At 52.3% G+C, this 57671-nt stretch carries 51 protein-coding genes (2 of these 51 running past the window's edge); 35 read left to right on the forward strand and 16 right to left on the reverse strand.

What is annotated here, in order from left to right:
- Nucleotides 1-1410, reverse strand: partial view of a DEAD/DEAH box helicase family protein gene (locus G3M78_05275; protein QPJ64828.1) — the 5' portion only. 942 nt of this gene lie to the left of the window's left edge; 1410 of the gene's 2352 nt are visible here — the first part of the coding sequence; the start codon lies at nt 1408-1410; its stop codon lies beyond the left edge, outside the window.
- Nucleotides 1411-1813: 403 nt separating this feature from the next.
- On the opposite strand from G3M78_05275, the gene G3M78_05280 reads away from it, so the two are divergent.
- Nucleotides 1814-2014, forward strand: coding sequence for a cold-shock protein (locus tag G3M78_05280; GenBank protein ID QPJ64829.1), 201 nt, complete (start codon nt 1814-1816; stop codon nt 2012-2014).
- Nucleotides 2015-2230: 216 nt separating this feature from the next.
- A complete protein-coding gene (locus G3M78_05285; GenBank protein QPJ64830.1) occupies nt 2231-3721 on the forward strand; it encodes a SulP family inorganic anion transporter in 1491 nt (496 codons plus the stop codon).
- Nucleotides 3722-3911: 190 nt separating this feature from the next.
- Here the strand turns inward: G3M78_05285 and G3M78_05290 are convergent, their stop codons facing one another.
- The gene (locus G3M78_05290; GenBank protein QPJ64831.1) at nt 3912-4823 is read right to left on the reverse strand and encodes a GIY-YIG nuclease family protein; all 912 of its coding nucleotides are present in this window, start codon (nt 4821-4823) and stop codon (nt 3912-3914) included.
- Nucleotides 4824-5105: 282 nt separating this feature from the next.
- Here G3M78_05290 and G3M78_05295 point away from each other — a divergent pair, with 282 nt between their 5' ends.
- The 3 genes from G3M78_05295 to G3M78_05305 all read left to right on the forward strand — a co-directional run bounded on the left by G3M78_05295 (nt 5106) and on the right by G3M78_05305 (nt 8252).
- Nucleotides 5106-5891 (forward strand): hypothetical protein, encoded by a 786-nt coding sequence (locus G3M78_05295; protein QPJ64832.1) that lies wholly within the window; start codon nt 5106-5108, stop codon nt 5889-5891.
- A 162-nt stretch (nt 5892-6053) separates the two neighbouring features.
- Nucleotides 6054-7658, forward strand: coding sequence for a SagB/ThcOx family dehydrogenase (locus G3M78_05300; protein QPJ66772.1), 1605 nt, complete (start codon nt 6054-6056; stop codon nt 7656-7658).
- 198 nt (nt 7659-7856) lie between these two features.
- Nucleotides 7857-8252, forward strand: a complete 396-nt coding sequence (locus G3M78_05305) for a CBS domain-containing protein (protein ID QPJ64833.1) — start codon at nt 7857-7859, stop codon at nt 8250-8252.
- 35 nt (nt 8253-8287) lie between these two features.
- On the opposite strand, the gene G3M78_05310 is transcribed toward G3M78_05305, so the two are convergent.
- From G3M78_05310 to G3M78_05340, 7 genes are all read right to left on the reverse strand, one after another.
- Entirely contained in the window at nt 8288-10777 is a 2490-nt protein-coding gene (locus tag G3M78_05310) for a PAS domain S-box protein (GenBank protein QPJ64834.1), read from the reverse strand.
- A gap of 187 nt (nt 10778-10964) precedes the next feature.
- Complete coding sequence (locus G3M78_05315) at nt 10965-11270, reverse strand: hypothetical protein (protein ID QPJ64835.1); 306 nt, start codon at nt 11268-11270, stop codon at nt 10965-10967.
- 39 nt (nt 11271-11309) lie between these two features.
- Nucleotides 11310-12593 (reverse strand): tetratricopeptide repeat protein, encoded by a 1284-nt coding sequence (locus tag G3M78_05320; protein ID QPJ64836.1) that lies wholly within the window; start codon nt 12591-12593, stop codon nt 11310-11312.
- A 114-nt stretch (nt 12594-12707) separates the two neighbouring features.
- A complete protein-coding gene (locus G3M78_05325) occupies nt 12708-13511 on the reverse strand; it encodes a class I SAM-dependent methyltransferase (GenBank protein ID QPJ64837.1) in 804 nt (267 codons plus the stop codon).
- Nucleotides 13512-13515: 4 nt separating this feature from the next.
- Nucleotides 13516-14100, reverse strand: a complete 585-nt coding sequence (locus G3M78_05330; protein QPJ66773.1) for a hypothetical protein — start codon at nt 14098-14100, stop codon at nt 13516-13518.
- Nucleotides 14101-14229: 129 nt separating this feature from the next.
- Nucleotides 14230-15183, reverse strand: coding sequence for a hypothetical protein (locus tag G3M78_05335; protein QPJ64838.1), 954 nt, complete (start codon nt 15181-15183; stop codon nt 14230-14232).
- Nucleotides 15184-15464: 281 nt separating this feature from the next.
- Entirely contained in the window at nt 15465-16217 is a 753-nt protein-coding gene (locus tag G3M78_05340; protein ID QPJ64839.1) for a FecR domain-containing protein, read from the reverse strand.
- A 677-nt stretch (nt 16218-16894) separates the two neighbouring features.
- On the opposite strand from G3M78_05340, the gene rho reads away from it, so the two are divergent.
- The 6 genes from rho to waaF all read left to right on the forward strand — a co-directional run bounded on the left by rho (nt 16895) and on the right by waaF (nt 22852).
- A complete protein-coding gene (gene rho, locus G3M78_05345) occupies nt 16895-18145 on the forward strand; it encodes a transcription termination factor Rho (GenBank protein QPJ66774.1) in 1251 nt (416 codons plus the stop codon).
- Between the two features lie 20 nt (nt 18146-18165).
- On the forward strand, nt 18166-18399 hold the full coding sequence (gene rpmE / locus G3M78_05350; GenBank protein ID QPJ64840.1) for a 50S ribosomal protein L31: 234 nt from the start codon (nt 18166-18168) through the stop codon (nt 18397-18399).
- A 66-nt stretch (nt 18400-18465) separates the two neighbouring features.
- On the forward strand, nt 18466-19536 hold the full coding sequence (prfA, locus tag G3M78_05355; GenBank protein ID QPJ64841.1) for a peptide chain release factor 1: 1071 nt from the start codon (nt 18466-18468) through the stop codon (nt 19534-19536).
- A gap of 51 nt (nt 19537-19587) precedes the next feature.
- On the forward strand, nt 19588-20463 hold the full coding sequence (prmC, locus tag G3M78_05360; protein QPJ64842.1) for a peptide chain release factor N(5)-glutamine methyltransferase: 876 nt from the start codon (nt 19588-19590) through the stop codon (nt 20461-20463).
- Nucleotides 20456-21709: a UDP-N-acetylglucosamine 1-carboxyvinyltransferase gene (gene murA, locus G3M78_05365; protein ID QPJ64843.1), complete on the forward strand. Its 1254-nt coding sequence runs from the start codon at nt 20456-20458 to the stop codon at nt 21707-21709. The genes prmC and murA overlap by 8 nt, the downstream gene beginning before the upstream one ends.
- A 54-nt stretch (nt 21710-21763) precedes the next feature.
- Nucleotides 21764-22852, forward strand: coding sequence for a lipopolysaccharide heptosyltransferase II (gene waaF / locus G3M78_05370; GenBank protein ID QPJ64844.1), 1089 nt, complete (start codon nt 21764-21766; stop codon nt 22850-22852).
- A gap of 18 nt (nt 22853-22870) precedes the next feature.
- On the opposite strand, the gene G3M78_05375 is transcribed toward waaF, so the two are convergent.
- Nucleotides 22871-23983 (reverse strand): DNA polymerase III subunit beta, encoded by a 1113-nt coding sequence (locus tag G3M78_05375; protein ID QPJ64845.1) that lies wholly within the window; start codon nt 23981-23983, stop codon nt 22871-22873.
- A 255-nt stretch (nt 23984-24238) separates the two neighbouring features.
- Between G3M78_05375 and aroF the strand changes: the two genes are divergently transcribed.
- The 7 genes from aroF (at nt 24239) to G3M78_05410 (ending at nt 31527) form a co-directional block, all read left to right on the forward strand.
- Entirely contained in the window at nt 24239-25258 is a 1020-nt protein-coding gene (gene aroF / locus G3M78_05380; GenBank protein QPJ64846.1) for a 3-deoxy-7-phosphoheptulonate synthase, read from the forward strand.
- Nucleotides 25259-25381: 123 nt separating this feature from the next.
- Nucleotides 25382-28093 carry a hypothetical protein gene (locus G3M78_05385; GenBank protein QPJ64847.1) on the forward strand — a complete coding sequence of 904 codons (2712 nt, stop codon included), beginning with the start codon at nt 25382-25384 and terminating at the stop codon, nt 28091-28093.
- A 76-nt stretch (nt 28094-28169) separates the two neighbouring features.
- On the forward strand, nt 28170-28808 hold the full coding sequence (locus G3M78_05390; GenBank protein QPJ64848.1) for a tetratricopeptide repeat protein: 639 nt from the start codon (nt 28170-28172) through the stop codon (nt 28806-28808).
- 347 nt (nt 28809-29155) lie between these two features.
- Complete coding sequence (locus G3M78_05395) at nt 29156-30001, forward strand: hypothetical protein (protein ID QPJ64849.1); 846 nt, start codon at nt 29156-29158, stop codon at nt 29999-30001.
- Nucleotides 30002-30056: 55 nt separating this feature from the next.
- Nucleotides 30057-30617 carry a hypothetical protein gene (locus G3M78_05400; GenBank protein ID QPJ64850.1) on the forward strand — a complete coding sequence of 187 codons (561 nt, stop codon included), beginning with the start codon at nt 30057-30059 and terminating at the stop codon, nt 30615-30617.
- A 50-nt stretch (nt 30618-30667) separates the two neighbouring features.
- Nucleotides 30668-31261, forward strand: a complete 594-nt coding sequence (gene orn / locus G3M78_05405; GenBank protein QPJ64851.1) for an oligoribonuclease — start codon at nt 30668-30670, stop codon at nt 31259-31261.
- Entirely contained in the window at nt 31258-31527 is a 270-nt protein-coding gene (locus G3M78_05410; protein ID QPJ64852.1) for a hypothetical protein, read from the forward strand. The genes orn and G3M78_05410 overlap by 4 nt, the downstream gene beginning before the upstream one ends.
- Before the next feature lie 315 nt (nt 31528-31842).
- On the opposite strand, the gene msrP is transcribed toward G3M78_05410, so the two are convergent.
- Nucleotides 31843-32823, reverse strand: a complete 981-nt coding sequence (msrP, locus tag G3M78_05415) for a protein-methionine-sulfoxide reductase catalytic subunit MsrP (GenBank protein QPJ64853.1) — start codon at nt 32821-32823, stop codon at nt 31843-31845.
- A gap of 241 nt (nt 32824-33064) precedes the next feature.
- On the opposite strand from msrP, the gene G3M78_05420 reads away from it, so the two are divergent.
- Together G3M78_05420 and G3M78_05425 are read left to right on the forward strand one after the other, a co-directional pair.
- Nucleotides 33065-33736, forward strand: a complete 672-nt coding sequence (locus G3M78_05420) for a hypothetical protein (GenBank protein ID QPJ64854.1) — start codon at nt 33065-33067, stop codon at nt 33734-33736.
- A gap of 367 nt (nt 33737-34103) precedes the next feature.
- Nucleotides 34104-36296, forward strand: a complete 2193-nt coding sequence (locus G3M78_05425; GenBank protein QPJ64855.1) for a bacteriohemerythrin — start codon at nt 34104-34106, stop codon at nt 36294-36296.
- Between the two features lie 39 nt (nt 36297-36335).
- Here G3M78_05425 and G3M78_05430 read toward each other — a convergent pair whose 3' ends face one another.
- Together G3M78_05430 and G3M78_05435 are read right to left on the reverse strand one after the other, a co-directional pair.
- Nucleotides 36336-38912 carry an ABC transporter permease gene (locus G3M78_05430; GenBank protein QPJ64856.1) on the reverse strand — a complete coding sequence of 859 codons (2577 nt, stop codon included), beginning with the start codon at nt 38910-38912 and terminating at the stop codon, nt 36336-36338.
- Between the two features lie 80 nt (nt 38913-38992).
- Nucleotides 38993-39676, reverse strand: coding sequence for an ABC transporter ATP-binding protein (locus G3M78_05435; GenBank protein ID QPJ64857.1), 684 nt, complete (start codon nt 39674-39676; stop codon nt 38993-38995).
- A 129-nt stretch (nt 39677-39805) separates the two neighbouring features.
- Between G3M78_05435 and G3M78_05440 the strand changes: the two genes are divergently transcribed.
- Nucleotides 39806-40999, forward strand: a complete 1194-nt coding sequence (locus tag G3M78_05440) for a pyridoxal phosphate-dependent aminotransferase (GenBank protein ID QPJ64858.1) — start codon at nt 39806-39808, stop codon at nt 40997-40999.
- On the opposite strand, the gene G3M78_05445 is transcribed toward G3M78_05440, so the two are convergent.
- A complete protein-coding gene (locus G3M78_05445) occupies nt 40984-41307 on the reverse strand; it encodes a 2Fe-2S iron-sulfur cluster binding domain-containing protein (protein QPJ64859.1) in 324 nt (107 codons plus the stop codon). The two genes, G3M78_05440 and G3M78_05445, sit on opposite strands and share 16 nt — an antisense overlap.
- 168 nt (nt 41308-41475) lie before the next feature.
- On the opposite strand from G3M78_05445, the gene moeB reads away from it, so the two are divergent.
- Nucleotides 41476-42633 (forward strand): molybdopterin-synthase adenylyltransferase MoeB, encoded by a 1158-nt coding sequence (gene moeB, locus G3M78_05450; GenBank protein ID QPJ64860.1) that lies wholly within the window; start codon nt 41476-41478, stop codon nt 42631-42633.
- Nucleotides 42634-42750: 117 nt separating this feature from the next.
- The gene (locus tag G3M78_05455; GenBank protein ID QPJ64861.1) at nt 42751-43116 is read left to right on the forward strand and encodes a hypothetical protein; all 366 of its coding nucleotides are present in this window, start codon (nt 42751-42753) and stop codon (nt 43114-43116) included.
- On the opposite strand, the gene G3M78_05460 is transcribed toward G3M78_05455, so the two are convergent.
- Nucleotides 43106-43327 carry a hypothetical protein gene (locus tag G3M78_05460; protein QPJ64862.1) on the reverse strand — a complete coding sequence of 74 codons (222 nt, stop codon included), beginning with the start codon at nt 43325-43327 and terminating at the stop codon, nt 43106-43108. The two genes, G3M78_05455 and G3M78_05460, sit on opposite strands and share 11 nt — an antisense overlap.
- Before the next feature lie 74 nt (nt 43328-43401).
- Between G3M78_05460 and amrB the strand changes: the two genes are divergently transcribed.
- The 7 genes from amrB (at nt 43402) to G3M78_05495 (ending at nt 51562) form a co-directional block, all read left to right on the forward strand.
- The gene (amrB, locus tag G3M78_05465) at nt 43402-44199 is read left to right on the forward strand and encodes an AmmeMemoRadiSam system protein B (protein ID QPJ64863.1); all 798 of its coding nucleotides are present in this window, start codon (nt 43402-43404) and stop codon (nt 44197-44199) included.
- Nucleotides 44200-44336: 137 nt separating this feature from the next.
- Nucleotides 44337-46043 carry a Flp pilus assembly complex ATPase component gene (gene cpaF, locus G3M78_05470; protein ID QPJ64864.1) on the forward strand — a complete coding sequence of 569 codons (1707 nt, stop codon included), beginning with the start codon at nt 44337-44339 and terminating at the stop codon, nt 46041-46043.
- Between the two features lie 56 nt (nt 46044-46099).
- Nucleotides 46100-47629: a HAMP domain-containing protein gene (locus G3M78_05475; GenBank protein ID QPJ64865.1), complete on the forward strand. Its 1530-nt coding sequence runs from the start codon at nt 46100-46102 to the stop codon at nt 47627-47629.
- 6 nt (nt 47630-47635) lie between these two features.
- On the forward strand, nt 47636-49009 hold the full coding sequence (locus G3M78_05480; GenBank protein ID QPJ64866.1) for a sigma-54-dependent Fis family transcriptional regulator: 1374 nt from the start codon (nt 47636-47638) through the stop codon (nt 49007-49009).
- A gap of 43 nt (nt 49010-49052) precedes the next feature.
- On the forward strand, nt 49053-50276 hold the full coding sequence (locus tag G3M78_05485; GenBank protein ID QPJ64867.1) for a type II secretion system F family protein: 1224 nt from the start codon (nt 49053-49055) through the stop codon (nt 50274-50276).
- 23 nt (nt 50277-50299) lie between these two features.
- Nucleotides 50300-50899: a type II secretion system protein gene (locus G3M78_05490; protein ID QPJ64868.1), complete on the forward strand. Its 600-nt coding sequence runs from the start codon at nt 50300-50302 to the stop codon at nt 50897-50899.
- 48 nt (nt 50900-50947) lie between these two features.
- Nucleotides 50948-51562 carry a hypothetical protein gene (locus G3M78_05495; GenBank protein ID QPJ64869.1) on the forward strand — a complete coding sequence of 205 codons (615 nt, stop codon included), beginning with the start codon at nt 50948-50950 and terminating at the stop codon, nt 51560-51562.
- Between the two features lie 33 nt (nt 51563-51595).
- Here G3M78_05495 and G3M78_05500 read toward each other — a convergent pair whose 3' ends face one another.
- Nucleotides 51596-52057, reverse strand: a complete 462-nt coding sequence (locus tag G3M78_05500; protein QPJ64870.1) for a hypothetical protein — start codon at nt 52055-52057, stop codon at nt 51596-51598.
- A 107-nt stretch (nt 52058-52164) separates the two neighbouring features.
- On the opposite strand from G3M78_05500, the gene G3M78_05505 reads away from it, so the two are divergent.
- The 5 genes from G3M78_05505 to G3M78_05525 form a co-directional block, all read left to right on the forward strand.
- On the forward strand, nt 52165-53874 hold the full coding sequence (locus G3M78_05505) for an NAD+ synthase (GenBank protein ID QPJ66775.1): 1710 nt from the start codon (nt 52165-52167) through the stop codon (nt 53872-53874).
- A gap of 72 nt (nt 53875-53946) precedes the next feature.
- Entirely contained in the window at nt 53947-54612 is a 666-nt protein-coding gene (gene elbB, locus G3M78_05510) for an isoprenoid biosynthesis glyoxalase ElbB (protein QPJ64871.1), read from the forward strand.
- 204 nt (nt 54613-54816) lie between these two features.
- Nucleotides 54817-55845: an NAD(P)-dependent oxidoreductase gene (locus G3M78_05515; GenBank protein QPJ64872.1), complete on the forward strand. Its 1029-nt coding sequence runs from the start codon at nt 54817-54819 to the stop codon at nt 55843-55845.
- 13 nt (nt 55846-55858) lie between these two features.
- Nucleotides 55859-56557, forward strand: coding sequence for a WbqC family protein (locus G3M78_05520; GenBank protein ID QPJ64873.1), 699 nt, complete (start codon nt 55859-55861; stop codon nt 56555-56557).
- 102 nt (nt 56558-56659) lie between these two features.
- Nucleotides 56660-57671 carry the 5' portion of a radical SAM protein gene (locus G3M78_05525; protein ID QPJ66776.1) on the forward strand. Its footprint extends 41 nt past the window's final position, so only the first 1012 of its 1053 coding nucleotides appear in the window; its start codon is at nt 56660-56662; its stop codon lies off the right edge, out of view.

Here is a 57671-nt window from a genome sequence, read left to right on the forward strand (position 1 = left end):
GCCTTCTGCGCTGTCGCCGGTGATACGCATAACATATGTGGGATTGTCTATGGCTATTTGTCCCGCCGCATTGACAATGGCCTGACGCATGCGCTCTGCGTGATCGATGTCTTCACAAAAAATGATCGTTTTGGCAAAGGGGTCCGTAGCGTTCAATAGTTGCATGACGCGTTTCGCGACCAGCTTGGTGCGCTGATTGAGCACGAGGATACGATCCATATCCGCCTGATTGAATGTGCGCCACTCAATTTCATTCCCCAGATCGTCGACCATGCCTTCGGGAGGGGTCCAGCCGTGAATGTCCTTGTCTATATTGATGCGGACGACTTTATAGGGGGCGAGAAAGCCGTCTTCGATGCCCTGCTTGAGGCTGTAAGTATAGACCGCTTCGCCAAAATAACTGGTGCTGGAAACGTATTTTGTTTCTTTGGGAGTGGCGGTCAGTCCCACATGCACCGCGCCTGAAAAATAATCCAGAATTTCGCGCCACGCGGAATCATCTGCGGCGCTTCCACGATGACATTCGTCGATGACGATAAGGTCAAAAAAATCGGGCGAGACATTTTTGAATATTTTATCCGCCTCATCCGGGCCGGTGAGGGCTTGGTAGAGACCCAGTTGGATTTCATAGGCCGGGTCGATTTTTCTATTTTTAATTTTTGCCATCACCGAGCCAAAGGGTTTGAAGTCGTTCACTAGAGTCTGGTCCGCGAGGATGTTGCGATCGACCAGAAACAAGATGCGTTTGACCGCTTTAGCTTTCCATAGTCGCCAGATAATTTGAAAGGTTGTGTAGGTTTTTCCAGTGCCAGTCGCCATGACCAGTAAGACGCGCTTATGACCTTTTGCAACCGCTTCGATGGTGCGGTTGATCGCTTCGACTTGATAATAGCGGGCTTCCTTGCCCGAAACGTCTACATAATAGGGTTGGACAACAAGCGCTTCTTCACTTTCAGTGATGTTGCGGAATGATTTGTAGCGTTTCCACAAGATTTCCGGGCTTGGGAAAGCGTCAAGGGGGAACTGCGTTTCAATGTCTTCTCCAGCCTCGGGTTTTTTATTGTGCGAAGCGAAAGCATCTCCATTGGAACTGAAAGCGCTGGGAACCTTCAGGATATCCGCGTATCCAAGAGCCTGTTGCATGCCATGGCTCACCGTGTGATTGTTGTCTTTTGCTTCGACAACCGCTATGGGGACATTGGGTTCCCACGAAAGCACGTAATCGGCAAATTTCTTCTTTTTCTTATTGCGGGACGACATATTGCCCCGAACTACAATGGGTCCTGGAGTTAAAGTCACTTCGCGCCTGATCTGCTTCATTTGGTCCCAGCCCGCATTTTTGATTGCCGGAGTGATGAAAAGATCGCAAATATCACTTTCGCTAAGTTTTTTTTTGTCTTTGCTTTCCATTTCCAACCCGATGTAGATCAACCGCTTTGCAGTTTATACTCTTAGATAATCCGCGACTATAATACAGGAAAATATCCAAATAAGGAATTTCCCGGCGCTCGGTCTGCATTCGGCGCGTTGTTCATTTATTTGCGGGGGTGGAATTATTAATTAGGCGCGGGTGGGGTTTTGTGTTATATTATATTTTCTTATGACAGGTTGTTCAGTTGAAGCATAATTCTTTCTAGTATCTCGCCTTGAGTAGATCTATTTAAACGCTCGGGCCCATCCGGCCCAGAATCGTTTTGTTCTTCCTCCAAGTGGTACACTAAAAGTTCTAGCATCCACCCAACCAATTAAAATCAGGGAAAACTGTGCCAGATTGGCTGGCGGGTGTTCCCATATATTTGCAGGAGTATTTATTATGTCTAATGGAACAGTAAAATGGTTTAACGAGAGTAAAGGTTATGGCTTCATCGAATCTGAAAATGGCACGGACCTCTTTGTGCATTTTTCCGAAATTCAAAGCGACGGCTTCAAGACCCTCATCGAAGGTCAAGCGGTCGAGTTCGAAGAGGGTATGGGCCAGAAAGGTCCTCAAGCCACTCGAGTATCAGCCAAATAAGGACGGCATCATCAGGAAGAGTTTCTATCCTGGTCCATTCGTTTTAATTTGATGCGCAAGGGCTCGGCCATCTGGACGAGCCCTTTTCTTTTGCCCTGCAAAATCCGCTCTCATCTCATTCAATAACAAGGCCTCGGTTAACGTTTCTCAAGCCAGGGCGGGGGAATCCTTCGCTCGTTTGAGGCGCCCTGTCAGGCCGTATTCAAATATATATTCATGCTTTCTTCGTCGCTCTCTCATATCAAACTCAACTGGCTTGGCAATATCCGTAGCGACTTGCTCGCGGGCATGGTGGTCGCGCTGGCCCTCATCCCTGAAGCGATTGCTTTCTCCATCATCGCGGGCGTGGACCCGAAGGTGGGCTTGTACGCTTCTTTTTGTATTGCGATCGTCATCTCTTTTATCGGCGCGCGGTCTGGCATGATCTCTGCCGCAACGGGGGCCATGGCGCTTGTCATGGTTCTGCTGGTGAAGGCGCATGGCCTGGAATATCTGCTGGCCGCTACGATTCTGACGGGGATTTTGCAAATCGTCGCCGGGTTTTTCCAGTTGGGAACTCTCATTCGTTTTGTGTCGCGTTCGGTCGTGACGGGCTTTGTGAACGCTCTGGCGATTCTGATCTTCATGGCGCAACTTCCCGAGTTCAAAGGCGCGGGCATTCAAATGTATGGCATGGTCGGGCTGGGTCTGGCGATCATCTACATTCTGCCGCGATTTACCCGGGCGGTACCTTCGGCCTTGGTCAGCATCATCGCGGTGACGCTGATCAGTATTTATTTCGGGATGGATCTAAGAACGGTCGGGGATATGGGTGAACTTCCATCGACCTTGCCGATTTTTCTCTTGCCCGACATTCCGCTCAATCTGGAAACTTTGAAAATTATTTTTCCCTATTCGCTGACGCTCATGGCGGTCGGCCTGCTGGAATCCCTGATGACGGCGACGATTGTCGATGACATGACCGATTCTTCGAGCAACAAGAACCGCGAATGCATGGGGCAGGGCGTCGCGAATATCGTGTCGGGATTTTTTGGCGGCATGGCGGGTTGCGCGATGATCGGGCAATCGGTCATCAATATCAAGTCCGGCGGACGCGGTCGTTTGTCGACTCTTTTTGCGGGGCTGTTCCTCTTGTTCCTGCTTCTGGCGGTTGGGGACTGGGTGCGCCAGATTCCCATGGCCGCGCTGGTCGCCGTCATGATCATGGTTTCGATCGGCACCTTCAACTGGGCGTCTTTCAGGAACCTGAGAACCCATCCCAAAACATCCAGTCTGGTCATGCTGACCACGGTCGCCGTGGTCGTCACCACGCACGATCTGGCGATGGGCGTATTCGTCGGCGTATTGACCAGCGCGCTGTTCTTCGCCCGCAGAGTATCGCTTCTGTTGAAGATCGACTCTGAGCTGTCCGAGGATGCGCAAGAACGTTGCTACAAGGTTTACGGTCAGGTCTTTTTTGCTTCAGCCGGAATGTTTGCGGAATCTTTCGATTTCAAAGACGCCGCTCCGCAAGTCATCATTGATGTCAGCGCGGCGCATTTCTGGGACCTCTCCGCCGTCGGCGCTTTGGACAATGTTGTCCTGAAGTTCCGACGCAATGGAACAGACGTTCGACTGCTGGGCTTGAACCAGGCCAGCGCGACGATTGTGGATCGGCTGGGCGTGTACGACAAACCCAACGCGCTGGAGTTGTTGCCAAAACATTAAGCGCGCCCGCCCGAGCGCCAATGGCGCCGATGATTTAAAAATTAGAAAAATTGTTCAGACGCGCATAGCCGCTGAACCCGGCGCTCCATCTCCGGGTTCGGCGGCTTTTTTTGTGGCGCCACACGCCCCGTCATCGCCAAGCGTCGTGCAAAAGCTCTAGATCTTTGATGCGATGGGTTCAACGTTCGTATTAATTATTCTCTTCTTTCATTAGTTCTTCAGCTTCCCAGTCCTTATAGCTCTTGTTTGTACCCTCAACTTTCCATTTAGAGGGTCCATTGGTATTCCTTCCGTTGACAATCGCTGCCGCGGCGCTGGGACTGTTAAAAGCATAGCTTTGAGTAAAGACTCTGTTTTCACCATTAATCGCTAAAATTCCCCTCTTAATCAGTTCCTCATGCAGATTATGGTAACTAGAACCCTTGTTGTTCAAATTGCTCCATTCCATTTTTGCTTTTGAACCCTCTTCGACGATAAAGCGACTGTCTTGAATGGTTGCCCTTGCCGTCAATCCATGTTTTGGCGTACTCATTGTGAAAATAATAGGTTTATCACTGTTATTGGGCGCCTCTTCAAAGCGCTCGGTGGATTTGGTATTTAGAATAAAAAAATCAAATTTTAATGCGGGAAGAACGAGAAAAATATTTTCTAAAAAATCTTTCATATGCGCTTCTGAGGATTCACTAAGTGGAGAAGTCGTGGGATTGGTGGAATTTTCCAGTGCAATTTTATTGGATAGTTTTGCTCTCTCTACAAGAAGACTTTCTAAATAGCGTATATGGGCTTTGTTTAATTGTTCGCCGCTAGAGGTAATCAGGATAGCCGTAGACCACCAGTCTTTTTTAGAATCATGAGTTTTGATGCGCTTGCCAATATCATCACTTTCACCAATGTATAATAATGGCTCACCCTCCTGTTCGCCCAAAAGCAGATAAACGCCCGGCCTGCTAGCCTCTTTGCGCATGAGAGCGTCTTTTAGTTGTGTCCTGTTTGTTACAAGAACATGACCCGTCCATTGAAAAGGGATCGTTGCGGTCAGCATTCCATTGGGATCTCCATCAACTAAAAACAGTTCAATCGAGCGTCCTTTCTGCTTGGCCATATTGATTTCCTCTATTTCATTTTATGATTAACTATTTAGCGTTGATTTGTTCTAAAAAACTATGGAGGTTTCTCCCTTCTTAGGCTGGCTCCCATGACCTTTATTGCAAAAGGTGAAAATATTATAAAATATCCTTATAGGAAAAGCCGAATGAATTGCTTGTTTTAGCGAATGTGTCTCGATGATCCAGTTCATTTTCTATCGTGATGGGGATATGGTATAAATAGGGTATATCATTAATACATTTCAAACGGATCGTAGGGGTTTTGCCAGGTGAGAGCTATGGAAAATTCTTGCAGGTTGCTGGGGACGCTGGATTCAAAAATCGTCGGCGTGCGTTATTATCGCGGCGGGCTGGACGAGGGCGAGCGGGTTCAGTTCAAGCGCGATCCGCTGAACGTGCATGACGCGAACGCGATCGAGGTTCTGAATTTCTGCGATGAGATGGTCGGGCATGTTCCCAGGGAGCATGCGGCCTTTCTCGCGCCTTTGCTGGATCGGGTCCGCATCGTCTTGAGCGGTCTGGTGGAGGCGGCGGATTCGGACTGGTTCATTCCTCTGCAAATCACAGTGTCTTTGACGCACAAGGGCGAAGCGATTCTGCTTCCTCCTAATGCAAACGATTCGGCGTGCGCGGCGCATCGTCGCGCGCTGGAACTGTTTCGGGAATGGGGCGGCGTGAGCGAACGTCGTCGTTTTGAAATCCTTGCCGAGTGCGAGGCTTTGTCGGGCAAGGGGCCGGAGACGGATCTGCTGATTTGCCTGATGGGCGGCGAGCCGGGGAACGATGCGGCGGCGCTGTCTGAGGAGTTTGGCGAATTCAGCGGCGCGGACGCGGAGCTACTGGCGGAACTGACGCGGGCTGAGCCGGGGCCGGACGAGGAAACGCCGGATGAACGCGAGGAACAGATCGGCGCCTTCGCCTTGAAGATCGACCGGGCGGAGCGGGAAGTGCGGCTGGCGGAGAAGCTGGAGTTCATCATGAAGTACGGCGATTTCGAGCATCGCCTGATCTTGCGCGGCACCATCGACGAACTGGTCGATGAGATCCTCAGCAAAAATATCTGAGAGCGGCGGTTTTTTTACAACGTTCATAAGTCCGGCGTTCCTCTTCATTTCGTGCTAACGTATCCATAGCTAATGGAGTCGCGTCGCGCGACTTTCCTCATATCCTTTCCGTTTTTCAAGGTCATTCAATTGAGTCAAGACAATCCGGACGCCGCCTGGGAGTTGGCGCGGCGTTATCATCAATATTCCAAACACGATTATTATCGCTCGGCGCCGTCGCCGGGTTTCATGGACTGGTCGAACCAGCCGGACCCCTTTCGTCGATACGAAGGCGCGGCGCTTGTTGCTCTCAAAAAAATCGAGTTGCGCGAGCGACCGTATTACCATGAGGTTTTGCGTCCAGGGCATCTTCCCGCCTCGCCGATGAATCACGAAACAATTTCGCAGTTGTTCTTCGACAGCCTGGCGATTTCGGCCTGGAAGAGTTTTCAAGGCTCGCGCTGGGCGTTGCGGGTGAACCCGTCGAGCGGCAACCTGCACCCGACCGAAGGGCATTTGATCTGCGGGCCGATGCCGGGCATCGACGAGGTTCCGACAGTGTCGCATTATACGCCGCAAGTTCACGGGCTGGAGCTACGCGCGACGCTTTCTGAATCGGCCTGGAATCGTTTGTCCGAGGGCTATCCCGAGGGCGTTGTGTTCGTCGGCCTGAGTACCATTCACTGGCGGGAGGCCTGGAAGTACGGTCTACGCGCCTTCCGTTATTGCAATCACGACATGGGCCATGCCTTGGCGGCGATCAGTCTGGCGGCGGCGACGCTGGGCTGGAAGACGCGTTTGCTGGATCACCTCGATGCGGAGACTCTGCAAACGATTCTGGCGCTGGATACGGAGCGCAAAGGCGAGGCGGAGATCGCCGAATGTCTGATCGCCGTATCGCCGCAGGATGCGACGGCGCTTCCGACGCGCGCTGATTTTGTCGAGGGCTTCGCCGGGCTGGAGTGGCAGGGCCAAGCGAATCAATTGAGCGAGGAACATATCGACTGGGACGGCATCGGCGAAGTGTCCAATGCGACGCGCAAGACGGGCGATGCGGATTTTGCGGGCAATCTGCAGTCGCGCGGAAGTCTGGCCCGCCTGATATGCGAGGATACTTTTTCGATGCGAGAGGCGATGCATCAGCGTCGGAGCGCGGTTGCGATGGACGGCAGGACGCGGATTTCGCGCGATACTTTTTTTCAGTTCATGCAGAACGTTCATCCCGACGTTTGTCCAATTCCTTTTAATACGATGCTCTGGGAGCCGCAGATTCACTTGGGGGTTTTTGTCCATCGCGTGGACGATCTGCCGCCGGGACTGTATTTTCTCCTGCGCAACAAGGATCATCTGGGCGATTTGAAGGAGAAGATGAAACCCGGCTTTGACTGGGAGCGCCCCGAAGGCTGTCCGCCGGAGCTGGATTTTTTCAGGTTGGAAGAAGACAATTTTCAAAGCCCCGCCGCGTCGGTGTCCTGCGGACAGGACATCGCCGGGCAGAGCTGTTTCAGTCTCGGCATGTTCAGCGCCTTTGAGAAGGCGACGCAGAATTACAGCGCCGCGATGTATCCCCGGCTTTACTGGGAATGCGGCGCGATAGGGCAGGTCCTGTATTTGCAGGCCGAGGTCAGCGGCGTGCGCAGTACCGGCATCGGCTGTTTTTTTGACGACCCGGCCCGCGCCATTTTCGGTCTGCGCGACAACAGCTATCAGAGCCTGTATCATTTCACCGTCGGCGGCGCGGTGGACGACTCCCGCCTCACGACCTTACCCGCCTATCCCGAAAGCTGAGAATTGACGAGTTTGATTTAATGATTTTCATGTGGAGGCAAGAAAAAATGAGGCAAATTCGACTCTTCAATCCCATTTTTTAGCGCTTAATGGTATGGTTGTTCTGATTTGCAAATGCGTTCTCCAAAAGGGGAGCGACGATGCGCTATAATTCGGAAAAAACAGGACAATCGCTTTGGTCAGAAAAAGGAGGTGACAATGAACAAGGTTGGCGATTACATGAGCACGACGCTCTATTCCACAAGCCCGGACAAGTTCGCGCATGAGGCGGTGGATGATATGTATAAGAACAAAGTGAGCGCGCTATTGGTGAAAGACAAGGACGCCTACGTTGGTATTTTCACGAAGACCGACTGGATGATCCTCGCGTTAAAAGGAGAGTGCGACCCCAAATCCGTCAAGGTCTCAACCCTGATGACGACGATCAAAAGCACGATTGACAAGGGCGAAACGATCGCGCGTGCGAGCGCCTTGATCGAAGAGAGAAAAGTGCGCCACCTTCCAGTCACAGACAATGGAACGATTGTGGGAATGTTTTCCGTGAAGGACATGGAAAAATACTATCTTGATTTGCACAAGCAGACGGAATTTTAAGACGCGCTTCATTGCATGTACCGTGGAAGTAGCTCTCATTTTCTGCGCTTGCGCAGGATCCGATCCAGCTCTGAGAGAAATTGAGGGATCTTGATGGGTTTGGTGATATAGGAGTCGAAACCCAGGTCCAAGGCGCGTTGTATATCTTCCTCCCTGGCGTTCGAACTGATCGCTATGACAGGGATCTCTTCTAGAGCGGCATCATTTTTCAAAAGGTTGAATGTCTCGTAACCGTCAATATCGGGAAGATTGATATCGAGCAGGATGAGGTCAACCGGTTGCGTTCTCGCAATGTGAATGCCTTTCATCGCTTCCTTTGCGGAGGTCAACTGGCAGTTTTCGTATTTCGACATGATGTTTTCGATAAGTTCGATGTTGACTGAATTGTCTTCAATGTAGAGCATGTCGAAGGGTTCGCCCCGGTTGATCGTCGTTTTTGCAGACGAATCTAATTTATCTTCGGTATTGACGTCTTGAGTTCCCGTCGCAGGGAGTTCCACCCAGAACTGGCTTCCCACTCCGGGTTCGCTGTTGACGCCAAGTTTCCCCCCCATCATCTCAATCAGTCTGATTGAAATCGGCAGACCGATTCCGGTGCCATCGGCTCCTTTCCTGTCTGCTCCGAGTCGATTGAAAGGTTGAAACGCGGCTTTTTGTTCCACCGGTGTTAGGCCGGGGCCGGTATCAACAATGCTGATTTTGATCACCCGTCTTTCTAGAGTTCCGTTCACAACAAGCGAACCTCCCGGGCGGTTGTATTTGACCCCGTTGGAAACCAAATTCAAAATAACTTGTCGCAAGCGGGTTTTATCCGCATTCAGGAAAAGTTTGTTTGAATCCTGAAGGTTATTTTTGATGGCGATATTGTGCTGGGACGCCATCGGGCCTATCAGAGATAATGCCTCATCAACCAGATGGTTCAGGCAGATCGGTTCAATGCTCAGCGTGAGTTTCCCCGCTTCTATACGAGACAAGTCCAGGATTTCGTTGATCAATTGCAGTAAATGAGCGCCTGCGGAAGAAATTTTATTCACTGAAACCTGTTGCGCCGGACTCAAAGGCTCTGCGGCGTCTATTTCGAGCAATTGAGAGAAACCCAGTATTGCATTGAGTGGAGTTCTGAATTCATGACTCATGTTTGACAGGAATTCAGATTTTGCTTTGTTCGCTTTTTCAGCGTCCTCTTTGGCCTTGATCAGTTCCTTCTCAAAATTTTGTAAATCGAGAATCTTGCTGATCTGAATCATTAAGTTATCGACGATATTTTCAAACGCTTCATCCACCTTGAGGGGGCGAGACATGAAAAATTCAGCGACTCCAAACAGTTCGTTATTCAGGTAGACGGGGAATCCAAAGGAGCCTTTAATGTTGGATAAACGGGCCACCGATTTCCTTGGAAAATTGTTATCGTCGCTGATGTCGGCGATGAATTCTTTCCTCTGACTTTGGGCAACCCTGCCCGGCAACCCTTCTCCCTGTTTGAAGGTTTTTCTTTCAGAGGCCTGTTTGAAATTCATGAATGAGGCGATGTCCTCGAAATACCAGATACGAGAAGAATCCAGTGTTTCTGAAATTGTATCGTAACGATAGAAGTGACCAATGTGACAGTCCATCGTGTTGCAGATTTCCTGTAGAAAAAACTTCAGGATATCTTCCATCTCATGCGGTTCGTTGCCGATCGAGGCAATGGTGTAGAGCAATTGCAGATAGTTTCTACTTCGGTTGAAGCTGTTCTGAAGAATTTTACTTTGGGATATATCGCGCGTGGTTCCGAGAAAATGCGGTTGGCTCTCAATGTTGATCAGTGCGATGGCCAGTTCCATATGGAAGGTGCGCCCGTCTTTTCTCAAACCCAGAACTTCGCGCCCGATGCCGATAATTCGAGCTTTACCCGTTTCCAGATAATTTTTTATGTACTGATCGTGTTTGCTTCGATCCGGTTCGGGCATCAGCATTCGGACGTTATTGCCAATCAATTCCGTTGCGTTATAGCCGAAAATATCTTCAACAGCGTTGTTTACAGACAGAATTTCTCCTTTAGCGTCGATCAAAATCAAGCCATCAACCAAACCGTTCAAATTTTCTGGAAGATTAGCTTGTTCCTGTTTTTCATTCCCGATTGGCGGTGTCAGGTGAGGGTGAAAACCGATTTGATGCAGGAGAAATTTTTCATTCAAGTCGTCCTTGTTTTTAAGCAATTGCGACTCTAGATTCTTGTAGTAAGAACAGATCGATGCCGTGATACAAACTACGATTAATGATAGCGCCCGGTTCGTGAACACGGGCCAGGGATTCCCGCCCGATGGAGAAAATGCATAGCCAGTCAGTATCAGAACCGACGCTATGGAGGCAACCCAGAAGAAATAGCTCTTTTTATTCAGCAGGAGCCCCAAAATGATGGGAACGGTGTACAGCATACCGCTGGCGATTCCCAATTCCAGATTCAGGTCTAGAAAAAACAGGAGCGCGATTAACAGAGCGCTTCCCGTAAAAATGAATGGAACTTTATAGGGAGACTGAGACATAACAAGTCAGCTGTGTATGTTTCATTTTTTCAATATTTTTTAGGTTTTTATGGGGGTAATAATATAGTAACGATAATTGTAAATCAATGACTAAAAAATAATTCGTTCGGTTCTCCTGAGTTATGGCGGGCTTGTGTTTGGGCGGGGGGCCGATTGCTTATCCAGGCGACTGGGTAAATGGCAGGGATTAATCTTCGGCGAGTTCTCGGGCAAGGTCAGAGATGAGTTCCAGCGCGCCAATGACCCGCAACCGGTCGTTGTCTTCATCCAGGTCCTTGAGCCAGTCGCCATAGCCGCTATCGGTCAAAACGGCCCGGCAGTTGCGTTCATCTTCCAGCGTTCCATCAATGTTTTTGAGGCAGTTCATTTCGAGACGCGCCTGCTCAGCAATATCAGCATAGTCTTCGGCGTTTTGAATGTTCAGGAAGGTTTTCGAGTTTTCGGGCATTTGTTCTGAAAGTTCCAGAAGGATGGGATGAGACTTGGCGGTCATGGAGAATAGTTCCTTTCAATTCAAGAGATTTGCAGAAATTTATTTTACTGGAGGCAAAGCGCCGCGTATGGATTGAATCTGGCTCTTTAAGGATGCCAGACCCGGATGAAGCGTTCCTGAGAGCGAATCTTCGGCCTGATTCAGGCAAGCATTCACCCTTTGAAAATTTCCCAGTTGAAAATGAGCGTCGCCCAGATCGACCAAAAGCCGGGTTTCTTCCTCCCTGTTTTCAAGGTATCGCGAAAGGTCGAGAGCTTGCTCCAGATTATCGCAGGCGTCTTGCCAACGTTTCAATTTCAGTTGATTCAATCCAACTCCCACAAGCAGTTCCAGCTCCTTATCCACCATCTTGAGTTCGCGGTAGAGCAGAAGGGCCTGTTGATAATGTTCGATGGCCGTATCGATTTGATTCTGCTTCACGCAGACGAAGCCGAGCCCGTTGTGGGCGCTGGCGATGGAAGCGCGGTCGTCGGCCTCGATAGAAAGCTCCAGTTGTCGCTCATAATATTTCCTGGCTTGCGCGACGTTGCCGGTCACCGCGCAGGCGTCGCCGAGATTGGCGAGCAGGGGACATTCTTCGCCGATATCCCCAAGATCGCGAACGAGCGCGAGTTGTTCTTCAAAATATTCTATGGATTTCTGCGTTTGCCCGAGTCTTGCGTAGGCCAGGCCCAAAGCGGAGAGCGCGGATTTTTCTTCAATGCGATTGTTCTTGCGCCGCGCCTCATCGAGTTGATGCTGGGCAAGCTCCACCACGCGTCTCCCCTCGAGAGAACTGATGAATTCTTGTCCCAGCGTGTTGCCGCGTATTGCCTCAGACTCCATCAGATCGCGCATCGGGTCGGTCTTCAAATTACTTTTCATCATGGTCTTGAATTCGAGTTCCTGTTGCAAATCCTTGCAAAGCCTTTGTAGATCCTGCGACCAGGATTCATATTTCAGCCGATAGGATTTGCAGTCCAGCAAACGCTTGACCGATCCCGGTGCGAGGCGTTTGTCGGGCAGGGATGCGTCGTCGATCAGTAGAGGGATGATGATGAGGTCAAGATGCATGGCGGAGACAATTTCAAAGCGCACCCGTTCGCTGGCGAAAGGGTCTTCGATGCTCGATTCCACGCTCTTCACCGAAGACGCTCCGCCGCCAAGCGCGACGACCAGAACATTGCTGTGCTCCAGCGTGTGGCGAATGCGCGCGGGATCAAAACCCTCTCCTCCGGTCTGCGCGGTGAATTCCTCATGGAAAAAGGATTCGAGTCCGGTGAGAACGCGGTGCATTGCCGGTTCGAGATCGGAAGAATAAGAACTGAAATAAACGATTGGCATGGAACCTGTCGGGCTGAAGAGCCGAATGAAAAAATGGATCAAGGGTTGATAGCGGTTCAGCCTAGCAGATGATCGCTGAAAATTCTACGAAAGGACAGAGCCTGGAGTTGAAAATTATTTTTTGCCGACGAATAAAAGATGGTTGGCGGTGGCCCAGGGCGCCAGGCGTTTCATCCAGCGTCCCAATGTTTCCGCCGCTGTATTGGTCTCGCCCAGCGCATTTTTTTGAAAACATTCGCACAGCATAAACAATGAGAAGCTGTGAGAGACCGGCGCCTCGACCCGGATTTCGAATCCCGCATCCTTAAGAATGCCGCGCATCTCCGTGCGCGTGTGGAGTTTCATATAAAGGTCGTGCTCGTGATTCTCTCCCAAAGGCGGTTTGCCCATCAGCCTGCGTATCAGAGAGTTCCTGCGCAATCGATTGAGCGCGTTGTCCGGGTCGTGAATGAAGCGGCTCAAGGCATTGTCCGCAGGCACCATCATGAGGATCACCCCGCCGGGCTTGAGCAGACGGTGCGCTTCGCGTATCGCCAGTTGCGGCCCTTTCGGGAAATGTTCGACCACGCCGTAGGACAAATAGGCGCCAAAGGAATTGTCGGGAAACGGACATTCGTGAACGTCACAGCACGCCAGCGGCAATTCCGGCGCATAAGCCTTCAAGCGATGCAGAGCCGTTTCGACAAAGTCGACGCCGATCACGCGAAAACCGTTCTTGCGAAAATGCAGAACCTTGGGCCCAAGACCGCATCCCGCTTCAAGGATCCAGTCTTCTTTGGGAAGGAAGCGTTCATAGAGAAGGCGTTCTGCGCGGGCGCGTTCGTAGTCGTTGGTCTGGAGCAGGTCTTCGATCTCGCAACGCGACCACTCCTCCGCAAATTCGATGCGCGTTTGTTCGTACTGCGGGTCCTTGTCCATCGTCTCAGTCGTCCTTGTAGTCCTTGCGTATTTTTTTCAAGCGCTCCTGATAGTCGTTGGCGTCGCCGTAATCAAAGAATTTGCGGTAGCGCGTGTGAACGCTTTTTAATTTGCGCGCATGCTTGATCGGGCACCAATACTGCTCCGTACGCGCGGCGATCTCGCGGCTGTAACTCATCAAGCCGTTGAAGTAACCGCAGTAGACGCAATTGAACTTTTCAATCCAGTTGAGGTAGGAGAGGTATTGCCGATCCATGATGATGTAGTCCTTGCGCCGCACTTTGGGAATGCCGTACACCGGAAAGCACACGTTCTGGTAAACGAACAGGAAGGCGTCGAGAATCAGACCGGGTATGATGAGGGAGTAAATAAACGGCGCGGTGAGAATGTTCAGAATCGCCGCGTCTTTGAAAAAGCGCCAGATACGTTTTTTTAATTTGCGATGCTGACGCTGGATTTCTTTTTCAAACGAAACCCGCGTTTCGTTCACTTCATATAAAAATTCTTCCTGCTTCTTTTGAAGTTCAAATGACAGTTCCGTCTCCAGCTTTTTTATTTTTTCAAACAATTCAAGAATTGGATCTTCAATTTTCGGACTTTCGCTCATAATCGCCTCTCTATCAGTATGAATTTCAGTCAGCGCGTTATCTTTTTTGGATGTAAGACAACCCCTTTCAGGTTCGCAGGTTGTCGGATTTTGTCAAGAGAGGATGGATTTTCAGGAATCCTTGCCCAAGAGCGATTCGACAAAGGCCTTGGCCTCTGCGACTGAATACCCGTAGCGTTCGCGCGTCAAAGCGATCGCTTTGAAAGTTTCGCCGCGCGCGGCGAGATCGAGAATCTGTTCTTCAATATTTTGCGCAGGCTGAGTGAAATCGCTTGAAATTTTTATGACAGGTTCCAGCGCGACGGAAGCCTCCAGAGCCTCCAGCGCTTTGCCAATGCGCGGGCGAACGCCCGACCAGTCCAGTCGCAGGATGGACGCATCCGTCATGCGAACGGGGTAATGGTGGTGTAGCGTCGTCGAAAAACGACTGCCGCCTTTCGGTCGGCGCTGTTCCTCCTGTTTGATCTCGGCCTTGAGAAGCGCGATCTCCGAATCCGGGGCGCGACGCTTGCGCGCCTGAAACAAGGCGCGGTTCATCGCTTCGATGGGCGGACGCCGATTGCGCTCGTCGAGAATGGCCTGACGAAGAGCTTCGGCGTCTTGCGATTTCAATTTCAAATCCAGAAAAGTGAAAAACTGGTACACGGCTCCATCCCTATCGTTGGTCACGACGCGCTCTTTGGTCTTGCGCGCCCAGGCAATCTCTGCACAGGGGATTTCGACGACGATTTTATCTTCCTCGGGCAAATGATCGTTCAAGTAAGAGCGGAACTTGATCACAGCGCGACCCGGGTCGAGTCGCAGGAGCCAGTTGGAGGTACGCAGGGATTTGCGGAAGTGAAATAAAAAAAGCAGAAAAATACAGGCGATCACCACCTCGATATAGCGCAATACATAGAGCGGAAGATCGAGGTCGTGATCTTTCCAGAAAAGATCGAGATACAAAAGCCCGCCGGAAAGCAGGCCCGTGACCAGCATTCCAATACAACTCACCAGCGACGAAACCCGGCAGACAAGACTGCGCGCTTCAGGCGCAGGGCAATCGGTTATGGAATGAAATTTCATTTTTCACCTTTGTCCATAAATGAGCAAAAGCTTTTAAACTACCTGGAATTATACATTAGGCCCCGTCGTTGCGAGGAGCAAAGCGGCGAAGCAATCCAGAGCGTTTCAAAAAGTTGCGCGTTGCGCTGGAGCGTTTTGTTTTGATCAGAAAGACGAATGATGACGTTTCGTGGTGTCGGCGTTGATATTTGTGTGGAGCGAGTTTGATCTCTGATGGATCCGCTCCGGCTGTTATGCGAGCCGGAGCGGTTCTATCGATTCTGGAGGGACGACGGTTCAGCTTAGGGCAGGCTGTCGACGGGCGAAACTGCGTTTTCCCGGATGACGTCCTGGGTCTCTTCGCTGAGATCGAAGCCGACGTTCATGTCGATTTCCTCAAGCGCATCGAACAGGGCGATTTCTTCAGGGGAGAGAGGAACCGGCTTCGCGGGTCGGGCGTCTGCGCTGACGGTGGATTTGCTCATGTTGGACACGAGCACGCCGTCTTTTTTGGAGACTTTCGGGTTGACCAGTTTCAGCTTGCCATCCTTGACCATGAAGACGGATTGGTCGCCGTTTGATTCTGCGGAAAATACTCTCCCTTTAAAGCCGGCCATCGCGGACTTCGTTTTGATGACGTAATGACCGCGCTTGTCTGTCGCCTGAACCAGGTTGAAAAGTTTGCCGGAGATGAGGTCGATCTGAATATCGGCTTTGCCGTTTTTGGATTTGGCGCTGAGTTTGATTTTAGAATTGGGCGTCATGCGAATGCGGCTTCCGTCGAAGAGCAGGATATCGGCGCTAGAGTCGGCTCCGGTGCGCAGTCCTTCATTGACGCGCAGGGCGCGTCCATTGCTCCCTTTGGCGATGGGCGAACCGGCGCTGTCGAGTACGACGACTTTCCCGCTGACTTTATCGAGCTTGGCGAAGCCCTTGGCCTGAGCGGCGTCGGCGCTGGCGGTGAGGAGTATGGCGATGGCGAAGAGGTGCGTCGCTCGGATGAGTTTTCTGCAGAGGACCGAAGCGGATATTCCCGCGGTCTTGTAATTCGACATAGCGATTCAACTCCCAGGAAAATTTTTTGAAATGCCAGTCCGCCGATTCGCGTCTGGATCGATTATTTATTGTGTAAATTACTCTCTTTTATTGGGCAGATCAATTTCAAAGCATTTTCGCGGGGAAATACAAAGTTTATCGAAAAGAGAGAAAAATGGATTTTAGAGCCATCGCTTCCTTAGAGTTTTGCATACTGAAGTTCGAGCTAATCTCATGGCGCCCAACGGCGCGGGGTTTCGGTATGAGTTGGATATATATGTATAGCTTTTTAATTCTATTTTTCGATGCGAGTTATTAGTGCAGACTTGCGAGTGGATAGTGGCTGGGAGATGTGGAGTGGGATTGCTATGAGCGGAAGGTTTTTGAGGCATGGGGCCTGAAGCGTATGTCTCCAAAAATCATGGCGTTTGATTAGAAAATAGTTGACAATTATGGATTAACTGGTAGAGTTTCTTAAATCTCCAAAAAAATCCAGATCCTCATTTTAAACAAATCCCGTTCATTCAAAGATTAGCCAGAGAACTTTCTACATAAAAAGTAGCGACACCGCCAAGTTCCACCCGGCTCCCTGACGCTTCAACCTGACGAATCATTCAAATATCCGATCTTTCTAATTTAAAAACTCCAATCTCCAAAAAATAACCCCGAAGGAAAACCGCGCCCTATGAGTAATCAAATGAACATCGAAGAACTAAAGGCTAAAACTATTTCCGAGTTGACCGGTATTGCACGTGAGTTGAAAATCCAGGGTCATAGCGGTTTGCGTAAGCAGGATTTGATCTTCAGGATTCTTGAGGCGAAAACCGAGAAAGACGGTTTGATGTTCGGGCAAGGGGTTTTGGAGATTCTCCCTGACGGTTTTGGTTTTCTGCGCGCGCCGACCTACAATTATCTGCCGGGTCCTGACGATATTTATGTCTCCCCTTCGCAGATTCGCAAGTTCGACATGCGCACCGGCGATACCATTTCCGGGCAGATTCGACCTCCCAAAGAGAGCGAACGTTATTTCGCTTTGCTCAAGGTCGAGGCGATCAATTACGAAAACCCGGAAAAAACCAAAGAAAAAATTCTGTTCGACAACCTGACGCCTTTGTACCCGTCGGAACGATTGCGACTGGAAACGCCGGGCTGTACGGATTACAGCGCGCGCATCATGGACTTGATGACGCCGATCGGCAAGGGCCAGCGCGGTTTGATCGTGGCGCCGCCGCGGACCGGTAAGACGGTGTTGTTGCAATCCATTGCCAACAGCATCAGCGCGAATTTTCCTGAAGTCACCCTCATTGTATTGTTGATCGACGAGCGTCCCGAGGAAGTCACGGACATGATGCGTTCGGTCAACGGCGAAACCATCAGCTCCACTTTTGACGAACCGGCGCAACGGCATGTGCAGGTCGCGGAGATGGTGATCGAGAAGGCAAAACGCCTGGTCGAGCATCAACGCGACGTCGTGATTCTGCTGGACAGCATCACCCGTCTGGCGCGCGCATACAACGCCATCGTCCCGCCGAGCGGCAAGGTATTGTCCGGCGGCGTGGACTCCAACGCATTGCAACGACCGAAACGGTTTTTCGGCGCGGCGCGAAATCTGGAAGAAGGCGGCAGTCTCACCATCATCGCCACGGCCCTGATCGATACGGGAAGCCGCATGGACGACGTTATTTTTGAAGAATTCAAGGGCACGGGCAACATGGAAATTGTGCTGGATCGCAAGCTGGCCGACAAGCGCACCTTCCCGGCGATCGACATCAACCGTTCCGGTACGCGAAAAGAAGAATTGCTCCTGCCGCCGGAAGATTTGCAGAGAGTCTGGCTGTTAAGAAAAGTTTTACTCCCCATGGGCATCCATGATACTATGGACCTTCTCTTGGCTAAAATGAAGGAAACCAAAACAAACAATGAGTTCCTCTCGACAATGAACTCGTAGAAGGAGACCGTTCGAGCGTTATGAAAGCAGAAATCCATCCCGAATATCATGAAGTGACCGTTAAATGCGCCTGCGGCAGTGAAGTGCAAACCCGCATGACCATCAAGGAATTGACCGTGGAAATTTGTTCCGCGTGCCACCCGTTTTACACGGGCAAACAGAAGTTGATGGACACGCAGGGTCGAATCGAAAAATTCAATCGCAAATACGCAAAAGCAAAACCTGCCGCAGCAGAAGCCGCTCCAGCGGAATAAGCCACTCCCTCCAGATCATAAATTCGCGGCGGAAACGCCGCTATTCCACCTCCGGTCCTGTGAACCATGTTCGATAATCTCGTTGAAGTTGAGAAACGCTACGATAAATTGAACGGGTTGATGAGCGACCCGCAAGTGATTGCCCGCCAGACCGATTTCCAGAAGTACGCCCGCGAGCAGTCGGAGCTGGCGCCCATCGTCGCCGAATACCGAGCGTTTAAATCCATCGAAGAACAGATCAAGCAGAACGAAGCTCTGCTTGAAACGGAAAAGGACCCGGAACTCGTCGAAATGGCGGAGGAAGAGGCCGAAGGTTTACAGCAGGAAAGAGACGAAGTGGAAACGCGCTTGAAGCGGCTTCTGCTCCCCAAAGACCCGCGCGATGAAAAAGGCGTTATTCTGGAAATCCGCGCCGGGACTGGCGGAGAAGAGGCTTCGTTGTTTGCTTCCGACCTGTTTCGCATGTACATGCGCTACGCCGAGACCAAGCGCTGGAAAACGGAAACGCTCAGTCAGAACATCACAGGCAAGGGCGGCTACAAGGAAGTCATCGTCAATATTCAGGGGCGCGGCGTGTTCAGCAAGCTGAAGTACGAAAGCGGAACGCACCGGGTTCAGCGCGTGCCGGAAACCGAAACGCAGGGTCGCATTCACACCTCCGCAGTGACGGTGGCGATTTTGCCCGAAGTGGGCGATGTGGATGTGAGCATCAACCCGAATGAATTGAAGATCGACGTGTTCCGCTCATCCGGTCCCGGCGGGCAGAGCGTCAACACCACCGATTCCGCCGTGCGCATCACGCATATTCCAACGGGGCTTGTGGTCTCCTGTCAGGATGAAAAATCCCAGCACAAAAATAAAGAAAAAGGCATGCGCGTTTTGCGCGCCCGTTTGTACGACGAGCGCCATCGCCAGCAACAGGAAGAGCTGGCCCGCGAGCGCAAGGAGCAAGTGGGAAGCGGCGACCGGAGCGGGCGCATCCGAACTTATAATTATCCCCAGGAGCGGGTGACCGATCATCGCATCGGTTTGACCCTGCACAAATTATCCCAGATCATGGAGGGCGACATGGATGAAATATCCGAAAAGCTCACCCTTCACTTTCAAGCCGAGGCGCTGAACAAAGGCGTGGTTTGACCCGCCTCTCGCTGGCGCTCGACATCCTTCGAGTATTCATTGCACACTGCCATGCCGGAAACGACGATTCGCGCCTGTATTGAAGAGGTCGCGAACCGCATTGAATCGGTTTCCGAGTCTCCCCGAGTGGAGGCCGAACTTCTGCTGGGCGAACTATTAGCCTTGAGCCGGGAAGGTCTCATCACTCAAAGCGCGCGCGCGATTTCCCTGGAGGACGCGGAGCGCATCGAACAGGCGACGGCGCGCAGGGAGCGCGGCGAGCCGTTGTTTTATATCCTAGGCAAGCGCGAGTTCTGGTCTCTTGAATTCAAGGTTTCTGCGTCCGTGCTGTGTCCGCGACCTGAAACGGAAGTGTTGATCGAGCGTTTTCTGGAAGAGGCGAGAAATCTCTGGGACCGGCAAAATCCTTTGCGGGTCTTGGACATTGGAACCGGATCGGGTAATATCGCTATCGTTGCGGCCTGCGAGATTGAGGGTTGCGAAGTCACGGCGGTCGATCTGTCTGAACAGGCGCTGGCTGTCGCCAGAGAAAACGCGCTTCGACATGGCGTTGAGTCGCGCATTCGCTTTGTGCAGGCTGACTTGTTTCCCGAAGAAGACGAGGCCCCGTTTCATTTCATTCTTTCGAACCCACCTTATATCGCCAGCGCGGAAATCAATTCACTGCCGAAGGACGTGCGCGAGTTCGAGCCGCGACAGGCTTTGGATGGCGGGGCGGACGGACTGGATTATTATCGACGTATCGCAAAAGGTATTGAACGCTGGTTGCTCCCCGGCGGCGCCTGCTTGATGGAGATCGGCGAGACGCAGGCGGCGGCGATTGAGGAAATCATTCGTTCGCAGTCGGCAATGCAAGACGTTCGGGTTTATAAAGATTATGCAGATCGCGACCGCGTGATGGTCGCAGTGAGGAATAACGATGGATAAAATTGTCGTACAGGGCGGTCAACGCCTGCAGGGTAAAATTTCAATCAGCGGAGCCAAGAACGCTATTTTACCGGCGCTGGCGGCGACTCTGCTGACCTCGGGTCAGAACCGCATCGAAAACATCCCGGAAGTGCGGGACGTGAACACCATGATCCTTCTGCTGGAGGAATTGGGAGCGCGCGTCGATCACCGCGAGGACGGAAAAATCCTACTGGACACTGCGGGGGTCAATCGTCACGAGGCGCCGTATCAACTGGTTTCGACCATGCGCGCCTCCTGTCTTGTGCTGGGGCCATTGCTGGCGCGTCTGGGAAAAGCCAAAGTCTCTCTGCCTGGAGGTTGCGCCATCGGCGCGCGACCGATCGATTTGCATTTGAAGGGACTCGAAGCGATGGGCGCGAAGATGACGCTGGAAAAGGGTTACATCTTCGGCGTCGCCGAACGCTTGAAGGGAACCTGCTATTATTTCGACACCGTCACCGTCACCGGCACCGCCAATCTCATGATGGCCGCGGTTCTGGCAGAAGGCGAGACGATTCTGGAGAATGTGGCGAAGGAGCCGGAAGTGACTTTTCTGGCCGACCTGCTCAACATGGCGGGGGCTAAAATTGAAGGACACGGTTCCGATGTCATCACCATTCAAGGCGTGAGTTCATTGCGTCCGCTCGATTGTCGCATCTTTCCCGACCGCATCGAAGCGGGGACTTATATGATTGCGGCGGCGATCACCCGGGGCGATGTGGAAGTTCAAAACTGCAATCCGCATCATGTCGAATCGCTCACGTTGAAATTGCTGGAAGCCGGGGTGAGCGTGGAGACGCGCGAAGATTCGGTTCGGGTTTATTGCGACGGTCCGCCCAAGGGAGTGAACATCAAGACCAGCCCCTATCCCGGTTTCCCCACCGATTTTCAGGCCCAGTACATGGCCTTGATGACGTTGGCGAAAGGCCAGAGCCTGATCACTGAAAACGTATTCGAGAACCGTTTCATGCACGCGGCAGAACTGCAACGCATGGGAGCGCATATCACCCTTGAAGGGCGCACAGCGGTGATCTCCGGCGTGAATGAACTGAGCGGCGCGCCTCTCATGGCGACCGACCTGCGCGCCAGCGCGTCTCTGGTGCTGGCGGCTTTGGCGGCGCAGGGCGAATCGGTCATTTCCCGGGTGTATCATATCGATCGGGGTTATCAGGAGATTGAAAAAAAATTATCCGCATTGGGAGCGAAAATCCAACGTATCAAGTAGCTCTTCCCTTATAATGATTTTGCCGTTCCACACTATTTACGCCAGAAGGAGGCCATGGAGTCTACGGAACAGGATCTGAGCGCGCGCGAATTTGTCAGTATTCTTTTATGGATGCCGAACTGGATCGGCGACGCGATTCTTGCGTTACCGACGATAGATTCCCTGCGCAAGCGCTTTCCTCAATCCCGTATCACCGTGGTGTCGCGCGCGCCTGCGGATGAGCTTCTGCGCGGTATGCCGCTCATTGACTCGGTGATCACGTCTCCTCCACGCAAGGCCGGTTTCTGGTCGCAGGTTCAATTTGCGCGCGGTCTGAAAAAATACAATTTCGATCTGGCGGTGACCTTTCCAAATTCCTTTCGCTCCGCATTTTTACTCAGCCTGACCGGCGCAAAGACTCGCCTCGGTCACGAAACCGGCGCGCGTTCCATGTTTCTGACGCATGGCGTGGAGACGACTTCGGCTCAGACCCGGTCGCAATATCGCGTGGATTATTTTTTCAACGCGCTCGCGCCTCTCAAGCTGGAAGGGCCGGGGAAAGGTTTGCCGGAAGTGGGCAAGCTGAATGGCGATGCCTCGGTGGACGAGGCCTTGTCGCGGCTGGGCGTGCGCGCCGGTGATTTTTTCGCGTTGATCCACCCGGGCTCATCAAAACCGGAGCGGGGCTGGCACCACGAACGATTCACTATTTTGTGTCAAAAGCTCATCAAGGAAAGAAATATCAAGATCGTTTTGCTGGGCAACGAACAGGAGCGGCCGATGCTGGAGCAGATTCGGAAATTCTCTCCCGACGAGATGGTTTCAATCTTGCCGAAATTGAATTTGAGGGAGGTGGCGCTTGTCATGGCGCGTTGCGGCGTTTTCGTTGGCAACGATAGCGGCATGATGCATCTGGCGGCGATGATGCGGCGCCCGGTGACGGCTATTTTCGGACCAGGAAGCTCCGACACAACCGGACCTTATATGGATCGCAATGAACTGGAAGTCATCAGTCTGAATTTCCCCTGCTCTCCGTGTCGGCAACGTTTTTTCACGGAATGCAAACCTTCTTCCAATCGCAAGCCCTTTTGTCTGGAAAATATCAGCGTGAAAGAAGTGGCGGAAGGACTGAATCGTTTGCTGAATCGTCTGGATCAGCCCTGAACCGAAGCGCGGTAGCGCTTACAAGCGCATAGGCATGACGATGCTCTGGTAGTTCTTGTCTGAATCCATCGTGATGAGGCAGGAATGGTTCTGGTCTTTGAGATTCAAGGTCACCGTTTCTTCGTCGACCACGTTGAGAACGTCGAGAATGTAACGGGCGTTCAGGCCCACAAAAATTTCCTCCCCGGAATAATCGATCGTTAATTCCTCTCGCGCCGCGCCCATTTCCGTGTTGTCCGAAATGAGAGTCATGGTGTTGTCGCGAATCTCGAAGCGCACCATTTTGGATTTTTCGTCCGCCAGCAAGGCCACGCGTTTGAGCGCGTGTTGCAATTCATTGCGGTTGATCTGGATCTGGATGTTGTTGTCCGCCGGGATGACCTGTTTGTAATTCGGGAATTTCCCTTCAATTTTGCGCGAGACGACCACTTGCTTGCCGTGAAAGAATGCGATGTGCGAGCCTTTTTCAGAAAAACTCAGCGTGCCTTCTTCCGAATCGATTTGTTTGAGCAGTTCCGCAACGGCTTTGCGCGGAAGCAGGAAACTTTGTTTGTCCTGCGAATCGGATTGCGGGTTCAGCAACGGTCTGGCGATCATTGAGAGTCTGTGGCCGTCGGTGCCGACCATGACGGCGGAGCCGTCGTCCCGTTCCAGAAGCAGACCGTTCAAGGCTTGCCGGGTTTCGTCGGGAGAAATGGCGAAGGAGGTCTTTTTGACCATTTCGCGAAGCATGGAGGCGCTGAATTCCATCAGAGCCTGGTCGCTGTATTCGGGAAGCGCCGGGAAATCCTCCGGCGGCATGCCGGGCAGGCGGAATTTGGATTTTCCGCATTTGATGGTCACCCAGTTGTTTTCCTCTTTGATCAAATGGATTTCCTGATTGTCTGGAAGTTCGCGGACGATGTCGAACAGTTTTCTGGCATTCATCGTGGCGGAGCCGGGCTTGACGACGTTCGCGGCGTAATACGCCTTGGAGCCGATTTCAAGGTCGGTCGCCTGGATGCAGATTTCTTCATCCTTTGCGGAAAGAAACACATGCGCAAGGATGGGCATGGCGCCTTTGGCCTCGACAATGCCTTGCGTTTTCTGCATGCCGCTGAGAAATGCTTCTCTGTTGATTCTTACTTCCATTGAGGGGTCTCCAATCGAGGGATACGTGGGGTAAGCTACGAAAAATTTTTAGCATAAACACAGGACTTGTGTCAAAACTATTATCCTTGGTAAATCATTGAGTTAAAGTTCCCTTGCGGGATGTCTTGAAATCGGCGGACTTTCTTTCCAAAGCCCGGCGGGAGGGGCTGAAATTTGACTGAATTCCCGCTCTTTTCGGCGTTGGCGAAGTGATATACTAGAGTAACACTTTTAAGATGAGGCGATGTTTTTTTTATGATTATAGTAATGAAGTCCCATGCAACAGGGGAAGAAATTGATGCGGTAGAGAAACGAATTCAGGAATTGGGTTACACGGCGCATAAAATCGTCGGCGTGGAGCGCACGGTCATCGGCGCCGTCGGCGACGAACGAGGCAAGGACCGTTTGCAGACGATCGAGTCCATGGCGGGCGTGGAGAGCGTTTCTCCAATTCTCAAACCTTACAAGCTGGCCAGTCGCGAGGTTCGACCGGAACCTTCCGAGATCAACTGCGCGGGCCGGATGGTGGGCGGCAAGGCCTTGATGATGATCGCCGGACCGTGTTCGGTGGAATCCACAGAGCAGATTTGTTTGACGGCGCGCTCGGTGCGAGACGCGGGCGCCAATTTCATGCGCGGCGGCGCGTACAAGCCGCGAACCTCTCCCTACAGCTTTCAGGGTTTGGCGGAAGAAGGGTTGAAAATGCTGGCGGAGGCGCGCAAGGATTCCGGTCTGCCCATCGTGACGGAGGTGATGAACCCGCGCGAAGTCGATCTGGTTGCGGAATATGCGGATGTCATGCAGGTGGGCGCGCGCAACGTGCAGAATTTTTCCCTGCTCAAAGAGTTGGGCAAGATCGACAAGCCGATTTTGCTGAAGCGCGGCTTGATGACGACGATCAAGGAGTTTCTGATGTCGGCGGAGTACATTTTGTCGGAAGGCAATTCCCAGATCATTTTATGCGAACGCGGCATCCGGACTTTTGAGACGGCGACGCGCAACACGCTGGACATCAGCTGTATCCCGGTGCTCAAGCAGGAGACGCACCTTCCTGTGATTGTCGATCCGAGCCACGCGACGGGCTACTGGCACCTGGTCGCCTCCATGTCGAAAGCGTCCATCGCCGCTGGGGCGGACGGTTTGATGATTGAAGTGCATCCTGACCCGGCGAATGCGTTTTCGGACGGTCCGCAGTCCCTGAAACCGACAAAATATGCGCAATTGATGAAGGAGTTGAAACCGTTCGCCGAGTTGATGGGCCGAAGCATTGGTTAAGACAAGACGGCTTTGGGTGAATGGCCCGACCAGAAGTCTTGATTGTGGCGGGCAATGGGTTTATTCTTGGGGCGAACACAGGCGTCGTTCGCGGCGCCTTCCCCCTTTAGGCACACTTGCGATATGAACGAATTTTTTCAGTCCAACCGGGCGGAGTGCGACGATTTTCGCAGCGCTCTCGACCGGAAAATTGGATTGCCGGCGTTGTTGAAAAAGCTGGAAGCGACCTGCGGTCGCGATCCCCAGGATTTTTATCTGGGTTTCAAAGACGCGCTTTTCCCCATCGCGGAAGAAGAGTTCAAAGTTCTTCGCGAAGAAATCACTCTCAACGATAACTGTCACTTGTGGGGCTTGAAGCAGTCGGCCCTGGCCGACGTCTTTGTCGACGCCAGTTTCAAAGCCTCCATCTGGTTTCATAACCTTCTGCATGAAGACAAATTGCAGGAGCAGGACATCCCGCTTGCGCTGGTCGCGCAGGGGAGTTACGGTCGGGAGGAGTTGTCGTTTCTTTCTGATGTGGACATTCAGATCGTTTCCCGATATGAAGATCGTAGCGAGTTCCCCGAAGCGATCCAGGACGTGATCCTGCATTTTGAATACCTCTTCGTTTTTCAGGAAGTGTATCCCGCGCCGCGCATCACCAGTTATTCCCACGTTGATATTTCAGAAAAAGACATGGCGCCGGAGGCGATCATCAGCTTCATCCCGATGATGCAGAACCGTTTCATTACGGGCGACCCGCTGATCTATTCCGAATTCATCAGCTCCATCAAGACGGCGTCTTTGCTCAACGAAGATAAAATCGTTGCGCATTGTTCCCAGCAAAAATCATATTACGAATTGCAGAACACGGTGTTCGAGCAGGAACCGAACATCAAGGAGGAAATGCGTCGTTTGTACTGGGCGCTCTGTCTGGTGCGTTTGAGGCGACATCTGAACTCGACCAATCAGTATGAACTGCTCTATGAATTGTACGCCAACGATATTCTCAATCCGGGCGCCTTCAAGAAAATTCAGCGCGCCTTTAATTTCCTTTCAAAAATTCGTTACCTTTTGCATTGCTGTCAAAAAGGATCGCACCGCGACGTGTTGAGCTACGAAGTCCGCGACATCATCGCCGAGGGGATGGGCTTTGAGGTGCGCGCGTTTTTCCAGGAGTATTTTTTCAAGGCGGTCTATCCCCTGAAACGATATAGCCGCAACCTGTTCTGGGAAAGCATGGTGTCGGATTCGTACTGGGTCCAAAGTCTGTCGGATACCTTCGGGGTCAACGCGGAAGGGCAGATCATTTTCAAGACCGTTCCGGAAGAGTTCAAGCCGGAAACGTCATTATGGATTTTCAAGATATTCACCTGGGTGGCGGAGAATAATTTTCATTTGTCCTATCCGGTGACGCGCGCCATCGAAGTGCATCTCGACGAGATGGGGCCGTTATTTCTGGGCGGCGAGCTGTCTCCGGAAATTCAGAGCTGTTTTCAAACGGTCATCACCGCGCCTTATTTTGCGCGGGCCTTGCGTCTGATGCATGAGTTTCGACTTCTCGGCGAATGTTATATCCGCGAGTTCAAAGACATCACCGGCATGTTGCAGGATATTTACGTTCATAAATTCCCGACCGACATGCATATCCTCTCGGCGCTCGACGCCTTGAATAATTTGCAGGTTGCGGACAGTCCGGACCCCTTTCTCGTTGATTTGCTGGATACGGTGCGTTGTCGCACGACGCTGAATCTGAGCGTTCTCCTGCACGATATCGGCAAGGGCGCCAAAATGGAAGGACAGAACGAAGAATTGATCGGAGCCCGCCTGATTCCCGGCATCCTGCAACATCTGGGCTACGGCGACCGCCCGGAAGTGATTCGCAATGTCGCCTTTCTGGTGGAGAAGCATCTCACGATGTGGGACTTGATGTTGCTCGACCCGGAAGACGACGATACTTTTGACATGGTTTGGGACCTGGTCAATCAGGATCCCGAATTGTTGAAGATGCTGGTCCTTCTGACCTATGCGGATCGCGGCGGCACCAAGATCAAAATGTCGAAAACGCAGATCGAGCAGTTGAAATTGTTTTATCAATTCACCCTGCATCATAAAAAGCGCAGTAGCGTTCCCGCCGATATCAAACTCCAGTTTCTGGAGATGGTGCGCTTGCCCACCGATCTGCGTTCGCAAATGGAAATTTACAGCGATTTCATTCAGTCCAGCGAGACTTTTATGGCGGAGATGTTGTTCAAGCCCGAAGAGCCGAGCGAGTTGATCGTGTGCGCCAAGGACAGCCCCAAATTATTGTATGGCATCGCCGCTGTGCTGGCCTTCAATCATCTGGAAATCGTCGAGGCGAGCGTGCAGACCTTGCAGGAAAATGTGTTCGACGTGTTCAAGGTCACGCGCGTCAATGGAGAGTACATCGATCATTCGGATTTTTATTTTATCCAGACCCAGGTGCGGCGGGATTTGCGGCAGATTTTCATCGATCATACGCCCCTGTCGGAAATTTATAAGGGCCGCAGTTTTGTGCAGGACGAGCAATCGCGGATCAAGGAAGTGAAGCTGAAAATCAAGGTGATCGGGCGCGCTGTCAAAATCGCCACGCACGAGGTGTTCGGGAATTTTTTGATGGAGACCAAAGCTTTTGCCGATTCGAACATGGAAATTCAGCGGGCCGTGATGCAACATCATCAGGGAACCGCCGTTAATATTTTCTATGTGCGGGATCAGGACGTTGAGAAAATCCTGTCCAATCAGGAAAGTTTTGCCACATTGATGCGTGGACTCCTTTCGCGGTTGATCGATTCTCCGGCCGCGTTGCTGGAAGAGCCTGCCGAAGTGGTGTGAGGCGCATGCGCGCGATTTCGCGGAACCGGGCCGGGACCGGACGCGCTTTTATTAATTCTTTACACGATGTGATCCCATGACGAATTTCTTTCGATGGTGCACGATCTTTCTGATTCTGCTGGCGACGACCACCGCGCAAGCAGAATCCCTGACCGGGCTTTACAACGAGGCGGAGGTTCTTGAAAAGGACGGCTTCTATTCGGAAGCGGCGGAAGCCTATGAAAAGGTATTGAAGGCGCAGGCGAAGGGCGAAGAGGCGCATCTGGCCCGATTGAAATTATCCAGTTTGTATCTGCGTTTGTTTCGACTTCAGGAAGGCGTTGAAAAAGCCCGCGAGGTGGCCGAACAGGACCCTGAAAACTTCGATGCCTTTTTTCATCTGGCAAATGCTTATGCGGTGATGAAACGTTACCCGGAAGCGGCGGAAGCGTTCGGGAAGACCGCGCAAATTCGACCCGATGAAGGTTTGGGGCTGATGGGACAGGCCCTGGCGATGTTTGCCGACAATAAACTCGACGCGGCGGTAGAGCTGGTCTTAAAGGCCAAGGACTTGTTCAAGAAGAAACGCAATATTCCCTGGCACCGAAACGCGCGAATCATGGTGAACCAGATGAACAATTTTGAAAAATACCCGGACAGTTTTGCTCATCTGTGGCTTGAAAATAACTTTAAATTAATCGCAGAAACCTACCAGAAAGCCATTTTCAATCACTGAGCCCGTTTCTCCTGATTGCTATTGAGCGTGAAATCAAAGTATTTCAAGCCAGCTGGCAAGCTGTTCTGGCCTGTTCTTTCCCGCCTTAACATTAAAGAAAATTAATATAACTTTAATATTCTTTTAATATCGAAACGATACAATGGTCTCATAACTTTTCTCCTCCTTTGTATGGGGAAGCGTCCGGTTACCCTGTCGGGCGCTTCCCCAGTTTTTTTGCCCTGTTCTTACTGGAATCCCAGCTCCCCCAACCGCATCCTATATATATCAGCGCTTTATGTTCTATAGCGCGCATAACTGAAGATTACCTATCAGGAATGGTAATCAAAACGAGTCAGGAGGTTCGCATGTCCAGTCATTTTCTGATGTGTTCTCCGCAGTTTTTCGACGTGAAGTATTCGATCAATCCCTGGATGGAAAATCAGATCGGTCGCGTGGATGTGTCCAGCGCGATGCGGCAGTGGAATGATTTTTACAAGGCGCTCAGCCGCGTGGCGGAAGTCAGTCTGATTGCTCCTCAACCCGGGGTTCCCGACATGGTGTTCACCGCCAACGCCGGGTTCTGCTTCGACGGTTCGATCGTGCTCAGCCGTTTTTGCAAGCCGGAGCGCCAGAAAGAAGAAGGATTTTTTAAAGAATGGTTTCAGACCCAGGGTTTCCCTGTGATTGATATGGGCGATGCAGATTGTTTTGAAGGCGCGGGCGACGTGCTGGCGCAACCGGATGGAAAACGTGTCTGGGCGGGCTATGGGTTCCGAACCTCGCTTCGCGCCCAGGAGTCTTTGGCGGCGACCTTGAAAAGACCGCTGGTCTTCTTGAAATTAAACGACCCGAGGTTTTACCATCTGGACACCTGTTTTTGTCCCCTTCCCGACGGCTACGCGATGTATTACCCGCAGGCCTTTGATGCGGACTCCCTGCGACGGATTGAAGAATATCTTCCGTTGGAACGTCGCATCATCGTTTCGGATGAGGATGCCTTGCAATTTGCCTGCAACGCGGTTTCCGTGGGTCGTTTCATTTTCATGAACCAATGTTCGGCGACTTTGGAAAAACGGCTGGGAAGCGCGGGTTTTAAAGTTATCCGCCAACCGGTGCCGGATTTCTTGAAGGCCGGAGGCGCGAACAAGTGCTTAACATTGGATACGAGTGTGAGGCTTTACGGCAAGGAAACGAAGGACCGGGCGGCTTGAATCGCCCGGTTTTCGTTTCATATTTGCTGAATTTAGGTTACACTTTCCCCATACCATGTTCGGCGCGGAGCGGGAGATTCGCATCGCGATTCAGAGAAAATGGACGGAAATGAATTTTAAATCGTTGTCGGTTAAATCCAGCGCCCTTGCCATCGCCTTTTCGGCATGTCTTGCTTTGGCTGGGACGGCTTTTGCGCAAACGAGCGAGATTGAATTGAACGACGGAAGCGTCATTCAAGGCAAGGTTGTGTCGTTTGCCAATGGCGTTTACAAGATTCAGACCAACAGCATGGGCGTGGTCTCCATTCCCGAAGCAAAAATAAATTCCATTCACAAACGCGGAGCGTCCCGATCAGGATCGGCGCCTGCCGTATCCTCCTCCGGCAACGTACAACAGCAGATCGAAAGCATGAAGTCGCAGATGATGAGCGATCCGAAAACTCTGGAACGGATTCAGAGTTTGCAAAATAATCCGGCCGTTCAACGCATTTTGAAGGACCCTAACCTGATGAAAGCAATCCAGCAGGGCGATCTCAATCAGTTGGGGCAAAACAGCGATATTCAATCACTCATGAACGATCAGAAAGTAAGGGAGATCTTTGAGACAAATCGATAAAGAAACGGCTCCGGCTCGAACGTTTATTATTTGGGAACAGGAGGTCCGGCTTGGGTAAGAAATCCTCCAACAATATGGTCTGGATGGATCTGGAAATGACAGGGCTGGACGTCGAGAAAGAAGTCATCATTGAAATCGCAACGATCATCACCGATAGCGAATTGAATGTGCTGGCCAAGGCGCCGTGCATGGCGATCCACCAGCCGGATGAGATTCTGGAGCGCATGGACGAATGGAACACTCGCCACCACAATGCGTCGGGACTGGTTCAACGAGTCCGACAATCCCATATCACAGTCGAAGAGGCGGAACGGCAGACCTTGAGAGTCATCAAGGAATTCTGCCCTCCCAACGCCGTGCCCCTGTGCGGCAATTCGGTGTCGCAGGATCGTAAATTTCTTGAAAAATACATGAAAGAATTATACGCTCATCTGCATTATCGAAGCATCGACGTCACGTCGATCAAGGAAGTGATTCGCCGCTGGTATCCTGAAGGTCCGCAGTTCCCAAAGAAAAGCAACGCTCATATGGCGAGCGTGGATATTCAGGAATCTCTGGATGAATTGATTTTTTATCGTAAACATTATTTTTCCGACGAAGTGATGAACGCTGTCAACGTCGGTCGAGATCATTCAAGTTCATGAACAAAGGCGCCTTGATTACCATTGGTTTTCTTCTTCTCGTTAGCGGTCTGTCGTTTTCGCTGATCTGGGGAGGCAGTAAGTACGAATGCGAAATTTGTATGGAATACAAAGGTCTGGAAGAATGCCAGATGGTGGAGGGCATGAGTAAGGAAGACACCGTCATGATAGGCATGAGTACGGCCTGCGGCGGTCTGGCCAACGGCATGACGGAAACCATCGACTGCCAGGCCTATCCCCCCACTAAAAAAATCTGCAGGGATTTATAAGAAATTGCGGCGTAACAACACCTGCCTATAGCGTCCCTTTGAAGCGCTCATTAAAAAAATATGCCGCGATCTGTAAACTTTTCTAAGAGCAGTTCCCGCCCGTTTTGTAGGCTGAAACGAAGCGCTCATTAGAAAAATCTGTCGCGGTTTCTAAACTATTCTAAGAGCAGTTCCCGCCCGTTTTGCAGGCCGAAACGAAGCGCTCATTAGAAAAATCTTCTGCGATTTATAGGATTTGCGACGAGCATTTCCTACCCGATTCATAGAATCGGGTCGAAACATTCTTTGAAAAAACCCGCCAGCTTCCGACTATTTCTAGTACATGTAGGAGACGTATTCGCCGTAACCGTTGTAGAGTTGCGTCGCGTAGATGTCGTTGGTGCCGATCATCTTCTCGCGTTTTTGCGACCAGCGCGGGTGCGGGATCGAAGGGTTGACGTTCGCTTCGAAGTCGTATTCATTCGGAATCAGCGTGTTCCAGAAGGTGGCCGGTTTGGTCTCTGTGAATTCAATACGGACGATGGATTTGATTCCCTTGAAACCGTATTTCCACGGCGCAACAAGTCGAATCGGCGCGCCATGCTGAGGCGGTTGCAAGCGACCGTAAATGCCAGTCGCCAGGAAGGTCAGCTCATTATTCGCTTCCTGAAGGGTCAAGGCTTCCGTGTAGGGCCAGGGTTGCGGCGTTACCGGGTTCTGGCCCGGGGCAATTTCAGGATCGAGAAAACTGGTGAATTTGACGTATTTGGCTTTGGAGCTGGGTTCGACTTTTTTAATCAGAGCTTCCATCGGGAAGCCGCTCCAGGGCGCGACCATCGCCCAGGTCTCGACGCAACGATGCCGATAGACGCGTTCTTCAAGTGGCATCAGTTTGATCAATTCATCCACATCCATTTTTAAAGGATGGGCGACCAGGCCGTCTATGGTGATTTGCCAGGGGCGGGTCTTGAACTCGTTGACCTCTTTCCAGACCTTGTCTTTTACCGAAGTGAACTCGTAAAAATTATTATATTTCTGGGCGACGGTTTCGTAGGTGATGGGGCGATTGACCTGGTATTCCAGGTTGCGCTCTAATCCTTTGATGGAAGGCAAGCGCAGTTGTTGCGAATCTTTTGAGTCAAAGAAGCCCAGCAGATTCTCCGCCGCCGATACAGACGAAGGCATGAGAGCGCCGGCAATTCCGCCAGCGGCAAGGCCCATCAATTGAAGAAACTCTCTTCGATTCTGGTAAACATGTTCGGGCGTGATGTCCCGCTCGGGTGAGTTCCAGCCTTTTGGCAATATGAGATGGCTCATAGGCTTGCGTCCTTAAAAGGAAAATCGTTTTTTTCTACATCATTCACTCATACCGGTATTGAAAACGCCGCCGTCGCGCCCTAAGTCTCCAACGCAGTCAGAGAAAGAAAATTTTGCTATAATGGTTTCTATGAAAACCAGATACGTCCCATGCCTGTCACTTATAATCGCATACTTTACAATTTTTGCCAGTCCCGTTTTGGGCGACGAAATCGTAAAGCGTCATTTTAAACCATCGCGCATGGTCAGCGCAGAAATTTCGAAAAATGAATTGAAACAGATTTACATGGCAGGCAACCATGCGCGTACCTTTCATTGCGGTTGTCTGTTCGATAAACTCAAGCAAACGTCGACAAAAGCCTGCCTGAGACAGGACCCAGCCAATCAGCCGAAAGCAACCAGTCAGTTTATGGACTGGATGCTGGCAATGCCCTCGGCGACCTTTGGCGAGTCATTATCCTGTTGGAAACAAGACAGTTGCGCCAACGGCTCTGGGGATTCTGACAGTCGAACCCGCTGTTGTTCGCGCAAGTCGCCCCGGTTCAAGCGGATGCAGTCGGACATGCATAATTTATTTCCCTCGATCAAAACGACGCTTGAGAAAAATGCTCTTCAGGAGGATTTGCCTTTTGGCGGCATGGAAGAATACAAATTTTGCAAAGTGGACGGCAAGCCCGGGTTGCTCCCGCATCCCAAGGTTCAAGGCGATCTGGCCCGCTCCTGGTTTTACATGTCTTTCCTTTATAAAGTTGATTTGTCGCCGCAATTGGAGGATCAGTTGCGAAGCTGGCATTTTCAAGACCCGCCCGACCCCTGGGAGGAGAAACGCAACGGCATGATCGAACTGGTGCAGGGCAACCGCAACCCTTTCATAGACCACCCTGAGCTGGTAGAACGCGTCCCGGATTTTTAAGCGAGCTTTTTTCATAGCAGACGGCACGGTTCGTTTCTTGGAAGACCATCCCGAACTGGTGGAACGCGTCCCGGATTTTTGAACGGGTTTATCAGGATTCGTCTTTGTCAGATGCGCTTGCATGTGATTGCTCCCTCCCTCCCCTCCCTCCCATTTTCCAAACAATTTCAGACGCTTGATAGTTCAGGAAAATTTTCAGACAGTGAGAAATGAAAGTTTTCGGGAATATATACGGAAAATGAATATCTATGTAGCGTACAGGATCATTGCATTTCCCTGGCGTAGAGCGCAAGTAGGCCCTGAGCGAGATTTTCGCGAGCGCAAGGGCTTGTTGTGCAAAGCAATCATTTTTCAATGAGAGGTTTCCATGCAATACGTAACACCGAAAAACGATACGCAAACCCGTTCCACGATCACTATAAACGGTTGGCTATTCGGCCTGGCGGGGGTAATGAGCGCAGGAATGATTCTCATGCTGTTGATGCCAGCGCTCAGCTTAAGCATTGCGGCCCTGTTCGTCATAGCGGGTTTCGTCATGGCTTCGACAATTGGCGGCCGATTGACGAATCGGTTGAATCGCCTGATCGATCGAATCGAAGCGACTGCGAACGGAGATTTCAGTCAAGTATTGCATGATGCGCGAAACGATGGCCTCGACCGCGCGCATCATGCTCTGAATCAGGTGGACGGAACGCTCTCGATATTGTGCGCCTTTGTTGAGGGGTTGGGTAACGGAGGCCTGCCCAGCGTTGAGACGGTGAAAGGTTTGCAGAGCCCGCTGGGAGGCAAGATACTGCGATCCAAACAAACGCTGGATCAGATGTCGCTTCAGATGGAAGCGCTGGTCGAAGCGGATCTCGACAACCCCGTACTGAATGAGCCCGCGGGAGGCGCCCTGGGCGCGCGTTGTTATCAGTTATCGCAGAATCTCAAATCGGTGGGGATAGCGCAAAATGGAACGAAGGGCTTGCAGGCTGAGCGCCGGAAAAGTTGGGTGGATCTTGTCAATACAGAAGAGATAGAACGACTGAGAGAAAACAACATTCTGCTCAAATCAATCATTGAGCAAATGCCGTTCAATGTGATGTATGCAGATCGTGAATTCAATCTGGTCTACATGAATCCTGCGTCGATGGATACCTTGAGAACCTTTGAAAACCTTCTGCCAGACAAGGTCGAGAATCTGATAGGGCAATCCATCGATATTTTTCACAAGAACGCAGAGCGCAATAGAAAAATATTGTCCGACCCGCGCAACCTGCCGCACACGGCGGAGATTCAATTGGGCAGGGAGGCCTTGGCGCTGAACATATATCCCCTTTATGGAGAAGGCGGGCAGTATCTGGGGCCGATGGTGACCTGGGATAAGATCACTGAAAAAATGAAAATGGAGGCGGCGCAACGTAAAGCGGAAGAAGAGAAAAGAGAGGTGGTCATGCAGGTGACCTCGATCGTCCGGTCGCTGGGCCTGTCTTCGGACGAACTTTCCACTGTCAGCCAGAACCTGAGCGTGGATGCTTCTGTTACGGCAAAACTGTCCGGGGAAGTTTCGGGTCGGGCGCAAGAGGTTAGCGCGAATATTCAATCAGTGGCCGCGGGAGCCGAGGAAATGACCGCCAGCATCAAGGAAATCGCATTGAGCACAGAGAAAGCGACCAAGGTCACGGAGCAGGCCGTGCAAGAGGCTAAAAAGACCAGCCGCTCGATCAGCGAACTTGGCGACAGTAGCGCTGAAATTGGCGAAGTCATCAAAGTCATCAATTCCATCGCAGACCAAACGAATTTGCTGGCTTTGAACGCGACCATAGAAGCGGCGCGGGCGACGGAGGATATTCGGAAACGAGTGGAAGCGATCCAGTGCGACTCACAACAGGCGGTCTCTTCCGTATCGGGCATAGTGTCTATAGTGGAAGAAATCAACGACATCTCTAATACGATTGCCAGCGCCATAGAGGAACAGACGGCGACCACGAATGAAATGGGTCGCAATATTCAAGAAGCGGCGCAGGGGAGTTTGCAAATTGCGGACAATACACAGAAAGTGGCGCAGTCTGCAAATGCAACCAACGCCGGCGCGCAGGACACCGAATCGGCTTCCCGGCAACTGTCAACCATGTCTTCGCAATTGCAGGACATGGTTGTCGGCTTTGGCGTGGACGATTTCATATTGTGGGACGACAAGTACAAGGTCGGCGTTGAAGTGGTGGACAGTCAGCATAAGCAATTGTTCGACTTGATCAATGAACTCTACAAAGCCTTCAATGAAGGCCATGCGCAGGAACGGATAACGAAGGTTATGGATGGGCTGGTCAAATACACGGGTTACCATTTTCGCGAGGAGGAAGCCCTGATGGAACAAGCGGGCTACCCGGATCTGGAAGCTCACAAGGAGAAGCATCGTAAGCTGGTCGCGCAAGTCATGAATTATCAGCGTCAGTTAAATGAAGGAGAGTTGGACGACGGAGCCTTGCTGAAATTTCTCAAGGAATGGCTGTCCAATCACATCATGGGAGTGGACAAGTTTTACGTGTCGCACATGCATCGCCACGGAATTCGTTGATTGGCGGTCATGAGCATGCGCCCTGGTCGGCGCCATGCGCTATTCTGCGCGCACCGCTTCTTTCGGGTTCAGGCGCGAGGCCAGCCGGGCCGGGAACAGACCGGAGCCGAGCGACACGATCCAGAAGAACAGGGTGATGGCGATCATGAAGGCAAAGGGGAAATGCACCTGAATGGTCCATCCAAAGGATTGCTTGTTGATCACATAAATGAGGATGTAGGAAACCACGACGCCTGCGCAGATTCCCAGTATGGAGCCGACCAGGCCCAGCAGTCCCGCTTCGATCAGTATCAATCGTCGCACCTGATGTTTGAAGGCCCCGATCATGCGTAAAATTCCAATCTCGCGCTTTCGTTCGATCACCAGAGAAATGAGGGTATTGAACAGTCCCAGCGCGGCGACAAAAACCGCGATCACCTCCAGCGAATAGGTGATGGCAAAGGTCTTGTCGAAAATATCGATCACGTCCTTGCGCAGTTCTTCATTCGAGCGAATGGTCAATTGCCGGTCGTCAAAAATTTCAAGTATGCGTTGTCGAACCGGAAGCAGAAATTTTTTATCTTCCAGATAAACGACGAAGCTGTTGATGTCCGGGTCCTGATAGTATTTTAAAAAACTCTGGCGGTCGATGATCACATAGCCGCGCTCGCGCGAATAGTCGAAATAAATCGCGACGATCTCAAGCTCCAGCGGTCCTCCCGGCGTATTCAGGCTCAGACGATCCGGCGGCCCGACATTGTGCTTGAGCGCAAAGGCCTCCGACACGATGGCGCGGTCCTGACCGACCATCAGCGTCGCCAGTTCGCTGGCGGGAGGCCCTTCCTTGATGACCAGATTGCCATAACGCGAAAGCGCGTTGAAATCGCCGGAGCCAAGCACGGCGGGTTGATCTTCGTAACTGATGTCGATGGCGCGAAAAAAATCCGCCTGCGCGACGCCGGGGATATCGCGAATGCTCTGAGCCATGTTCGCGGACAGGGTTTGCTTGTAGTCGATATCGCGTCCGCCCGCGGGCTTGACGAACAGATCAGCGCGCAGGGTCTGTTCGAGCCAGACGATCACCGTTTCACGAAAACTGTGAACCATGATGGACATGCTGATAACCATCATGAAGGCGATGGCAAGCGAGGAGATGGCCAGGGCGTTGCGCCCGACGTTTTGGGATAAATTCATGCAGGCCAGCAGGCCTTCGCCGCCAAAGCATTTTTTGCAAAGGCCGCTCAGAGCGTCGCGTGTCGTCAGCAGAGCGATGGGAGCGATCAGGGACAGGCCGAGGATGATGAGAAAAACGGCGAAGAATCCGAAATAAGGGAAGCCGCCAATGGGCGGCGCCAGCGAACAGACCAGAGCCAGAACCAGAGCCGCAACGGCGGCAAGGTTCAGGCGCCGATTGCCGCGAAAAATTTTAAGATCGTAACTGCCGCGTCGCATCACCAGCGTGGGCGGGGTGGACGCCGCGTCCCAGGCGGGGATGATGGCTGATCCCGCAGACAGAACGACGCCGAGAATGAAATGGAAAATGGATTGATCCCATTGGAATTCCACCTGGTTGGCGTAGCTTGGCGCATACAAATTGTTGACGGTGATGGAGACGGCTCCGAGCGCGAATTGAGCGAGGTAATGACCGAGCCAGACGCCGATGGCGGAGCCGACAACGCCGATGATGGCGGCTTCAAGTATGAAAATGGCGGCGGGCAATATCGGCGACGCGCCGAGGGCGCGCAGGGTTCCGATTTCCCCGCGACGGCGCACAACCGACAGCGCGATCATGTTGTAGATGAGATAGAGCGCGACCAGTAAGGCGACAAAGCTCAGCGCGGTCAGGTTGTATTGAAAGGCGCGCAACATTTTGCCGACCTGCTGGGTCTTGCGTTCGGGGCGGTCGACGCGAAAATAGTCGGGAAGAACGGCGCTGATTTTTTCCTTCATGGAATCGAAATCATCGTCGCCAAGAAACTCGATGTCGATGCGGTCGAGCTTGCCGATGCGGTCGAAGGTCAGTTGCGCCGCGGCGATGTCCATGAGCGCGAAGTTGCCGTTCAATGCGCGGGCCACTCCCCGGTTCTCCAGAACGGCGTTGACGTTCAGCGTCTTGCTCTGGCTGTGAATAAAAAACTCAACCGCGTCGCCGGGTTTGAAATCCGAGCCGGGGATGAATTTTCCCGGCAAAATGATTCCTTTGGGATCCATGATTAAGGGGAGCAATCCCTTGAGACCCGGCGTTTCGCGCTTCAATGTGAAATCGCGAATACCGCTGTCCTGCAGGAGATCGACGCCGAGGATTTCAACCGTTTCGCCGGATTGTTTTTCGACGCCATAACCTTCGATGACCGGATAGGCGCGGATCGAATCGCGCAAGGGCGCCAGCTTTTGCAAGACCGTTTCGTCAAAGGCCACGCCGTCGAAATGGATCACCGCGTCGGAACGACCCAGAGCGATGTCGACGCTCTCTTCAAAAGAAGACAGGGTCTGCTGGTTCGCCAGCTGAATGCTGAGGAACACGGCGACGCCAACGGCGACGCCGGACACCGTCATCAACAGGCGAAAGGGCTCCGCGCGCATGGGGCGAAGCACCAGACAGATGAACAGGTCTTTAAATCGAGTCCAGGAATCCATATTAAAAACTATCCTTCATGGAGCAATCGCGGATTCTCTGACCAGCGAGCAGATTTTTAAAGCGGGTCCAGGAATCCACGTTAATTATTTTCTTTCAGGACGCCGTCCCGGATTTCAAAACTGCGGTTTCCGTAGGGTGTCATTTGCGGGTTGTGCGTGGCGAGGATGACGGTGGCGCCGTAATCCGAAGAAGCGCGTTTCATGAGTTCCATGATGCGTTCGCCGTTTTCAGAGTCGAGATTGCCCGTCGGTTCGTCCGCCAGCAGGATCGAAGGTTGCGCCACGAGCGCGCGGGCGATGGCGACCCTCTGCATCTGCCCGCCGGAAAGTTCGGCGGGAAAAGAGCGCGCGCGGTCTTTCAGGCCGACATAGTCGAGCAATTCGGCAATACGTTGTTGACCGCCGCTGGCGGTGTGCGAGAGCAGGAGCGGCAGTTCGATGTTCTCCCAGAGCGTCAGCGTCGGGAGCAGATTGAAGAATTGGAAAACGAAACCAATTTCATTGCGGCGCAGTTCCGTCAGTCGGGAATCGTTCAATTGCGATAAGGACGCGCCGTTGACGATGATCTCCCCGCGGTCCGGTCGGTCGAGTCCGCCCAGGCAATTCAGCAGAGTGGTTTTGCCGCCGCCGCTGGGGCCCATGACCACGGCAAAATCTTTTCGCCGCAGATGCAGGTTGACCGCGCTCAGGGCGACGACATTCTGTTCTCCAGCAGAATAGGATTTGGAGACTCCGTTCAATTCAATAATAACGTCGCTTGTCATGGCGCTCTCGTGAAAGCGTCGCCGCCATTCAATCGGAGAACGGAGGCGACGGCGAATAATGTATTCTTGCAAACAAACAATCATTATAGTATGCAGATGTATCTGCGTTAACACAAGAATGAGGAATCGATGGGTATTTCTAAAAAAGTTGGGGGCATGCTGGAGCAGGCCTCCTGGATTCGTAAAATGTTTGAAGAAGGCGCCCGGCTCAAAAAAGAGTTTGGCGAACAGAACGTGTTTGACCTGTCGCTGGGCAACCCGGTTCTGGAGCCGCCGAAGAAAATGCGCAAGGCGATCATTCTAGCGGCAGAGGATGAAACCCCGGGCCAGCATCGTTACATGCCAAACGCGGGGCTGGTGGAAGTGCGCGAAGCGGTCGCGCGCGTCAATGCGCCGGAATGCGGCGTGCAATTGAATCTGGACGACGTGGTGATGACCTGCGGCGCGGCGGGCGGATTGAACGTGGTTCTCAAGTCCCTGCTCGATCCCGGAGACGAGGTGATTATTTTCGCTCCGTATTTTGTCGAGTATCTTTTTTACGCCGACAATCACGGCGGCAAGGCCGTAGCCGTTCCTACGCACGACGATTTCACGCTCGATCTGGACGCGCTGGCGAAGGCGATCACGCCTCAAACCAAAGCCGTGCTCATCAATTCGCCGAACAACCCGACCGGCGTTGTGTATTCAAAAGAATCGATCAAGGCGTTGAGCGCCGTGCTGAAAGAGCAGGCCGCCAAATTTGGGACTTCAATCTATTTGATCTCGGACGACCCCTATAAAAAAATTATTTTTGGAGACGTCGAGACGCCGCATATTTTCAAGTATTACGACAACTCGATTTATGTGACCTCGCATTCCAAAGACCTGGCGCTGGCGGGAGAACGCATCGGCTACGCGCTCGTGCATCCGAAAGCCGACGAGGCGAAAAAACTGGTGGCGGCGATGATTTTCTGCACCCGCGTATTGGGCTTCGTCAACGCGCCGGCCTTGATTCAGCGCGCGCTGGTGGGTTCCCTCAATGAAAGCGTGGATGCGTCCATCTATGAGAAAAAACGCGACATGCTCTATAAAGCCTTGTGCGACATTGGCTACGAGGTGGTGAAGCCGGGCGGCGCCTTCTATTTTTTCCCGAAATCTCCGATTGAAGACGAAGTGCAATTCTGCCGAATGCTGGCGGAAGAAAAAACGCTGGCGGTGCCGGGTCGCGGTTTTGGTTCGCCAGGATATTTCCGCCTCTCCTACTGCCTGCCGGATCTGACGCTTGAAGGCGCCGTGCATGGATTGCGCGCGGCGTTTGAAAAGGCGACTCAGCAGGCGTCGTAGTCGACGAAGGCGGTTTGCGTGAGAAGCACCGACTGGCAGGTCAGGACATGATTGCGTTTGAAATCGGTATCGTGCATCGCGTCGAATTTATCCATTTCCACTTTCCCTTCGAGCAGGCGGCCCATGCAGGTGCCGCAGACGCCGTCCACGCAGGAGGCGGGCGGTTCCAGCCCGGCGCGCATGACGGCGTTTAATATCGTTTGGCCCTCGGCGCAGGGTATTGTATGCTCCTTGCGGTTCAGGCGAATGGTGACGGATTCCGGCGTTTGATTTTCTTCGGAATCCGAATGTCCGATTTTGATTCCCATTATCGCGTTCCTTTTCAAATTTAAAGCGCGCGCCCTGAGCGAATACCGGGGCCGTAAAGCGCAACGCGGCTAAAAGTTTTGTTGGTCTGATACCTTTTTGCTAAAATAGAATCTAAATACTAGTACAGCCAAAATATAAATACAAAAAATATAAAAAGGGTTCCTCCTATGGGTTTGACTCAGGATCAAATAGGCCGTTACAGTCGCCACCTGCTTTTGCCGGAGGTTGGGGTTGAGGGTCAGGAAAAAATATGTAATTCCAAAGTGTTGTGCATCGGCACCGGCGGACTCGGCGCGCCAGTGGCGTTTTATCTGGCCGCGGCCGGCGTGGGCAAGCTGGGCTTGATCGATTTCGACGTGGTGGATCTCAGCAACCTGCAACGCCAGATCATTCACGGCGAAAAAGAAGTCGGAACGCTGAAGGTGGATTCGGCCCGGCAGTCCCTGAGCAATCTCAATTCCAGCATCGAGATCAAAACCTACAACACGCGCCTGACCTCTGAAAATGCGATGGAAATTTTCAAGGACTACGACATCGTCATCGACGGCACCGACAATTTCCCGACGCGCTATCTGGCCAACGACGCCTGCGTTCTGCTTGGAATCCCTTATATTTACGGATGTATTCTGCGGTTTGAAGGACAGGCTTCGGTGTTCGACTCCAAAAAGGGACCGTGCTACCGATGCTTGTATCCCGAACCTCCGCCTCCAGGTCTGGTTCCCAGTTGCGCAGAAGGCGGCGTGCTGGGCGTATTGCCGGGTCTGGTCGGTATGATTCAGGCGACGGAAACCCTGAAGATCATTCTGGAGAAGGGCGATGTCTTGATCGGTCGCCTGCTGTTGTGCGACGCGTTGGGCATGAAATTCCGCGAAATGAAATTGCGCAAGGACAAGGACTGCCCGATTTGCGGCGATAATCCAACGATCAAGGAACTGATCGACTACGAACAGTTCTGCGGCATCCCGCAGGCTCAGGAAGCCAGCGCGGAAGACGCGGCGATGGAAGTCGACGTGCAGGTGGTTCAGGACAAGCTGGCTTTGAAGCACAATTTCAAGCTCATTGACGTGCGCGAACCTTCCGAATACGAAATCTGCAAGATCGATGGAGCCAGTCTCATTCCTTTGGGAGTGTTTCAGGACAAGCAGATGGACAAACTGAACGGTTTGCAAAAGCAGGATGAAATCATCCTCCACTGCAAGGCCGGTGTGCGTAGCATGAAAGCGGCGAAAGCTTTGGTTGAGATGGGATTCGAAAACGTGAAGAGCATGCGCGGCGGTATCGACGAGTGGGCGGAACGCATCGACACTTCGTTGACGCGATATTGAGTTGCAGTAAAAGCGTACTGTCTTGACTTTCGTCGAGTCGACGTCTATTTTGGATAGGTAAGCTAACAGTTTTGATTTATACACAGCCCATTTGAAAACGATTGAAAGGGGGATCTTGTGAGCCATTCCCATGAGTCCGAACCTAATTTTGAAAAATTATCGAAGGCGATTACCGAAGCGGTGGTGTCTTCTGAAAAAGTCAAGCGGGTGATGGCTGAACTTCAGAAGAAAGAGGATATCTGTCCGCAAAGTTTCATGGTACTCGTGCTGAAAATGCAGGTTTTGGCGGACGCTCTGACCGTGGACGTGGAAGGTGAGGAAGAGGAAAGAGAGATCAAAGCCCCTAAGAAGAAAAAAGCGACAGAAAGGTCTCAGTACATCGATGGTCGCAAACTTTCAAAGAACGAGCTTAAGTTCCAGGAATACAGAAACAAGGATTTCGACAGCGACGAATGGCTTAAAAACAACGGACTCAGTTTTTAAGACTGAGACCGTCCGGGCGAGGGTCGGATTGCTTTCGGGGGTCGGCGTTATGTCGACCGCAACCGATGAAGCGTCTGACCGGCGCCAAAGGCCGGCGCAGAATCTGAATCTGCGCGGTCACAAGACCTCGGCGATCCTTGTCGTAAGGCCTGCCTTCCTCCGGCATGTAAAGTTTTTCCCCGTAGCCTGCAAAATTACTTCTCCCGATCATTTTCTTTTAGACGACGCGTCCGTTCGATTGTATCCTGCGGTTCTGCTGACGCAGTCCGCGCTGGAGCGAAGACCATGATCCGCGCGGCGGCGGTCGCCGGTCGTTTCTATCCCGGCGATGCCGAGGCCTTGAGTCGCGACCTGACAGAGCGCATTGACTCGTCTGCGCAGGCGCGTTCAGCTCTTGGCGTTCTGGTTCCCCATGCCGGTTATATGTATTCCGGCGATGTGGCGGGAGCGGTCTATTCTCGCATCGAATTCCCGGAAACGGTGATTTTGCTGGGGCCGAATCATAGCGGAGAAGGCGCGAAGGTCGCGGTGATGACCGAGGGCGTCTGGCAAACGCCGCTCGGGCAGAGTGCAATCGATTCGGAGTTGGCAGAGGCGATTTGCGGGCAGTCGACGCTGGCGACTGCGGATGCGCGCGCTCATGGCAAAGAGCATTCGCTTGAAACGCAATTGCCCTTCCTGCAGTTTTTCAAACCCGACATTAAAATCGTTCCCATTTGCTTGAGCCGACTGGACTGGCCTTCGTGCCAGAAGTTCGCCCAAGCGATTCTATCCGCTCTCGGTTCCAGGCGCGTATTGATTGTGGCGAGTTCAGACATGAGCCATTACGTTTCAGACGCGACGGCGAGGCGGCAGGACGCTCTGGCCCTGCATCAACTGGAAGCTAGAGATCCGCAGAGACTGCTGGAAACCGTGCGCGCCAACCAGATCAGCATGTGCGGCGTTGTTCCCGCGACGGTGATGCTGGTCTGCGCCAACGCCCTGGGAGCGCGCCAATGCGAAACGATCAGTTACCGGACATCCGGCGATGTCAACGGCGATCTGGAGCATGTGGTCGGTTACGCAGGCGCCGTGATTCGCTGACAGATTTCCCCCTTTTGCCTGTTCGGTAGCCGCTGCCTCTGCGTTTGTTCTGAAATTTCAATCCCTTCCAAATTTTTTTAAAACGGTGTAACATATTAGGATTGGGTAATTTATGCCAAGTTAACGGAGAATTCCTTATGGCGTTGGGAGAAAAATTACGTTTGGGAGATGTGCTTGTAAAAGCGGGCGTTATCACTTCCGAGCAGTTGGGCAAGGCGCTGGCCGCGCAGAAGCAATACGGCATTCCTTTAGGGCGGGTGTTGATCAAGTCCAAATTGCTGACCGAAGAAAAGCTGGCGGTGAGTCTGTCTGAGCAGTTGAACATCCCTTTCATTGATTTGCAGGACATCACCATCGAGCAGGATGCAGTGAGTCTGATCAACGAGAATCTGGCGCGTTTGCACAAGTTGATTCCCATTTCTCTGAAGGGCGGGCTGTTGAAGATTGCGATGGTCGACCCTCTGAATATTTTCGCGATTGACGAGGTGACGATTAAATCGGGCAAGGATATCGACATCAATATCGCCACCGAAACCGATATCAACCGGGCCATTCAAGAGGAATACGGCGTCGCCGCATCGATTCAGGCGGCGGTGAAAAGTTTGGGCAATCTGGAAGATAAGAAGGAAGAAGAAAAATCCCTGCTCGGCGATAATGCGGTGGCGACGAAGGAACTGGAGGTGGATTCTCCGGTCGCAAAACTGGTGAAGGTGATCCTGTCTCAGGCCTTGGATGACGGGGCGAGCGATATTCACATTGAACCGGGAGAAGATTCCACCAAAATCAGGTATCGCATTGACGGCGTTTTGTTCGAAGCCAGCAGTCCTCCTAAAACGCTGGAGTCGGCGCTGATTTCGCGCATCAAGGTTTTGGCGAACATGGACATCGCCGAGACCCGGTCGCCTCAGGACGGCGGTTTTGGCGTTGATCTGGGCAAGCCCATCGAGCTTCGCGTGTCCACCTGCCCGACCGTGTACGGCGAAAACATGGTGCTTCGAATTCTGGACAAGAGCAACCTCCGGGTCGATCTTTCGCAGTCGGGTTTGATTGGCGACAATCTGACGAAAGTCAACGATCTGCTGGCGAAACCCTACGGCGTTATTCTTGTCACCGGCCCGACGGGTAGCGGTAAAACCACGACCCTTTACGGCGCCTTGCAAAAGCTGAACACTCCCGAAAAAAATATCAAAACCATTGAAGACCCCGTGGAATACCGCCTGACCGGAATACGACAGACCCAGGTCAATCCGAAGGCGCATATCACCTTTGCCACCGGTTTGCGTTCACTCATGCGTCAGGACCCCGACATCATCATGGTCGGTGAAATCCGTGACCCGGAAACGGCGGAGATTGCGATACAGGCCGCGCTCACCGGTCATCTGGTTCTCAGCACCCTGCATACGAACGACGCGCCGGGCGCGATCTCTCGTCTGGCGGATCTGGGCGCGGAGCCTTTTCTGCTGTCCTCTTCAATTATCGGCGTCATTGCGCAACGATTGATTCGCACCATTTGCCAGAACTGCAAGGAGCCGCGCCCTGCGACGGACGAGGAATTGAAAGTTTTGTTTCCAAACGGCGACGCCAAACCGGTCACCTTGATGGAAGGCGCAGGTTGCAAGGCCTGCAAGCGAAGCGGGTACAGCGGGCGTCTGGGAGTTTTCGAGGTCCTGGTCGTGTCCGATGAAATTCGGGCGATGATTCTCAAGGGAGCGTCTCCGATGGAAATCAGGGGCATGGCGAAGGAAATCCAGAACATGTCAACCTTGCGCGGAGACGGCATCGCAAAAGTGTTGATGGGCTTGACCACCGTGAAAGAGCTGAACCGAGTCACGTTTGCCGATTGATTCATGTGGCTTGAACTGGTCCGCCTGAGAGCGGGCGTTTGTTTCCCCGGATTGAAATGAAATCAGGAGTATTCGATCGCTTTGTTTATTACCTGTTTCGCAAACGGCTGACCGCCAGCCTGTTCATCATCATTCCTGTCGTTGTTGGCCTCACCGCATTCAGTTCCGGATTCATCGCCCTCATACTCACCGAACAGTTCTTGAGCAAAGCGTCGCTCACGTTCACGCTCTTTCAGAAAAAGCAGGCCGCCGAGTTATTGCTCGGCATCAAGCTGGAGATTCTGGTTTTCACCGTTCTGGGTTGCGCCGCAGGCGTCGGCATTGCGGTGGCGATCTTGCAACCGCTCAAGCGCATCATGCTAAGCGCGCGTCAGATTGCAGAGGGAGATTTCAACTCCATGCTCGACCCGGAGAGGCTCAATGAGTTGTCTGCGCTGGGGCATGACTTCAACCGCATGGCTTCGTCGCTCAATAAATATTTTATGGATTCGGTCAGCTCGGGCTGGATACTGATGGGTCCCAGCGGACGCATCATCTCAATGGATCACGGCGCGGAACGGATACTGGACGTCGATGCAAAGAGAATGATCGGGCGCAACGCAGAGGAGTTTGCAAAAGCCGGCGGTTTGGGGCCGGAGTTTGAACGCTCCGTGGAACGCGCGTTGATTGAGAGGGAATCGTTTTCCAATTTAGAGTTGTTTGGAGATCACGATAACGAGGGAACGCTTCGTCTGAATTTCAGTTCGCAGTTGCTTGAGGATAACGATGGCGAAGTGATGGGACTTACTTTGACACTGAAAGATTTATCAAAAGCGGGAGAATTTGCCGAGCGAATCCAGCGCGCCGAAAAACTGGCGGCTCTGGGAAGCATGGCGGCGGGTCTGGCGCATGAAATCCGCAATCCACTGGGCTCCATCAAAGGCCTCGCGCAAATGCTCGAGGAGGAGTTGAAGGAAGGCGATACGGCGAAGGAATACACCCGCATCATGACCCGCGAAGTCGACCGTTTGAACGGCGTGGTCTCCGACCTGCTTCATTTTGCGCAACCCTCCAGCGGAGAGAAACAAGCCTGCGATATCAAAATGATTTTGAGCCAGGCCCTGCAACTGGTTCGGGTCCATACAGAAAACCGACGCCTGACTATAGAAGAAAACATCGCTTCAGATTTGAAACCGGTGATGGGGGAGAGTGAAAAATTGATGCAGGCCTTTCTGAATATTATCCTCAATGCGGTTCAGGCGGCTCCGGATGATGGCGTGGTTCGGTTGGAAGCCAGCATGGGCAAGGCGGATGCAACTGCAAGCGCAACGGAGACGGTGGTGATTAAAATTAAAAATCAGGGCGAAGCGATCGATGTGGAAACAAAGAGCAAACTGTTTGATCCTTTTTTTACCACGAAGAAAGACGGCACCGGTTTGGGCTTGCCCATCACGCATCAGATCATCGTCAAGCATCGTGGGAACATTTCGGCGTCTCGCGAGGAAGCGTTCACCGTGTTCACCGTGGAGTTACCCGCCTTGCATGGGGCCGACGGCGCGGCGATCCTCAAGGGCGAGGAGCCGGTAGCCCCTTCAGTGGAAAGATGAGTTTGCATGAGCGACGATAAAGTACTGGTGGTGGAAGACGACGAAGGCGGCCGCTTTTTCCTTTCTGAATTTCTCAAGAAAGAAGGTCGCGAATTTGAGATCGCAAAGAGCGGCGAGGATGCGCTCGAACTCATGCGCTCCGAATCGTTTCTGATGGCGATCCTGGACTACAACTTACCGGGAATGAATGGGCTGGACACTTTCTCCCGTTTGCGCGAGATCGACGCGGGTATTGAAGGCATCATGATCACGGCGTTTGGCAATAAAGATCTGGCGATGGATGCGATGAACGCAGGCGTCATGGATTTTTTTAACAAGCCGCTGGAATTGTCCGAGATGCGCGTGGTGGTGCGGCGGGCATGGGACCGGGCCAAATTGCGCCGGGAAGTTGAAACTCTGCGCGCTGAGAACCGGCGTAAATTCGGTCTGGATCGCTTGCTCGGTTCGAGTCCCGGCGTTCAAGCCGTCAAGGAACAGATTCGAATGGTGGCGAACAATGACGTATCCGTTTTGATCCAGGGGGAAAGCGGCACGGGCAAAGAACTGGTCGCCCAGGCCTTGCATTACATGAGTCCGCGTTGCAACCAGCCTTTTGTTAAAGTCAACTGTGCGGCCTTGCCTGCGGATTTGCTGGAAGCCGAGTTCTTTGGCTATGAAAAAGGCGCGTTCACTGGAGCGGTCAAACAGCGTCGCGGAAAGTTTGAGATGGCCAGTTCAGGAACGCTGTTTCTTGACGAGATCGGCGACATGACCGCGGCGACGCAAATGAAAATTCTGCGCGCGATTCAGGAGGGGGAAATTGAGCGCATCGGCGGCGAGAAGACGATTCGAGTCGATATTCGCATCATCGCCGCAACCAATAAGGATTTGGAACGGGCTGTCGAGGAAAAGGAATTTCGCGAAGACTTGTTTTATCGTTTGAACGTGGTGGGCATTCATTTGCCGCCGCTGAGGGAGCGAACGGAAGACATTGCGGAAATTGCGACGCATTTTTTAGACGTCTATAACGGAAAATTCAATAAGGAGATCCAGTCGATCTCTGACGACGCGATGCAGTTGTTTCTGAATTATTCCTGGCCGGGCAACATCAGGGAGCTTGAAAATATTATCCAAAGGGGCATCGTTCTCGCCTATAATGATAAGTTGGAAAAGGAAGATTTTTTGAGGGTATACCCGTCGCTGGGGAATAATATCCCCGATCCGTCGCCGGATTTGAGTTTGCATGACAATGTGGAAGCGGCGGTGGCCTGGACCGAAAAGCGTATGATTCTTGAGGCGTTGAAAGATGAAAACTGGCGCCGACAGGAAACGTCGGATCGTTTGGGGATCAGCAGGAAATCCCTGCACAATAAAATGAAGAAATATGGAATTGGCGAATGAGCCTGCATGATAAGGCGCAACTCGATGGACGATAGTATTCATCATGCCATTATTTGAATACAAAGCCAGAAACCGGATGGGGGAACTCGTTGCGGGAAATATGAATGCGGCAAGCGCCGAGTCTGTCGGGCAGGAGTTGTCGCGGATGGGACATTTCCCGGTGCGGATCGTTTCTCTTCAAGACATAGAGGAGGAACAGGGGGAAAAGATTTCCCTGGACGAACGGCTCCAGAAGATCACTCAAAAAGATCTGGTTTTGTTCACTCGCCAGATGGCGACGCTGTTCAACGCGGGGTTGCCGATCGTTAGCATTCTGACCGCTCTGGGCGAGCAAATTGACAACGCTAAATTACGGCGCGTCATCAAGCAGGTGGGCGTTGACATTCAGGGCGGACTCTCGGTTTCGGAGGCGATGGCGAAACACCCGAAAGTGTTTTCTGAATTGTACCTGAGTATGATCGAAGCGGGCGAGGCCGGCGGCGTGATGGATGAATTGCTGAACCGACTGGCCGATCTGCTTGAAAAGGACGAGGACAACCGCGTCAAGGTCAAAGCGGCGATGAGTTATCCGAAGATGGTTGTGGGCGCGATGAGCATTGCGGTGATCATCCTGATGGTCAAGGTGGTGCCGATCTTCGTGAAAATGTTCGAAAAGGCGAGTCTGGAATTGCCTTTGGCGACCCAGATCCTGATCGGATCGAACAAGGCGTTTCAGGAGTACTGGCATATCACCGGCGGCGTTTTGATTTTGTTGTACGTTTTATTCAAGAAGTGGAAGTCGACGGAAAGCGGTCGTTATAAATGGGACATGATTTTGTTGAAGTTTCCTTTGCTGGGGCCGATTTTTTTACGTTCCTCGATGGCGAAATTTTCTCGTGTGTTTGGAACCTTGCAGGCCGGCGGCGTTCCTATACTTGATATTCTCACGGTGTCTTCAAAAGTCATGGACAACGTCGTGCTGGTTCGGGTTGTGTTGAGCGTTAAGGAAAGCGTGCAGGAAGGTTTGGGGATGGCCGCGCCATTGAAAAAAAGCAAGCTGGTGCCTCCTTTGGTGGTGCAGATGGTTTCTGCCGGAGAGGAATCGGGCGCTCTGGACAAGATGTTGTTGAAGGTCGCAGATTATTACGACGGTGAAGTGGACCAGGCGGTTAAAAGCCTGTCTTCTAAAATAGAACCTATTCTTCTTGTGTTCATGGGGGGAATGGTGTTGTTCCTCGCGCTGGCCATTTTTGTGCCGATGTGGGATATGTCCAAAATGGCGGGCTAAAAAAATGAAACACAGGACATGATATGAGCCTTGCTGATAAAAAAATCAAAGCGCAAAAAGCTCGTGAAGAAGGTTTTACCTTCATCGAGTTGATTATGGTCATCACGATGATCGGTATTCTGGCTTCCGTCGCGCTTCAAAAAATGATCACAACCGCTGAGCGAACGGAGTTGATCGCCGAGGACATGACGATCGACACCATGCGTTCCAATATTGTGTCCAATTTTGGAGCGGATTTGCTTCAAGGCAAGCCGGCGCAATTTCCGGTCAATCCGTTTGACAATTTGAGCAAGGTGCCGCGCGGTTACGACCGCGAGCGCAACCGCAGACCGTCTGGAACAAAACCGGATAACGATATCTGGATTTTCAATAACGATACGGGAACGACGGGCCAATTCACAACCAAGGAAACGGGCACGACCATCGAAGAATTTTCGATCACAGGATTTATTTTTCATCAGCGCAAGGACGGCACGGTTGCGAAATGGCCCTACGATTTCAATAGCGGCATCATCGGCAAGAAAATCATTGAGACTGAAAGCGAGCTCAACAAGGAACTCGACCGGATAGCCAAAGAGCGTGGAGAAATCACTGAAGAGGAAGTGATCCAGAAAACGAACTGATTCATTCGAGTTTTAGAATCCAACACGTAAAGAAAAGGGCGGGGACCAATGGAAATCATTTACGACATACTTTTAGATGTTGCGAAAATTTTTGTGTTTTTTCTAAATATGGTTGCCATTGTGGTCAGCGCTATGATTTTGTTCAAACCAAAACTTGCGGCTTCATTGAACTCCAGCTTCAGCAAGATGTTTGATACCGGAAATGTTTCTGATTCCGTGGATAAAAGCTACGACACGACGGAAGCGATTCTCAAATATCGCTGGGTCGTGGGGGTTTTCTTTCTGGGCGGAGCGATTTATACCCTGAAATATTTGTTAATGGATTTTAAGGAAGGCGTGTTCATCGAGCTGGTCGTGAGGCCGGATAGCGGCGGGGCGCTTCTTGCTACGGAGATGATCGTAGCGTTTATGAAATGGTTTTTAATTATTACAGCGGCGTTTGGCGTTGTCACCTGTTTGGCGATTCTCTTCAAACCGGAGATGTTCAAGACCTTCAGCGGACACCTGGACTCTTCCTACTCGACTCAGTCGATTCAGGATAAGTTGGACTCGGGGCATTATGGCTTCGACGAGTGGGTGATAAAAAACCATCTGTTTGTGGGAGGGTTTTTATTGTTGGGCTCGATATTTATACTGGTTTTTTTAACGTCTTATTTTGTTTAGTTTTCTTTAAAGGACGGGCGCCGGGGTCGCAGTTCAATTCCCCGGTCGAAACTGTTTTGCCGCCATTTCCATGAGGTTACGCTTTTCTTCCTCGCTCATGGATTCCACCGTTTTGCGTATCTCTTCCATCTGTTCCGGCGATAAAGAAGCCATTTGCTCCTGCGCCATTTTTTGCAACTGCTCTGCATTCCATCCCTCGGGACCGCCGCTGGCGGGGGTCGCTTGCGGTTTGGCGGATTCGGGTTTCTCCGGCGTGCATTTGAAGAGGATGTGATTGCCTTCTATGAAACTGAAAATATGGTCGTCTTTAAGACGGTCGAGAACGTCTTGCAGGGCGATGTCTCTTTTTTTGCAAGCGTCGTAAACTGATTTGAACGGCAGACGAACGGCTTTGGCCGGGAATCCATTCTTGCGTAAATTGTGTTTGATGCTTTCTTCCATGTGAATCGCTCTTGCCTCGATGGGATTGATATTCGCTGTTCGGGTCGCGTCCATAATTATAGTATAATCCAGCGCTTCGAGGCAAAAGAGTTGCGCTGACAAACAGGGAAGACAGAGTGAGTTTTAAATCTACAAAAAATAAAAAAAACAAAACGCTAGCATTGCGTATCGCCCTGGCGCAAATGAACGCCACGGTCGGTGATTTCTCCGGCAACGTGAAAAAAATTCGCGGCTATCTCAATCAGGCGAAGAAATTCCGCGCGGATATTGTCGTGTTTCCAGAAATGGCCCTCACCGGTTACCCGCCGGAAGACCTGTTGTTCCGCCGTGGGTTTGTCGAGCGCAATGAAAAGGAACTGGACGGGCTGGCTCGTCACAGCAAAGGTCTGGTCGCCCTGGTGGGATACGTCGAATCCGCGCGCGGCTCTCTTTACAATGCGGCGGCCTTGCTTGCGGACGGTTCGATGAAGGCGAGTTATCGAAAGATGGAACTGCCAAATTACGGCGTGTTCGACGAGAAACGCTATTTCCAAAAGGGAGAACGCCTGCTCCGTTTCACTTACAAGGGCGCGTCGATTGGGGTCACGATCTGCGAGGACATCTGGGAGGCGAAAGGGCCGGGCAAAGCCTTGAGCGATTTGGGCGCGGACCTGATTTTAAATTTGTCTTCCTCGCCGTATCACAAAGGCAAGGGGCAGGGGCGCATCGCCATGTTGAAGCGTCGTGCGCGCAATTACGACGCGCATATTGCCTACGCCAATCTGGTCGGCGGGCAGGATGAACTGGTCTTCGACGGTCACAGCCTGGTCATGGACCCGAAAGGCCATGTGATTGCGGAAGGTCGGGCCTTTGACGAAGATATGGTTTTTGCGGATATTTCCATAGAGACCGGGCGAAAAGGTCCCAATAAAAATCCGGATCGGTCGCTTGTCAAAACCTGCCGCGTGGCGGTTCCGAATTGCTACAAGAATGTGGCGCGTCCGGCGCTTCCTCAGCGCGAAAGCCTTCGTTTGAATGAATGGGAGGAAATTTATCAGGCGCTGGTTCTTGGAACCGGCGACTATTTGCGCAAGAACGGCTTTGCCTCGGCAGTGGTGGGATTGAGCGGCGGCGTTGATTCGGCGTTGACCGCCGCCGTCGCCGTCGATGCGCTGGGCGCAGAGAACGTTGCAGGGGTGATGATGCCTTCTCCTTATTCTTCCGATCACAGCGTCTCCGACTCGGAAACGCTGGCGCGCAACCTGGGTTTGAAACTGTATTCGCTCCCCATCGCTCCGATCATGAAAGCCTTCGATAAAACGCTCTCCGGCATTTTCAAGGGAACGGAACCGGGTTTGACCGAAGAGAATTTGCAGGCGCGCATTCGCGGGACTCTGCTCATGGCGCTGTCGAATAAATTCGGCTGGCTGACCTTGACGACGGGAAACAAGAGCGAAGTCAGCATGGGCTATTGCACCTTGTACGGCGATATGGCGGGTGGCTTCGCTCCCTTGAAGGACGTCCCCAAAACCTGGGTCTATGCATTGTGCCGCTGGCGCAACGAACGGGCGGGGATCGAGTTGATTCCCGAGAACGTTTTGACTAAGGAACCGTCCGCGGAGCTGAGGCCGAACCAGAAGGACGTGGATTCCCTTCCACCCTACGCATCGCTCGATAAAGTTTTGTCCCTGTTTGTGGAGCAGGACTGCGAGTCCGACGATCTGGAGAATTCAGGAATCCCGGCCGGAGAAATCGATCGTATTCTGCGCCTGGTGGATTTGAGCGAGTACAAGCGTAGACAATCCGCTCCCGGCGTTAAAATCACTCCCAAAGCCTTTGGCAAGGACCGGCGCCTGCCGCTCACCTCGCGTTACCGAAGGCGGGAAAAGTGATGCGGATTATGATAAGCTGAGTTGCGTTTTAACAACGAACCCATTGAATACAATTTGAGGACGAGGGATCTGATGAAAAAGAAAATTGGAGTTATCTTGTCAGGTTGCGGCGTTTACGACGGCTCGGAAGTTCACGAGGCCGTCATCACCTTGCTGGCGATAGAGCGCGGCGGCGCGGAAGCGGTGTGCATGGCGCCTGAGATGGACCAGATGCATGTGATCAATCATATGACCGGCGAGGAAATGCCGGGCGAAAAAAGAAATGTGAGAATCGAAGCGGCGCGCATCGCGCGCGGTCCGGTTCGCGATATTGCCGGCGTGAGCGCGGACGAGATCGACGCGCTCTTCATCCCCGGCGGTTTTGGCGCGGCGAAGAACCTGAGCGATTTTGCGGTGAACGGAGAGAACTGTCAGGTGAATCCCGATGTGGCGCGTTTGATCCGCGAATTTCGCGAGAAAAACAAGCCTCAGGGCGCAGTGTGTATTGCTCCGGCGATCGTGGCGCGCGCCTTTTCAGGCGGCGCGGTGCATCCGACGCTGACCATTGGAAACGATAAGGGCGTCGGCGGCAAAATCGAATCGATGGGCGGCAAGCATCAGGATTGCGCGGTGCAGGATTATGTGATCGACGAGGAAAACAAAATCGTTTCGGCTCCGGCTTATATGCTGGGCCAGAATATCGCTGAAGTGGCGGACGGTATTGAAAAAGCCGTGGCCCAATTGCTGAAAATGTTATGAGCTCTGGCTGGCGGCATTGCGCCGCCAGCCGTCGTCTTTTGTCAGACCTTTTCTGGCCTGATTGACGGGTCTGCAAAAACACTAAACCGGCGACTTGCAGATTCCTTAAGTAAATCCTCGAAATCTCCGTAAAGCCTTGTGTGGGCTTCTTTATCTTTGACCAGCCCCGATACTGGAACGCGACCAACCTTAAGAAAGAAAGCAATGATCTTAATAACGGGCAACCTGGGTTACATCGGTCAGCGCATGACTCGATTTTTTCAAAAGCAGGGTCATGAAGTCTCTGGAATAGATTCTCAATTGTATCGCGGTTGCGATTTCAGCAACGGCGCGCCGCCGCTCACGAAACAATTGATCAAGGATGTGCGCGACGTAACGGCGGCTGATCTGAAAGGCGCGCAGACGGTGATCCATCTGGCCGCCCTGTCGACTGATTATCTGGGCGAAATGAACCCGGCCCTGACCTACGATATCAACGAAACCGCGTCCGTCAAGCTGGCGGAGTTGTCGCGCGAGGCGGGCGTCGAACGTTATATTTTCTCATCCTCCTGTAGCCTGTACGGCGTGGCGGACAACGCTCGTCCCATCGACGAAGCGGGAAAGTTGAATCCCCTCACCGCCTACGCGAAAGCCAAGGCGAATGCAGAGGAGCAGATTGTGCGGCTCGCCAACGATGACTTTCATCCTGTGCTCATGCGCAACGCGACGGTCTACGGCGTGTCGCCGGCGATCCGGCTCGATCTGGTGGTCAACGTCATGGTGGCCTGCGCGATGCTGAAGAATGAAGTGACGATTTTCGGCGACGGCGAGCATTGGCGCCCGCTCGTGCATGTCGAGGATTTGTGCCGCGCGTTTCAGGCGGTGCATGAGGCGCCGGTCGAGGCGATTCACAATCAGGCCTTCAACGTGGGCGTTCCCGACGAAAACTATCAGGTGAAGGACATCGCGCTTCGCGTTAAAGAAGCCTTGCCGGAACAGGACGTGGCGATGATGTTCACTCCCGGAGAAGGCGGTCGCACCTATCGCGTCGACTGCTCGAAGCTGGGCGCTGTCATTCCCTCCTATCAACCGCAATGGAATCTGGATTCGGGCATACAGGAATTGATCGCGGCTTATCGAGAGAAGGGATTGAGTCTGCAAGGTTTCGAGTCGGACAAGTTTTTTCGCATCAAGCGCATTAAATCTCTGATGCAGGAGCAGGTGTTGAACGAGGACCTCCGGTTCAGTTCCTGATGCGTCGCCGCTTATGAAGCTTGCGATCTTACAACCTTCGTATCTTCCCTGGCTGGGCTTCTTTGATCAGATGGCCCGCGTCGACCGTTTTGTGTTTCTGGACGACGTCCAGTTCACGCGTCGGGACTGGAGAAATCGTAACAAGATTCGCACGCCGCAAGGCTGGGCCTGGCTCAGCATTCCCGTTCTGCAGAAAAATCAATTCAGGCAATCGCTGAAGGACACCCGTATCGACTCTTCAGCGCCCTGGGCGCGCAAACATCGAGAAGCCATTCGCCTGAATTATTGCCGCGCGCCCTATTTTGACCTTTATTTTCCGCAATTGGAGTCGATATATAATAAAGACTTCCGCTTTCTGGTCGATGCCTGCTACGCTGGCATTGAACTCATGGCGGAGGCCCTGGGGATTGGCGTTGAAACGCTTCGGGCGTCGCAGATCGACGCGCCGGGCATGAAGGCGGATCGCATCCTTGCCCTTTGCAATCGCTTGAACGCGGATCATTATCTCAGCGGCGACGCGGCGCAGAATTATCTGCTCGCAGAGGCCTTCGAGCAACGCGGAATCGCGCTGGAGTTTCAGGGCTATCAGCACCCGGAATATCCGCAACGTTTTCCCGGTTTTGTGCCGTATCTTTCGACGCTTGATCTTCTGTTCAATTGCGGGGAAAGCAGTTTGTCCATTCTAAAACAAGGGAGCGGCGGCCTTTCATAACGCGAGGCGACGCTTGACCGAGGCGGTGGAACGAATTTGAACTCCATGCTCACATTTCAATACTGGCAAAAGATGCTCCCGCGACTGGTTTCCAGTCTGCCCATGCGCTTCAGTCCGCGTTACGCCTTTCCGCCCCTACACGCTTATTTTGAAGTGACTTACCGCTGTAATCTGCGTTGCGATATGTGCCATTATCTGGAAATCATCGAAGACACCGAATCGAACCGAAAATATAAGGAAGAACGCAGCGCCGAGCAGGTCTGTCGCACCATTGACGCCCTGCCGCGACTGGCGGCGATCACCTTCACCGGCGGCGAAGCCATCATGAAGCATGATTTTCAGGAAATATTCGATCATGCCTGTCGAAAAAACAAGGTTCATATCATCACGAACGGGACCTTATTGACCGATACGGTTATTAAGAATCTGTTGCAGAACCGCTTGAAGTCGATCTGGGGATCGGGATTGTTTTTCATCGGCGTATCACTGGAAGGGGGGGAAGCTCTTCACGATGAAATCACCCAGGTTCCCGGCTCGTATCGCAAGACCCTGCGCGGTCTGGAAGCCTTGATTCGAGAGCGAAACGCCTTGAATTCCCGCTTCCCCAAAGTCCACATCACCTGCGTGATTGGCAACAACAATGTGCGCGATCTGGTTCCGCTCTACGAGTATGCGGAATCGCTGGGGGTGGAGGTCTGCAATTTTGTTTTGAACAACACGGCGACCTACTGGCATGGCAAGGATTACGATCAGGACGACCATTTGTCGCAACCAACCGCGCCGGTGGAGCCGATAGAGCCGCAATTGCTCAGGGAGCAACTGGATTTACTGGAAGCGAAGAGTCGGGGATTCAACTGTCAGTTGCGCTTTTCGCCCAACGACATCACCCCGGAAGAGATCGTTCGCTATTACTCGAACGAAAGCTCTTACAAGGATTATCGATGCCATATTTCATGGAGCAAGGTGGCCTTTTCCGCTTACGGCGATGTGCACAGTTGCCCGCATTATCGACTTGGGTCTTTTGACGATGGGCCGCGCGGCTATTTATGGAACGAAGAGCGTTCCAAGAAATTTCGCGAGCGGGTGATGAAGGAAAAAATTTTTCCGGGCTGTC

Origin of the sequence: Candidatus Nitrohelix vancouverensis, assembly GCA_015698305.1 — a bacterium.
Taxonomy (GTDB): Bacteria; Nitrospinota; Nitrospinia; order Nitrospinales; family VA-1; genus Nitrohelix; species Nitrohelix vancouverensis.

What these genes read in the sequence shown, in the direction of transcription:
- moeB (QPJ64860.1), top strand. Translation starts at nt 41,476, where the DNA reads ATGGGTTTGACTCAGGATCAAATAGGCCGTTACAGTCGCCACCTGCTT.
- G3M78_05515 (QPJ64872.1), top strand. Translation starts at nt 54,817, where the DNA reads ATGATCTTAATAACGGGCAACCTGGGTTACATCGGTCAGCGCATGACT.
- G3M78_05480 (QPJ64866.1), top strand. Translation starts at nt 47,636, where the DNA reads ATGAGCGACGATAAAGTACTGGTGGTGGAAGACGACGAAGGCGGCCGC.
- G3M78_05335 (QPJ64838.1), bottom strand. Translation starts at nt 15,183, where the DNA reads ATGAAATTTCATTCCATAACCGATTGCCCTGCGCCTGAAGCGCGCAGT.
- amrB (QPJ64863.1), top strand. Translation starts at nt 43,402, where the DNA reads ATGATCCGCGCGGCGGCGGTCGCCGGTCGTTTCTATCCCGGCGATGCC.
- G3M78_05395 (QPJ64849.1), top strand. Translation starts at nt 29,156, where the DNA reads ATGTCCAGTCATTTTCTGATGTGTTCTCCGCAGTTTTTCGACGTGAAG.
- G3M78_05320 (QPJ64836.1), bottom strand. Translation starts at nt 12,593, where the DNA reads ATGCCAATCGTTTATTTCAGTTCTTATTCTTCCGATCTCGAACCGGCA.
- G3M78_05310 (QPJ64834.1), bottom strand. Translation starts at nt 10,777, where the DNA reads ATGTCTCAGTCTCCCTATAAAGTTCCATTCATTTTTACGGGAAGCGCT.
- G3M78_05410 (QPJ64852.1), top strand. Translation starts at nt 31,258, where the DNA reads ATGAACAAAGGCGCCTTGATTACCATTGGTTTTCTTCTTCTCGTTAGC.
- G3M78_05385 (QPJ64847.1), top strand. Translation starts at nt 25,382, where the DNA reads ATGAACGAATTTTTTCAGTCCAACCGGGCGGAGTGCGACGATTTTCGC.
- G3M78_05420 (QPJ64854.1), top strand. Translation starts at nt 33,065, where the DNA reads ATGGTCAGCGCAGAAATTTCGAAAAATGAATTGAAACAGATTTACATG.
- msrP (QPJ64853.1), bottom strand. Translation starts at nt 32,823, where the DNA reads ATGAGCCATCTCATATTGCCAAAAGGCTGGAACTCACCCGAGCGGGAC.
- G3M78_05295 (QPJ64832.1), top strand. Translation starts at nt 5,106, where the DNA reads ATGGAAAATTCTTGCAGGTTGCTGGGGACGCTGGATTCAAAAATCGTC.
- G3M78_05280 (QPJ64829.1), top strand. Translation starts at nt 1,814, where the DNA reads ATGTCTAATGGAACAGTAAAATGGTTTAACGAGAGTAAAGGTTATGGC.
- G3M78_05490 (QPJ64868.1), top strand. Translation starts at nt 50,300, where the DNA reads ATGAGCCTTGCTGATAAAAAAATCAAAGCGCAAAAAGCTCGTGAAGAA.
- cpaF (QPJ64864.1), top strand. Translation starts at nt 44,337, where the DNA reads ATGGCGTTGGGAGAAAAATTACGTTTGGGAGATGTGCTTGTAAAAGCG.
- prfA (QPJ64841.1), top strand. Translation starts at nt 18,466, where the DNA reads ATGTTCGATAATCTCGTTGAAGTTGAGAAACGCTACGATAAATTGAAC.
- G3M78_05400 (QPJ64850.1), top strand. Translation starts at nt 30,057, where the DNA reads ATGTTCGGCGCGGAGCGGGAGATTCGCATCGCGATTCAGAGAAAATGG.
- G3M78_05315 (QPJ64835.1), bottom strand. Translation starts at nt 11,270, where the DNA reads ATGACCGCCAAGTCTCATCCCATCCTTCTGGAACTTTCAGAACAAATG.
- G3M78_05460 (QPJ64862.1), bottom strand. Translation starts at nt 43,327, where the DNA reads ATGATCGGGAGAAGTAATTTTGCAGGCTACGGGGAAAAACTTTACATG.
- rpmE (QPJ64840.1), top strand. Translation starts at nt 18,166, where the DNA reads ATGAAAGCAGAAATCCATCCCGAATATCATGAAGTGACCGTTAAATGC.
- aroF (QPJ64846.1), top strand. Translation starts at nt 24,239, where the DNA reads ATGATTATAGTAATGAAGTCCCATGCAACAGGGGAAGAAATTGATGCG.
- G3M78_05375 (QPJ64845.1), bottom strand. Translation starts at nt 23,983, where the DNA reads ATGGAAGTAAGAATCAACAGAGAAGCATTTCTCAGCGGCATGCAGAAA.
- G3M78_05390 (QPJ64848.1), top strand. Translation starts at nt 28,170, where the DNA reads ATGACGAATTTCTTTCGATGGTGCACGATCTTTCTGATTCTGCTGGCG.
- G3M78_05305 (QPJ64833.1), top strand. Translation starts at nt 7,857, where the DNA reads ATGAACAAGGTTGGCGATTACATGAGCACGACGCTCTATTCCACAAGC.
- G3M78_05500 (QPJ64870.1), bottom strand. Translation starts at nt 52,057, where the DNA reads ATGGACGCGACCCGAACAGCGAATATCAATCCCATCGAGGCAAGAGCG.
- rho (QPJ66774.1), top strand. Translation starts at nt 16,895, where the DNA reads ATGAACATCGAAGAACTAAAGGCTAAAACTATTTCCGAGTTGACCGGT.
- G3M78_05520 (QPJ64873.1), top strand. Translation starts at nt 55,859, where the DNA reads ATGAAGCTTGCGATCTTACAACCTTCGTATCTTCCCTGGCTGGGCTTC.
- G3M78_05340 (QPJ64839.1), bottom strand. Translation starts at nt 16,217, where the DNA reads ATGTCGAATTACAAGACCGCGGGAATATCCGCTTCGGTCCTCTGCAGA.
- G3M78_05285 (QPJ64830.1), top strand. Translation starts at nt 2,231, where the DNA reads ATGCTTTCTTCGTCGCTCTCTCATATCAAACTCAACTGGCTTGGCAAT.
- elbB (QPJ64871.1), top strand. Translation starts at nt 53,947, where the DNA reads ATGAAAAAGAAAATTGGAGTTATCTTGTCAGGTTGCGGCGTTTACGAC.
- G3M78_05430 (QPJ64856.1), bottom strand. Translation starts at nt 38,912, where the DNA reads ATGGATTCCTGGACTCGATTTAAAGACCTGTTCATCTGTCTGGTGCTT.
- murA (QPJ64843.1), top strand. Translation starts at nt 20,456, where the DNA reads ATGGATAAAATTGTCGTACAGGGCGGTCAACGCCTGCAGGGTAAAATT.
- G3M78_05475 (QPJ64865.1), top strand. Translation starts at nt 46,100, where the DNA reads ATGAAATCAGGAGTATTCGATCGCTTTGTTTATTACCTGTTTCGCAAA.
- G3M78_05485 (QPJ64867.1), top strand. Translation starts at nt 49,053, where the DNA reads ATGCCATTATTTGAATACAAAGCCAGAAACCGGATGGGGGAACTCGTT.
- G3M78_05325 (QPJ64837.1), bottom strand. Translation starts at nt 13,511, where the DNA reads ATGGACAAGGACCCGCAGTACGAACAAACGCGCATCGAATTTGCGGAG.
- waaF (QPJ64844.1), top strand. Translation starts at nt 21,764, where the DNA reads ATGGAGTCTACGGAACAGGATCTGAGCGCGCGCGAATTTGTCAGTATT.
- G3M78_05445 (QPJ64859.1), bottom strand. Translation starts at nt 41,307, where the DNA reads ATGGGAATCAAAATCGGACATTCGGATTCCGAAGAAAATCAAACGCCG.
- G3M78_05435 (QPJ64857.1), bottom strand. Translation starts at nt 39,676, where the DNA reads ATGACAAGCGACGTTATTATTGAATTGAACGGAGTCTCCAAATCCTAT.
- G3M78_05495 (QPJ64869.1), top strand. Translation starts at nt 50,948, where the DNA reads ATGGAAATCATTTACGACATACTTTTAGATGTTGCGAAAATTTTTGTG.
- G3M78_05440 (QPJ64858.1), top strand. Translation starts at nt 39,806, where the DNA reads ATGGGTATTTCTAAAAAAGTTGGGGGCATGCTGGAGCAGGCCTCCTGG.
- G3M78_05425 (QPJ64855.1), top strand. Translation starts at nt 34,104, where the DNA reads ATGCAATACGTAACACCGAAAAACGATACGCAAACCCGTTCCACGATC.
- G3M78_05290 (QPJ64831.1), bottom strand. Translation starts at nt 4,823, where the DNA reads ATGGCCAAGCAGAAAGGACGCTCGATTGAACTGTTTTTAGTTGATGGA.
- prmC (QPJ64842.1), top strand. Translation starts at nt 19,588, where the DNA reads ATGCCGGAAACGACGATTCGCGCCTGTATTGAAGAGGTCGCGAACCGC.